The sequence below is a fragment of the Candidatus Zixiibacteriota bacterium genome (assembly GCA_040753875.1).
Taxonomy (GTDB): domain Bacteria; phylum Zixibacteria; class MSB-5A5; order GN15; family FEB-12; genus DATKJY01.
Map to the genome: position 1 here is coordinate 57,672 of JBFMDV010000032.1, position 57,671 is coordinate 115,342.

Here is a 57,671-nt window from a genome sequence, read left to right on the forward strand (position 1 = left end):
CACCGACGGGTCCGAATCCGGATGAGGGCACTTGAGCGTCATGCAGAATATATTGGTCTGCCCCCGTGTCACCGCTGTCGGGCTGGTGTTCAGGAGCTGAAGGTTGACGGGAGAAATCGCTCTTTGAATTGTTGTCGGCGCCGTCTGAATCACAGGCGACGAATCTGCCGACGCTTGCGACACCGACCTTAACTGCCACCACACAGCGCCTTGGCCGACGGCTGTGAAATAGAACCGACTGGTGAAAGTCTGGCCGGCCCCGAGATCGAGCGGGCCGGCGATACTGCTGTCCAGACGGACCAGTTGCGAATCGGAAATATTCACGATCTCCGTGGCGACGGCGCTTATAGTCCCACTTGTGACGTTGGTGGTTGCGATGCTTACCTCGATAGACTGCCCGACAGAATAACTGGCACGAAGCGTATCCGGTGCTACCCGGAGCCCTGAGGTGGAGACCGTGAAGACGCCCGCCGCCGCTATGGAGGAGTCGATCGGCCCGTCGTTCGCAGAGCCATACGCGCAGGCCGTCAAAGGGATCTCGGCCCGGAACGTAGCATCGGGCAACGCGCTGATGCTGATATCACCGACCACCAGCAGGCCGGGAGGAGTTGGAGGAACAGGTATTGAAAGTCCCTGCGCAGTGTACACGCCACCATCGTACACGAAGGCGCCAACGAGCGAATCCCCTGTGCTTAATCCGCGATTGGCATCCGTGTCCAGCCAGAGCTCCAGATTTGCAAAAGAGGCCGTATCGCCGCTGCCCATGTTTACGAGGGCGATCTGCTGGAGTTCATCCATACGATCACCATTGGCGGCCGGAGAAAAGGCCAGGAACACGACATCGCTATCCCCTGGTGTCAGCGAGCGACCAACCGGACCGAATTGCCGATACTGGCGGCGGACAGAACCGTCGACCACCAGACTTCCACCACTCGACAACGGCAAATCCCCATTGAGATTGACAAGTTCGGTAAACGCCAGATCGGTCGGTTGTTCGATGACCACAAAGAGACTGTCGGAGTCGATCAGATCTGTCGGCAAGGTTGCCGCGACAAAGAAATACGCGAGTGACTCCGAAGGCAACGCGGTAGAGAGTCCCTCGAACCTGAGTTTGCCCTGAGCGAACAGCCCTGTCCCGATCACACTGTCGTTGTCAAAGACACGGTTCTGATTCATATCAAGATACAGCGACACCTGGCCGAGTTCGTGGTCTGCAAAGGCTGTTGAGCTTGCCGAACGTGACGCATTCGTAAGTGTTACCTGTGCGAGCGTTTTCGTCTGGCCAAGGTAGCCGTTATACAGGGCGAACGTCATGAGTACGTTTCCGGTCGCGCCGGGGTAGACTGTTGTCGTGTTGATCGGTATCGATATGGCGGTGACACGGTTGGATGGAAAAATGACAAAGGACGACGGGTTGACCACGCTCTGATCATCAGGCCCTGTCGAGCCGGAGGCGAACCGAACCCCTTGAACCGGTATATCGAAACGAATGGTGCCGCCACCCAGCTGTTTGTCGGAGATCGACACAGTGACAAAGAACCGATTTGCGACCGAATCGAGCGCGGCTTTCTGACCGTCCAGCCGCCAGAGATTCCCCGAAGCCGTGAATTCGCCGAGCAATGGATCATCGGGAGTGAAACCGTCGCCGGTCTCATCTTGCCACAGCCGGACATTTTGCAGGAGGTTGTTGTCGGGCAGTGAGCCACTGTTGAGCAGATTGAGCTGCGAAAGTAAATCGGCGGCATAGCCGTTACGCGGCAGCTCAAAATCGAAGACCAGTTGATCGGTCTGTCCAGCGTAAAGATTAACCGGTGGCAGTACATGCACGGTGACGGACGCCGCAGGAAACGCATCGATAATGAACGGCGCCGCGTTTGTCAGCGGGAATGTCCCGTTCACGCGTACCGGGCGGTCACAGATGAAGGCGGTGGAGTCCACCGCGCGAAACGCCACCGTATTGCCGTTTTTCGCGTTCGTCAGACTGAGCTTCGCCGTAACGAACACCGTTTGGGTCCCGCCACTTCCGGCCAGCGGGAGGCTGCTGGCATCAAAGACCGCAACGCTGTTGACCAGAATGTCGACAGCGATCAGTGAATCGGCCGATGAAACGGACGTAATATCATTGTCCTTATCGAGGTACAGGAAAACGGAATCGATCTGCCCGGCAAGCTGCGCGTCGATTGCTCCCTGCGGGTCGATGCCGACGAACGAGAATCTGATGGTATCGATTGCGATGGTCTCGGCATAGCCGTTGACCAACTCTATTGCCAGCACCGGTCCGGTATTCTGACCTGGAGTGCAGCTGTGCGAGGGTATTGGTACACTGCTGGCGAGGAGCGCCTGGCGGCCCTGTATCGTGATCGTATCAGGGGACGTAACCAGCGCATCGAGCGGGCCGTCGTTGTTCGAGCTCACACGCACGCCGTTTATTGGCATACCCAGGATGATGGTGGCGCCGTCATGCGGGAAACTGGCCGGTCGAGCCGTCACGAAAAAACGAGCGGCGATATCCGGTAACGGATGTGAGAGACCACCCCGTGACCACGTTTCTCCGTTAAACACCAGACTCCCAAGCGAAATCTCGGCACTCGGTCCGCCCCAGACTGCGTCGCCGTTGTCGGCGTAGAGCGCGAACTCCGAGATATCGGTCTGGACCGCCGATCCGCTGTTGATGATATCCACAGCTTTGAGTGTGTCCGGCTGATAGCCGTTGCGCGGCAGGTCGAATGCAAAGCAGAGGACAAGACTGTCGTCCGGTCTGAGCGCGTTGTTCCCACCTGACACTACCCCGATCTGTCCGGCCACCATCCCGTCAATCTCCGTGATCCCTCGAGAATTCGATAGGGGCGGTCCCGCGACAATCGTCAGGTCTGCGGTCTCGATATCCAGACCCGGGATGAGCGCAACGTCAACCGTGTCGCCGTCTCGTGCAAGCGCAGCGGATGTCGCCGTCACGAGAAAGGTCATACCGCTGTCGGCCGGGATATCGATTGACGATATGGCCAGTGTCATGTGTCCTGAAAGATAGGGAGTTGTGCCCAAGAGCGAGTCGACGCCGGTAAGAGTCGAATCGCTGTTGAGGTCCGCATAGACAGATGCAGTGGTCATGTTGGCGGCGAGCTGAGCTGATGAACCCGCACCTGAAGACAGATCGTTAACGGCTATCGATGTCACTGTTTTCGTAGTGGCGTAATAGTTCTCCAGCCGGAACGCCTGCACCGTTGTCGCGTCACCGTTCGGTCTGATCGTGCCGTCGCCGAGTGGAATAGTGGAAAAGAACAGCTCTTCCACGCGCAAACTGCCGGTAGTGTCGGCGATTCCGGCAATACTGTTGGTTGCGCTGACTGCGCCTGTACCGGGAGCTTCTGCAATATATCGCCCGTCCGCATCGATATTGCCGACCCGTCCCAGTGCCAGCCAGGTGACAACGCCGGGATCCGTCACGTTTCCGGCGCTGTCGAGACCGATAGCCGTAAAATAGACAGTATCTCCGATGCCAACTGTTACCGAGTCAGGTACGACGTGAATGCTGCTCAACTGGCCGGGTGTTACTTGGATTGGCCCACTCGAATCCACAAGAAGGCCTGCTGAGGCAACAACATACCCCTGCCCTACATTTAAGCTGGTGAACATGCCATCGACTGTGATCGAACCAATACTATCGGTAACAGACCAGCTCACCACCGGCTGAGGTACCGTCACGTTCCTGTCGACGTCCCGAGCGATCGCACTGAACCCGAGTGTCGCACCGATGGCCACGGTGGCGGTATCAGGGAACACGTCGAGCGAAACCGGCTGGCCGGTAACGATAGTAAGGACACCCGTGGTGTCTACAGGTCCCTCCACATGCGTCGCCGACACGCGTATGTCGCCGGGTCGTTTGAGCACGAGTTTCGCGTTTGTCCCCACGGCCGGTACGATTCTGTTGTTGGTATCAGCGCCAACGATCGTCCAGTCGACCGAAACGTCCCCGATCAGGGCGTTAACGGCGCTATACCCTCTGGCATAGAAGCGAGTCGTGTCGTTGTCAGTCGATAAGATCGTCGCACCCACCGGTGTACCGTCAAAGTACTCGACCCGTATGTGGTCAAGGCCGCCCCCGAGGGTGACCATCACGCTGCCGGAGTCCCTGATGATACCTTCTGCAGCTTTTATCCAGTAAGTTCCAACCGGCCCGGCGGAGTACATGCCGGTCGCGGTAATGCCCCCCACCAGGTCAGTGGTCGACCAGATAACCGAATCCGTATAGTCGGCAATGAAATTGGAGTCGCTGTCGTATCCAATGGCCGTGTACTGGTACGAGGTGAGGGTAGGAACGATGTTGACGGCCGGGAGAACATCGAGATAGACCACAGGTCCGGGCACTACCAGTATCTGTCCTGAGACGGCCGTAAATCCAAGACTGCTTTGTGCCTCAATTGTGCCCGTACCCGCTACATGGGCAACAAATAGTCCGGTCGAATCGATGGTCCCAATTCCACCATTCACAGTCCAATTGATTTGGCCAAGTTCGACGACTTGGTTCCCTTGCAGGTCGTACGCCTTGAAAGCGAATGTCTGGCTGTTCCCTGATGCAATCGTCAACGTGTCCGGTGCCACCGAAAACGACACGGGAGATCCCGGACGAATCGTCATGAGGCCGGTCTGTGCCGAGATGCCGTTGAGATCTGAATTAACTGTGACTCTGCCGGATGCGGTACCGACAGGTGTGAACAGACCGGTGCTGTCTATGATGCCCGTCGGAAACGTGTGCGACCAGATCAGGTTCCCCGAAGCAGCCGCCAGGTTGGCACTGTCGTACGCGAGGGCGCTGAACTGATAGGCCGAATCGGCGGATAATGTGTCGCGAACCGGGAAGATCTCTAGGCGGGCCAGTTCACCGCACTCCAAGGCGCCGATGTCCGGCGCAAGACCATTGAAGGAGTAGCCAAGATCGACACCGGCATCGATTGCCGGCGAGCCGAAGTTGAGTCGAAGGTCATGGTTGGTCGTGTCGAGAAACATCGGATCGGCAATCATACCGCCCGCCGAATCGACTACGCCTCCGAAATACGGTCCGGCCTGATTGTTCCACAGAATATTAAACGCGCAGACATTGCCGGCGACCCCGGAGATGCCATGGACGCAGTCGGTAATAATGTTGTTGAAGATGCGCGCACTGCTTTCATTAACCTGGATATCAATTCCGGTATTCGTAGCATGGATCGTGTTTCCGAAGTAGCGGTTTGAAAGAGCCCCTTTCTTGTTGAATATCCCGGCGTTGCCGGTGCCCAGAAGGATCGTTCGCGTTACCAAGTTGCCGGAACTTTCGATGCTGATACCCTCGGTGCCAACATCGTGAATGTAGCATTCATGAACGACACAGGAGTCCCCCTTTACCATGACCCCAACTTTCGTTGAACCCGTAAACTCCAGATTCTGCACTTGGACAAAGGAGGCTGAGACGGTCACTAGGTCGAACGAACCGGATTGACCGTCAATAACGGGTCGTCCATTTAAACCACGATAGAGTATGGGGGCGGTACCTGTGCCTGATGTTTTGAGATCGACTGACTGTGGGATAAGGTAATTCCCCGGGAGTATATTAACCGTATCACCGGGAACCAGAATTTCTTTGGCGGCGCCGTTGTCAATCGACTGCCAAGCCTCCGCAGGTGTCAAACCCGTATAGGCATCGTCGCCTGAGGGCGCGACATAGTACTGGGTGGCGTTGGTAGAAACCGCCAGAAGCAGAACTGACCAAAGAGCTCGTCGCGTCGCTGTCAACATATTTAGAGATTGCCCTATCTTCTATTATCTGTCTTATCGACTTTTTCCAATGGGAGCTAAAGGCCTGCATGCCTGAGCTATAGGCGGAATCGCGACTTTGAATTGTCAGGATATGTGAGGTCAGTTAAGCGCGAAGATCGGGGCGAGTAAATGTGAGAGGCGGCGTTCGCCTTGCATAAGTCATTGTACGACAATGTCTTTCGGATGTGCTAGGTAGACCCCATCATTTGGCTTACCTCTCACGGATTATCGCTTTCGGCCAAAGATCTCCATAACGACCAGCCGGTTTCCGTCAAAGCTATTGCTTTTGGGCATCCGTTGAGACTACATTAATAGTGTACTCTGTCCAATTTCACTGACCATTATCGAGGGGTGCAGACATGGGTCATCTGGTTGGCAAAGATCTCTATCGAAAACTCGGTAAGAAAATCGACGGTCTCACCGCCCGCGCTCCATGGAATGACACCCTATACGCAATCCTGAGGGAACTCTATACACCGGCTGAAGCCGAGTTAGTCGTGCGCATGCCGTACGGTTTGTCCGATATTGCCCGGATTCAGGCTGCGACAGGGGTTGATCGTCAGCAACTCGAACGCCTGCTGGAGCAGTTGTGCGAAAAGGGACTCGTGCTCGACGTATGGGCCAAAGAGGAATATCACTACACTGTTTCTCCCTTGATCATCGGAATCTTCGAATTCACCATGATGCGCACCCGTGGCGAGCTCAACACCCGTGAATGGGCGCGGCTGTTTCATACATACCTGCAGGACAGGACGACTTTTTACGATGCCAACTGCGGCAATGGTCAGAGGATATCATCATTGCGGACGCTCCCTTACGAAGAGACGCTCGATGAATCGGCCCGTGTAGAGGTCCTCGATTATGAGAAGGCCGAGGGTATCGTATCGAACGCCCGCAAGGTGGCGATCGGCATCTGCTCGTGTCGGCACGAGAAGCTTCATGCAGGCGAAAAACGGTGCGCCGTACCCCTCGAAACCTGTTCCAGTTTCGACGGCGCCGCAGAAACGCTTATCCGACACGGCATGGCGAAGGAAATTTCTCGCGAAGAAATGCGCGACAGGCTCGCACGGTCCAGGGAAGACGGGTTGGTCATGTGCGCCGATAACGTCCGCAACGATATTTCATTCATCTGCCATTGCTGCAGTTGCTGCTGCAACGTGTTGCTGGGCGTCAGTCGGTTCGGCTATCCACAGATGGTGGTGACATCGAACTTCATCGCGCGGATAGACACAGACAATTGCCTCAACTGCGGAACGTGCGCAGCCGCGTGTCCGGTGGGTGCGATCGACGAGGGCGGCAATGGTGACTTTCCGAAAGTGAACGAATCAATTTGTCTGGGCTGCGGCGTGTGCGCATTGCGGTGTCAGAGCAGTTCCCTCCGATTGGTAAGCCGTGCCAAACGGGTCTTCTGCCCTGCCGATACCTTCGAACGAGTTATCCTGCAGAGTCTGGAGCAGGGGACGCTGCAGAACCTGCTGTTCAGCGATCCCGGAAAACTCTCGCACAGCTTCCTTCGGGGATTTGTCGGCGGATTCCTGAAACTGCCTCCTGTCAAACGGTCACTCCTTGGCGACAGGCTTCGTTCGCGTTTTCTGACCGCCATAAGAAGGTCCCCTGGCTGAGGTGTGGTCAGCCCGCGGCCGGTTGGGCGCCGCCACGCGAAGTACCGCATAATGGACTACTGCATAGATGTTCATCTTGACAGAGACACAGAACTGCTGAAACTTTGCGATAGGGCCCAAAAACCTTACAGGTAAGGAGGTGAAGAGTCGTCTGCTTGAATCAGACGGCAGACAGGGCATTAGAGAGGCCGTTGGGATAATCTGTCATTGGAGTCGACATCCGCCTCTATTGGCAATTAGAATTTCTATCTGAGGAAACTCACATGAAAGCAAGGAAACCCAACAATCGACGTTGCCTTTTGATCCCACTACTTAGCGTAGTTGTAGTCGTTTCGTTCGTCTACGCACAACAGGGCAATGTAGTGTCGAGCTATGGCCCGACCAACCTGAGCCAGTCATTCGACCAGATAAAGGCCGAGCGGATGGCGGTCAAGGCCGCCCGGGCAAAAGAGCACATGGAGATGCTCAACAGCCGGTACGACTTGACCAAAAAGACGGCCGCCGATATCGCGATGTCCGGCGGCAAACCAATACCAATTGGTCCAACGGCCAAATTGCAGGGCGTCACCTGGGAGCAACTCGATAAGATGACTCCCGATGACATGAGCGGGAAAGGGTTGTTTCCGTACAAACCCCTGCCGTTTGCCGATCATGCCGAGGGGGGCATGCTCTTCCCCGAAATGATCACCAAGGAACTTCCGCGGCTGATTCGGTTCGATCTTGATTTCGATCTGCCGGAGCATTTCCTGCCGGACCCAGCGCCCGGCATCTACCTCACTACTCGACCCGACCTGGGCGACGTTTCAAAGGGGAAGCTTGTTACCATCGACAACTACTACGAGATGTTCAACGGGATCCTCAATCCGAAGCAGCTTGAAGGCCTGCGGCTGCTGTTGACCCAGTTCCCGCAGCAGCAGTTCAATGCAACAGAAGACCGTCGTACCGACAAGCCGAGTCTCGGCGTCACCTGCTTCGACTGCCACGCCAACGGTCATACCAACGGCGCGAATCACCTGGTGGGAGACATTCGCCCCCAGGAGTTCAGGCATCGCATCGAAACACCCTCGCTAAGGGGTGTGAACATCCAGCGCCTCTTCGGATCGCAGCGCGCGCTCAAAACGGTGGAGGACTTTACGGAATTTGAGCAGCGCGCCGCGTATTTCGATGGCGATATTTGCATGGCTACCAAGAAAGGGGTCAATATACTCGAGCGCGGGTCGCAGGTGCATTTTATGGCCGAGTTCTTGGCGCTGCTTGATTTTCCACCGGCTCCCAAGTTGAATATCTACGGTCAGCTCGATCCGGCGAAGGCCGGCGCCGGCGAACTTCGCGGCGAGGGGCTGTTCAACGGCAAGGCCAAATGCGCCTTGTGTCATCCGGCGCCGTACTACACCGACAATAGCATGCACGACCTGAAAGCGGAGCGGTTCTATAAGATGGAAATGGTGAACGGCATGATGATGGCGCACGACGGCGCGATCAAGACCTTTCCGCTCAGAGGTATCAAAGACTCGCCGCCGTATCTACACGACGGCCGTTGTTTCACCCTTGAAGATGTGGTCGAGTATTTCAATCTCGTCCAGCAGCTTCACTTGTCGACCCAGGACAAGAAGGATCTGGTGGCGTTCATGCGCTGTCTGTGACACGCACGTCATCGTTGGCAGGGAGGGCCGCTGAAATCCCTCCCTGTCAACCAACGATTCGACTACCCCTCAGTGATTCAATTCAGTATCTACCCCATTCCACACTCGCTATTCTTGTGCGACAATCGGATGAAGCTATTGCGCTCGGTATGAATCTCATCGTATCTATAGAGATAAGAGGACATCACGTATGGCGGAATTGAAGACTAAACCGACGGGCCGGAGCGTTAAGGAGTTCCTGAACAGAATCGACAATGACGAGACCCGCAAGGACTGCCAGGTGCTGGCCAGGCTCATGAAGCGGATTACCGGGGCAGCGCCGAAAATGTGGGGAGACAGCATCGTAGGCTTCGGCGACTACCACTACACGTACGGGAGCGGGCGGGAGGGGGACTGGTTTCTGACTGGATTCTCGCCGCGAAAGCAGAACCTCACGCTCTACTTGATGTTTGGACTTCAGACGAGACCCGATCTGGTGAAGCGAATCGGAAAAGTCAAGACGGGAAAGGGCTGTCTGTACATCAAAACTCTGTCCGAGATTGATCTGGCGGTTCTGGAAGAGTTAGTGAGGTCGTCGGTAGTGGCGACAAAGGAGAAATTCAAGTAAGTGAAATGCAGGGTCAGCATCGGGGCATGGCTTGGATGCCCTGCCCAACAGCAAATCAGCGCGCTGTTAAGGTCACGCAGATGTCGATAGCATGGCCAAAGGCCTGTGGATTCTCTGGCTTGATGACTACCGATGCATCTGCCGACAGCCGTGTATCGACCTCAAGCACTCTGGCGTCAACCGGTGTCCATTCGTATGATTGATCGTTGATCTTCACCAGGAGCGTCTGAGGCGGTTGGTCTTTGTCTAACCTGGCCGTGAAGGTCAGGTGGAACTGGCCCTCGGGATTTTCAAACATCCACACGATCTCTTTTCGATAACAGTTCAGCCGGGCGCACTGAGTCTGTGAGGCGCACGAATCGGGCAACTCGATATACACCGTGTCGACATCAACGACAGTGTCCGTTTGGATGATCGTATCGGTGTTCACGACTGTATCGGTCTGAATGACGGTATCGGTCAAAACGATCGTGTCTACCCGGACAATAACTCCTGGGGTCTGCGACTGACCATCGATACTCTCCAGCGGCTTCGAGCAGTTCACGAGAAGCTGAAACGACGCCGCGAGCATCGCCAGGATCGCAACAACATGCAAGCGCTTCATCTGGCGCCTCCGAGGTCGGTGTGCAGGGTGACCGAGATCAGAAACTGATCGTTTTTTGGCCGGGATATTCGGTCGCCGGCAATGCGGTGCCTGGCCGGATTGTATGATCCAGTGACCGACGCGTGCGCAAATGGTGTAACCCGCATCCCCAGCACTGGTCCTTCCGACAGTTTCACGAATTCATAGTATTTCTGCGAAATCTCTTCGATACGGAACCACCCCCCTACAAACCCCACTCGGGCCTTCTTAAGGGGGAACACAGTCAACTGCCCGCCAGCCATTCGTCGCCAAGTGTCCAGTTTGACACCCTGAAACCGATATGAATTGTTCCAGAAAGTGTGCCCAACCAGACCTTCAATGAACACCACCTTTTTCCACGAAATGGCACCGGCAACAATTGGTATGCCGCCGAACGGTGATGAAGAGACACCGGCGCTCAGTCGCAGTCCCATGTTCTCTGTCAGCAGACTCGCCAAGCTTTTTGATTCCACGTTCGGGCGCTCAATCTGACTTGCTTGTATCGGCGTTGCGGGACGCGACTCGTTTCCCATCAGGTCTCGTTCGATACGAACGCTGACAGAACGGTACCGTCCGCCGCGCGCGGCCACATCGACGGATTGGATCAGAAGCTGCGTGGAATCGACATGGAAATCTCGTATCAATACGTTGCGAAGCGCGTGGGCTCGACCAAGAGCCAGCCCCGGGTTCTTGGCGTCGTTGTTGGCAGCAAAGCGAACGCCATCGGCACCCCCCGTCACCACGCCGCGCGCCAGAGGATACTTGCGGAGCGTATCGGCAACCGCCTGCAGCTGCGGGTAGTATGGTTTGAAGAAATTCTGGCTAACTGTCCCGCCGACCCCCAGCGGAAAATCCGCGATCAGCACTTCTTGCGTACACGCGATTGATGCCAGCACCAGGATGCTGCTGATTACCGAAACGATGATTCGTAACACGAGATCGTCGTCACTCCAGTTTACGTTTGCCGGTTCACTAACGTCTGCTGCCGACCAACTTCGGAATCACCCGTCGGAGGGCAGAACCGTCGTGTCATTCAGCAAAAATCGGACCCAAATCAGAGAGCCCGCGTACGGGAGGCCAATTGATGTGCGCGTTTGCCTACCCGCTAACTGTACGCCTTCCAAGAAGGTGCGGGAGATTGGCAAGCTGGTAAATCAACTGCCTGGCGCGGACCGGACTCCGGTGTATTCAGGAGACGGAGTGTTGGCACCTGAAAGTTGGTGCACTTGTTCAGCATCAGCGGTGGCGCAAACTACTCTAAGTACCTATGGTGTTGACCATACAGTTATCACTATCACTGCTCAACCGCTGAACAGACGGACGTCGGGCGGTTGCCCCTGCGGTGCCTGAGCAATGGCGCTATTGGGGTATTGTCTGTTCCGAGTGAGTGCAGGTGTGCTGAGTCGACCGGGAGTGTGCTGGCAACGTGTTATGCCGGCTGCTTTATGAGACAATCACTCTGTTTGATGCTGCGCGTTTCACCGCCGAACTGTATCCCCATGCTCTTGAGCATATCAAACGGCGGAATGCCGCCGATCTGGACAATCACGTAGTCGTTAGGGATCTCCATCACTCCCTTCTTCGTTTCTAGGACCACGGACTTCTCACGAACCTCCTTCACCTGTGAGTCGAACAGCGGGATCACTTTGTGATCGGCGATCATCTTGTTGATGGCGAGTTCATTTTTCTTTTTCACGCGGAAGAAACTGCTCTTGCGGTACGAAATGGTGACGACGTTGCCGGGTTGTCTGGCCAATCCTGCGGCCGCTTCGACCGCGCTGTCGCCGCCGCCCACTACCAGCATATGTTTATCGCAATACGATTGGGCATCAACGAGCTGATACATCACCTTGGCTTGTTCTTCACCCGGCACGTCCATCTTGCGCGGTGTGCCTCGCCGCCCCAGCGCCAGCACGACGAAGCGGGCGTAGTGCGACCGGGTCTGAGTTTTGACGATGAACGTGTCCGCCTCGTGCTGTACGTCGTCGACACGCTCGCCCGTTTTGATATTGATATTGAACTGCTCCAGGATCGTATACCAGGTGTCCAGCAGGTGTTCCTTGGAGTATTCTTCCTTGGTAAGCCAGCCATAGAGCGGGATCTCGACCGGCTGGGTCATCACCAGCTTCCTCCGCGGATAGTGAAGGATCGTTCCGCCGGCATCCCGCTCATCGAGCACCAAATAGGTCAGACGGTGCTGGATGGCCGTCAGCGCGGCCGAGAGTCCGGCCGGGCCAGCCCCCACGATAATCACATCGAGCGTATCCCCGTTGGTAGAACGCTGCCCGCGTCGGGCGATCTCATCCACCACCATGCGCCCCTGGGCAATAGCGTGGCGGATCAACGATAGCCCTCCCAGTTCACCGGCCACAAACAGCCCGGGAACGGTGGTCTCATTTCTGGGCGTGAGAATCGGTATATCTGGACGGGTGGTAATATCGCCGAGCCCCACCTTGAGCGCCCCCACCGGACAGGCGCGCTCGCAATGACCGTGACCGACACAGCGTTGGCCGTTGATGACCTCGGCGATCCCCCAGACGACGCCAAGCACGTCCCCCTCGGGGCAAGCGGCAACACATGCGCCGCAGCCAATGCAGGCCGAGCGGTTGACCATCGGGTACTGGGCGCGAGGCCGGTCGATCCCCATTGCCTGCGCTTCCTCCTTCCGGGCCGCGGCCGATTGCTGATCCTTGCGGAACCGCCGAAAGTACGGCACGAAGGTCACTAAAATAAGAAGGATGACACCGATCCAAATAAGAGTCTGCTGCATGATTCTTCTACCCTTCCGCAACGGCCGGGTTCAGACTCAGAAGCGGTACCCAAGTTCCGTCTGCAGGCGCATGCCCTCAATATCATCGCCGGTGTCGAATTGCACAGAGCCGCCCAGAAAATAATGCCGCGACAGATCCCCCTGGCCGAACAGCTCGTACCATTGATTCCTACGGTTGGTGTTGTCGGATTCCGCGCTGTAGCTGTAGAGGCCGTAGGCCGTTCCGATCATGACCCGTCGCATGAGGTTGTCACTGATGCGAACCGAGTAATTGTGGCCGTGCTCGAATGGTCCGTCGAATCCGGCGAACATCCCCATGAACATTGCGGTCGATCGCCAGAGCTCCGACTTGTTCACGGAGAACGAATAGGATCTGGTGACGCTTGGGTCCCCTTCCCTGTTTCGCAGTCCGTAACTGATGGCTGTCTGAATTCGCAGCGGCAGGCTCAGGTCGAGCTGCGTGCGCATGCCCTGTCGCAAGTGGTCATCGAACAGACTGTCGACCGTGGACCTGGTTTCCAGCGTGCGGTAATTGGTCCGGTTATCGTAGCTGAGGCTGAGGCGCACGCGTCTGTGGAGACGATAGTAGACGCCAAGGTACAGGCTGGAAATGTCGACGCTCTGACCTGTCGTCTCACGGCGCCATCGGCGGTTGACATCGATCTCCGCGGTGTGGTACATCCCCCAGGTGGAACCGGCGTTATATCTTCCCTGGAGAGCGATATACTCGCGGCTGACCACCATGTCGGCGTACTCGCCAATCCCCGCGACACTCTCTTCGAAATAGCTCTTGCCAGGCTCTCCCTGCATGAGTGTCACATACCCGCCGGTTCTCATGATCGGAAGCTGGTCTTCTGAGAAGGCCCACAGCGGCTCCCTGCCGCCGAACATACCGATCCGCACGTTTTGCGATATCCTCGCTTCCATGAGCAAGCCGTCCAGATATCCGGCGCTGCCCGCCCGTCGCGGAAGGATCCTGCCGGCGTAGGCGTTCACCAGCGCACCCGGCTCTTCATAGCTGATCGAAAACTCCCAGATACGATTCTCCCATGCGTTCCGCGAAACCTGGGAACTGTACGTTCGCTGGCGCTGATCATACCGGCCCCGCGAGCGGATACTGAAAGTCAGTTCCTGTCCAAACAACCGGCGCGCTTTCAAATTGAACCGCCCGGTGATCTGGGAAAAGTCCAAATTCGAGGCGGATCGGTCGTCCCAATGGTAGTAGAGCACCGAGAGATTGCCGGTGATTTTCGGGGCCGAGGGCTTGGTGTAGCTCTTGGGTGCTTCCGGAGTAACGGTATCCACCGGTTCGGCTTGCGCGACCAACACACTGGAATCGACTGCAGACGCCACGGTGTCGCGGGGCGCAGTGGCAACAAGTTTGGCGACGTCCCCCACGGCAAGCGTGCAGGAATCGGTCAGTCTTTTGCACGAGGCCGAATGCTCGGCGACAAATAGTACTTCGACCTCCGTCCGGCACTTACTCCGACTTGTGATAACCAGTCGATCGCCGACCGAAAGCCCCTCGGCTTTGCCGATACTCAAGTACACGTTCTCGGCGGACAAATACTTGACCACCGGTTTCGAAGTAGCGCCCAGAACGGATGTCGTCAGCAGGCCGATGATCACGACGGTCACAAAGCTCAATTTGCTCATCAATGTCTCCCTCTGGGATGACAGTTGTAGCACGCGGCGCTCAGATACTGGTAGTTGCTCACGCCTGAGTGTTTCGCATCCATGGTTGTTTGGTTGTGTTCGTGACAGTTGATGCACTCGAACACGGCGAAATTGGCCGGATTCACGTGGCACTCGCTGCAGAGTGTCCACTTGCCGTTATGAGCCCCGGAGTAAATCGGAAAATACTGGGCGTCATGGTCCCAGTTAGCCGGCGACCAGCCGTTCGTCGTGTGGCAGGACTGGCAGTCGGTCGGGAAATTGGCAGCCAGGTGGTTGGGGTTGGTCGTGCCCGTGTAGTCGGCCTGGTGACAGGCGTAGCACGTGGACGGCGTGCCGGTATATCCGCTCGTGTGACACGCCAAACAGGCAGTCAAGGCATGCTGTCCGGTCAACGGGAACCCGGTCAGATTATGGTCGAACGTCGCCGGTGTCCAGGCGGTGGTGCTATGACACGACACACAGTCATGGCTGAAACCAGACGTGACATGGTTGGGATTCGTCGTCCCGTTGAAGGCGGTCTGGTGGCAGGTATAGCAATCGGACGGCGTGCCGGTGTAGCCCGTCGTGTGGCAGTCGATACAGGACACTGTCTGGTGAGCGCCGGTCAACGGAAACGCGGTTGCGCTATGATTGAAATTGGCCGGCGTCCAGGCGCTGGTCGAGTGACAGGTTGTGCAATCATGACTGAAGCCGGAGGCAACGTGATTTGGATTCGACACTCCCTCAAACGCTGTCTGGTGACAGGTGTAACAGTCGCTGGGCGTACCGGCGTACCCGGTGGTGTGGCAGTCGGTGCAGGTGACAGTCCGGTGCTTGCCGGTCAGTGGGAATGCGGTCGCGTTGTGATCGAACGAACTGGGTATCCAGGCATTTGTCGAGTGGCAAACAGTGCAGTCGTGGCTGAATCCGAACGAGACGTGATTCGGACTCGATACGCCTTCGAACGCAGTTTGGTGACACGAGTAACAGTCGCTCGATGTCCCGGCGTACCCGGTGGCGTGACAGTCGATGCAGGTGACAGTCGTGTGCCTTCCGGTCAGCGGGAACGCTGTCGTGTTGTGATCGAACGAACTCGGCGTCCACCCGTTGGTCGAGTGACACGAGATGCAATCGTGGCTGAAATTGGCCGACGCATGGTTGGGATTGGTGGTGCCCGCAAAGGCCGTCTGATGGCACGAGTAGCAGTCAGTCGGGGTTCCGGCGTACGATGTCGCGTGGCAGTCCCCACAGGCCACTGTCTGATGTCGCCCTGTCAATGGGAAACCGGTGGCCGCATGGTTATAGTTGGCCGGTCGCCACTGGGCCGTCGTGTGGCAGATTGCGCACTCATGCGTGAAGCCGCTCTGGCTGTGGTTGGGGTCAGAGGTGGCCAGAAAGTCCGGACTATGGCAGCTATAGCAGTCGTTTGGCGTGCCGGCGAAGCTGGCAGCATGACAGCTCATGCAATTCACCTGTTGGTGCGCACCGGTAAGGACGAACGAGGACGGGTGGGTATAGGAGGCGTTCTTCCAGGTGCCGGACGCCGCATGGTGGCACTGTTCGCAATTTGATTGGAATCCGGCCGCAACGTGATTCGGATCGGTCGTTGCAGCATATGTTTCGGCGTGACAGCCCATGCAATCCATCGGGGTTCCGCCGTATTCGTTGCGGGCCTGGTTGCGATGGCAGGCTTCGCAATCGGCGACCGCGTGCATGCCGGTGAGGGCAAACCCCTTTTGCGAGTGCAGTTCAAGCATATCCTTGCGGTTCTGCCAGTCTCGCGGCGTATGACAATTCTGACAAGCCAAACCGAGTTGTCCCTGATGGTGATCGGCGTGACAGTCAGCGCAGGCCACACCGACATGGTTGAACACCGGATCCTTGTGGCAGCCGATGCACTGCGCAGTGGCGTGCGCACCGGTCAGCGAAAAGCCGGTTACGTCATGATTGAACTGGACCGGACTCCGTAGTGCCGACCAGGAGTCGGCCGTATGGCAGTCCTGGCAATCCCATTTCAGTTCGCCGTGAGGATTCTGCGACGAAGTCCGGCTGAGAATCACTCCGGCCACAGTCACAAGGAGCAGGACGGCGAACGTTGCGGCGCGTCTCATGTCTTGTTCTCCTTTTTCAAAACTGGAGTTGCGCCGTGGCAGGAGGCACAGGCAGTATCCAGCGGCTTGTAGGCAACAAATGGTTCCGTGCCGACCATGATCGGCCGGTGACATTTCTGGCACGGGACCCTGATATGGGCTCCGTCCAGCTTGAAACGCGATTGCCGATTGTGATCGAATTTTCTGGCCTTCCAGTCCTGGGGCGTGTGGCAACCGGCACAATCCGTAACGTTACTTCCGGCCGCCGCGAACTGACCCAGATGAATGTCTTGGTGACACCCGGAACAGACGGTTGCGGCACCGATCATGGTGAGCGCGGGCTCTTTGACCCCTTTGACACGCCCCGTGTGACACTTGCGACAGTCTACTGAACTGTGCTTGCCTTCGAGCGCGAACCTCGTCAGGCCATGGTCGAATCGCACTTGGCGCCAGGTTTCCTCCGAGTGACAGAATTCGCACCCTTTGTTCGTTACGTACTTCTTGGCCTCGCCGCGATGTGGGTCGCCGTGACAGACCACACACCGCATGGATTTGAACTTGAATTGGTAGCGGACTGTCTCCGTTCCGCTGGCGCGCTTAGCATGACAGCCACTGCATGGGACCGCTTTGTGCGCCCCCGTGAGCGGATACTTCGTCTGCTCATGCTGCGCCATGAGGAAGCGGGCAGGCGAATACCCCGCCACGGTATGACATTCCTCACATGCCCCTTTCGAGGGCCGGGCGGCGAACTCCTTGTTATGGAAATCAGTATGGCAATCACGACATACGGCGAACGGGAGCTTGGCGCGTTCCCGACCCGGAATATGACATTTGTCGCACGCCACCCCTGCATGTTTCCCTTCGAGCGGATAACGGGTCTTGCTGTGATCGAAATTGGCCTTGTTGGTCACGTTCCAACCGTCGGCGCTGTGACAATTGGTGCAGTTGGCCCCCAACCTGCCCTTGTGCGGATCGGTGTGGCAGTCCGTGCACTGCTGGAACACCAGTGGACTGAGCCGAAGAAACTTGCCGTCATCAACAGTGCTATTGTCCACTACCGGCAGGTGACATTTCTCGCACAAGACGGTCGTGTGTTTGCCCTGCAAGGTGAATCGTGTTCGGGTGTGGTCGAAGCCGGTGGGCGGTTTCCACGAAGCGGCCGTATGGCATTCCGAGCAGGCGGCCATCAGTTGACCGCGGTGTTCGTCGAAATGGCAACTCTTGCAGGCACTGTCCAGGCCGAGGAAGGTCCGGTCGAGCGTCGTCTTGTCCGTTTCGAGGGCGGCTCGGTGCATTATGAACTTCTCCTGGTGACAGGCGCGGCAATCTGCAGTGGCATGCTTGCCTTCAAGCCTATAGCCTGTCTGCGAGTGATCCAACTGCTTCTGCCCTTCTTTCCAATAGACCAGGTCGAACGTGCGTCCCTGATGCTCCACATGACACAACTGGCATTGCCGGTACTCCTGACGACCGTGCAGCCCCGTGCGACTGTCGAGCCGCTCGCGTATTGCCGAGTGACAGGCCAGGCAATTGTCCGGAACCAACTGCCGGTCCGAACCATGGCACTTGGAGCAGTTCTGCACACCCTCGAGGAAGGCGTGCGACTGGTGCAGTTCTCCCGGCGATAGCTGGGCGACTGTCGCCCCGGGTGCCAGTACCAACACGATGAAACAGAGTCCATACCCCGCCAATCGGTACACTGCTGACGATCCTCTAACCAATCCACCCGTAGCCGGTCCAGAGCGCCACGCCGATATGGATTGCCATAACGATATACATGACAATGGCGAACGGTTTATGAATAACATGCCAGTAATGAAACAACATCCGCATCTCACTCAGGAGCCCGATCCGCCGGCGCAGGAGCGCCCGGCGAAATTCCGTCTCGAACAGTTCCATGAACTGATTTTTCGGCAGGAGGATTATCCTCCGGAGCCGTCGGCGCAGTTCCCGTTTCGTGAACGGTCGCGCCAGGTCGCCGCCTATCAGGATAAGCGCCGAGGTCAGCGCGCCATGACGACGGGGGATCAGTCGCTTCTCGAACAGCGCGTCAACACGTTTCAGCGTCTCGTCATCAAGGCGGAACCGCTCTTTCAAACCGTCGGCGATATGCGTACTCGCCTGCTCCATCTCCTGTAAGGTCAGCTCATTTCCAGCAATGTTGCGCGGTATCTGCATGTACAGGTACCGCCCGAAATAACCGCTGGCGGCGACCGCCACCATCGACCAGAAGCCCACAGCCACCAGGCCCTGGACTTTGAACGAAGTGTGCAGGACAATGAACAGCGGACCAATGACCCCGAAATAGATATGCAGGTCGAGCCAGTACCGGAGCGCCGGGGCTCGCCCCAACAACCGAGTCCGCTTGCGCATCGTGTACCCAAGCATTAATACCATCATGGTCGCGCCCACGATTCCGTAGGTGAGACCATGAGTGCCCGCCGGACGGAAAACACGATAGTCCGCATGATGCGGGCGTTCCGCGTACGGCGTCATGTAATACTGTAAGCCTTCGGCAAAAAACCAGATCAACAGCGCGAATGACACGCCGTACAATGCCCACAGGAACAATCGGCGACGCGGCGAACTGGAAGGGGTGCCGTCAAGCGTTTCTTGAACGGCGACGGGAGATGGCGAAATCAATTTGCGCTTACCTCGCTGGTTCCACGACTACACGAAAGGGCTCGTGCCGGCCACCTTACGTGGCGGCCCATACTTCACCTCCCCCGGCCGATTAGGTACTCAAGCCCCCATATATACCATTGAGTCATTTATCGGCCGATTTAGTCCAAAAATCCAGTTGAAACTGGAGACTCGCGGCGGGTACAATATCCGTTAATATATTGTGTCGCAGTCGGTTACTGGAGCGATTCGAGTCTCCGACGGTGAGGATTCTTAGGAGTTATACCCGTCGGTCGGGCCGGGGATTCCCAAAAATACCGATACTATCCTCATCAAGCCATGCGGGCCTCGACCGACGATGCTATCTAAGCAATTAAACCGTAAATGATTACAGCCGATCGGGGTGAGAGTTATTTTGTGTCACGACGATGTCATGTCGGTACCATGAACCGGCGAAGTCAATGACCGGCAGGCGCTCCAGACGATTTCTCCGCTCTCGATTCCGGCAGCCCTGCGGCAGCAGTCCCGAGTGTCCGAGCACCCGAAAGATAGGTATAGAGTGCCGGGATGACATACAAGGTCAATCCCAGCGAAAACAGCAGGCCTCCGATGATGACGATCCCCATCGACACCCGGCTCCGGGCGGCGGCCCCGAGCGCCAACGCGATCGGCAGAACACCGAAGACCGTCGCGAGACTGGTCATGAGAATGGGACGGAACCGCTGTGCAGCAGCGTCGATCACCGCTTCGCCAAGCGCCAATCCTTGTCCTTTACGTTGGTTGGCGAATTCGACAATCAGAATACCGTTCTTGGTCACGATACCGACCAGCGCGATAATACCGATCTGGCTGAAGATGTTGAACGTCTGGCCGAACAGCCACAACGAGAGAACCGCACCCGCCAGAGCAAGCGGAACCGTGAACATGATGATCAACGGGTCGCGAAAACTCTCGAACTGCGCCGAGAGAATGAGGTAGACGAGGACGAGCGCCAGCACGAACGCGAACAGCAGCGTATTCGAACTTTCGGTGTACTCCTTGGCGGTTCCGGCCAGGCTGGTCGCAAACGACTCATCAAGCGGCTCTCCAGCGATCTTTTGCATTTCGTCAATCCCCTGCCCAAGCGTCACCCCTCTCGCCGGCGCCGCCATTACCGTGGCGGCGACATACCGATTGTACCGATACAATTGCGGCGGACTGCTGCGATATGACAACTGAACAATGTTGTCGAGTTGGATCAGGTCTCCCTGTGCGTTCCGCACATATATGGACTTGAGATCAAGTGGTTCGTCCCGATCGGTCCGTTCCGCTTGCGCGATGACCGAATACTGCTTGCCATTAAATATGAAATAGCCGTAGCGCTGGCCGCTGAAGTAGAGCTGCAGTGTTTCGGCGATATCCTTTACCGTGATGCCGAGCGCCCGGGACCGTTCACGGTCGATCTGGATCGTCATTTCCGGCTTGTTGAACTTCAGGTTCAGATCGACCACCTGAAAGAGCGAATCCGCCTGTGCCCGTTGTATGAACGCCGGCACCACGCTTTTCAGTTTGTCCAGGGTCGGCGCCTGGATGACGAACTGGATCGGCAGCGAGGAGCCACGGGTGGCGCCGATTGTTTGCTCCTGGGTGACATACGCCCGGGCAAACGAGAGATCGCGAACGCGGGGAGTCAGCCAATCAGCAACCTCCTGCTGTGTCCGCGCCCGCTGATCGGGCGGCACCAGATTCACTCTCACGAAACCGGAATTGACCGAAGCCGCTCCGCCGAAACCGGGTGACGTGACCGACATGATGGCATCTCTTTCCGGAAGCGTGTCAGCCAACGCGATCAGCTTACCGATGTACGACGCCATGACTTCATACGATGTTCCCTCCGGGGCGGTCGCGTTGACGACGAGACGGCTCTTGTCTTCGAGCGGAGCCAACTCCGATGGTATCAGAGCCCCCAACCCCAAGATCAACGCCAATGAAATCGACATAATGACCAGAGCCAGGTATCTCCTGTGTATGAATCTCTCCAGCGAAGAACGGTACGCGCCATTCAGGCGATTGAACAGTCGTTCACTTGACTCGAACAATCGATTCTCGTGCGTGCTCTTGCGCAGCGTCCGTGCACTCATCATGGGAGTCAGAGTGAGGGACACGAAGGCGGAGATGAGCACTGAGCCCGCGACGACGATTCCGAACTCGCGAAACAGTCGGCCCGTCAGCCCCTGCAAAAAGATGATCGGCAGGAACACTGCCGCCAGGGTAATGGTCGTGGAAATGATGGCGAAGTAGATCTCCCTGGAGCCGCAGTGGCCGGCCTCGATCGGGTCCATGCCCCCTTCAATCTTGCGGTAAATATTCTCGAGTACCACGATGGCATCATCCACGACAATGCCGGTTGAAAGCACGATACCGAGCAGGGTGAGGATATTGATAGAGAAATTGGCGACATACATAATGAAGAACGCGCCCACCAGGGAGATCGGGATCGCGAGCATCGGAATGATGGTCGTGCGCCAATGGCGCAGGAACACGAATATGACCAGAAGGACCAGCAGGAACGCCATGGCGATCGTTTCGCCCACTTCGAGGATGGCGCGCCGGATATTGGTCGTAGTATCGAGCGCCATCCTGAGCTCTAGCCCCTCGGGCATGTCTCTTCGGAGCTGCTCCAGGCGGCGGTAGAATTCGTCGGCGATGGCGATGTGATTCGATCCGGGTTGCGGCGTGAGGGCAATGCCGACCATCGGCACGCCGTTGTTGCCGCGCATCAGGGTCCGCTCGTTCTCGGGAAGCAGGACCGCACGGCCGATGTCACGAAGCTTGATAACCGAACCGCCTGCCTCACGGATGATCAGGTCGTTGAATTCGTCCGGCGTGGTGAGCCGACCGAACGTGCGGATCGACAACTCCGTCGAGTACCCTTCGATCCGCCCCGACGGCAGCTCGACATTCTCCCGGTTGAGTGCATCGCGCACATCGAGCGGCGTCAGACCGTGTGCCGCCAGCCGCGCGGGGTCAATAAGCAGCTTCATGGAGTATTTCTTCTCACCGTAGATGCGTATCTCACTCACTCCCGGGATGGTCTGAAGCCGTTCTTTGAACACATCGTTGGCGATCGCCGACAGATCCAAAAGACTGTGCCGGTCGCTCCGCACCGTCAGTATCAGGATGGGGCTGGCGTCGGCGTCCGACTTGGAGATCACGGGCGGATCGATGTCCGAGGGAAGACTGCGCATGACCCGCGAGACCCGGTCGCGAACGTCGTTGGCCGCTTCCTCCATCGATACCCCCAGCTCGAATTCAACCGTGATCGTGCTGCGGCCGTCGGCGCTGATGGAAGTCAGCGACCGGATCCCGGCAATGCCGTTGATCGATTCCTCAAGCGGTTCGGTGATTTGCGATTCGACAATATCGGCGTTGGCCCCGGTGTAGGAGGTGCTGACCGTTACCACCGGCGGATCGACGCTTGGATATTCCCGCACACCAAGAAACACATAAGCAATGACGCCGAACAGGACAATCAGGAGCGAGAGTACGATCGACAGGACCGGCCTGTTGATGCTGATCGAGGGCAGATTCATGGACGCGACTCTCAGTTTCCCTGCAAATTACGGATCTCGATCGCCCGACCATCGACCACCTGCAGCAAACCGGTAGTCAGAATAGTGTCATCAGGCTGCAAGCCCTCTACGATCTGCACGCTGGTTTCAGTGCGAAGGCCGACCTTGACCAGCACCGACCTGGCTTGGCCGTTGCGGACCACGAAGACCTTTTCGCCGGCAAGTTCGGGGATGATGACCCCGGCCGGCACCACCAGAGCGTCGGGGAGTCGCTCAAGCGTGATCTCCACTTTGACGAACGACCCGGGAATGAGCGCGGCGTCAGGGTTTGGGACGCTGGCGCGGGCCTTGATCGTTCGCGTTTTGGGATCGATCTTGGATTCGACCGCAAAGATAGTACCTTGTCGCTCTGTGTCCAACTCGCCTGCTGTGACTACGATTGTGGTCCCCTTGGTTATCTGGCGGGCGTACTTCTCCGGCACTGAGAACTCTATCTTGATGGGATCGATATCCTGCATGGTGGCGACCAGCATGGCGCTCGTAACGTAACTTCCTTCGCTCACGTACCGGAGTCCGACCACCCCGTCGAATGGCGCCACGATCTCGGTCTTCGCCAACTGCGACTCGATCACCTCGCGCTCCGCCTGAATCATCTTCAGGTTGTTGGCGGCCCGGTCGTAATCTTCCTGGCTGATGCCGTTGATATCGAGTAAGCCCTGTTTTCGCCGTTCCTCATCGGCCGCCAGCTTCTCCGCCAACTGCTTCCCTTTGTACTGCGCTTGGAGTTCACTGTCGTTGATCTTGAGGAGCACCTGCCCTTTGTGCACTTTGCCGCCCTCGGCAAACGAAATGCCCGTGATTCGCCCCGAGATCTCCGGCCGCAGTTCGACCTCTTCGTTGGCCAAAAGCGTGCCGGTGGCGTTTATTTTGTTCTCAAGCGGTTGCGGTCGGATCACCACGGCATCAACCGCCAGCTTGGCACCAGTTCCCCCGGGTCGGCCTCCTCCCTGCGTTTTCCCTTCACCACATCCCAGTATTGCCAGGCCAAGAAACCCCACCGAGATACACAGCAGCATGCTGTTTGATAATCGAACGCTGGTCATATTGGTAATACTCATAGACATTGGGTTCGCTGTATTTGTTCCAGTCTTAATATAGTCAACCGAAACCGGACAACCTAATGGTGCCGAGCACCACGTATACGCTGTGCGGGGTGCCAATTGTCGAATTGGCGCAGGATGCTTTATTTTTGACTCTCACTCACCGAAGCCGCATATTCCCAATGGCCGAATTGGGAGTGGAAAGTCTCTGAACCGGACAGGCTGTAGCCGCAAAGGAGTCGTTATGAAGCTACCGTCAATGCAACAGGTGTATGTGGATGCGCGCCGCACCGCGATACGATTTTCGCTGGTTCTGGTCAGTGCCATATGCGGCACGATAGCCGCACTGATCATCGCCGAGCGCGAGGCGCCCGCCCACGCATCGATTGTCTTTCCGCTGTTGTTCGCGTCGGCGCTCGGTATTCCCTTGTTGACAGCCCTGGCTGTTACCGCGGAGAAGTGGCAATGGAATCGTGCCCGGTTATATGGTGGTCAGTTGGTTGGCGCGCTGCTGCTTGTCGGCTATGCGCTGACCGTTCCCATTGATCTCACGCATGCCCCGGCGATTCACGCCATACGGTTTTCCATCCTCTTGGCCGGCGCCGTCTTGTTGGCGATGGTGTTGCCGTACGTGAAGGCGGGGGAAGTGAACGGCTTCTGGCAATACAACAAGACGCTCTATTTTCGGCTGTTCATCACTGCACTCTACTCGGGAGTGCTGTATGCCGGACTTGCTATCGCCCTTGCAGCGTTGGACAATCTGTTCGGCGTGGATGTTCCCGGGAAACGCTATTTCGAACTCTGGATCATCATTGCCGGTTTGTTTGCCCCATGGTTCTTTCTGGCGGGTGTGCCGGAAGATTATCAGTCGCTGGAGCGCGCGGAAGAGTACCCTAAAGGGCTCAGAGTGTTTGCGCAGTATATCCTGATGATTCTGGTACTGGTGTACCTGGTGATATTGTATGCGTACCTGATCAAAATCCTGCTGCAATGGAACTGGCCAAAGGGGTGGGTGAGCAGTCTGATTCTCGGATTCTCCGCCACTGCGATCCTGTCTCTGTTGCTGTTGCATCCGATACGAGATCGAGTCGGCAACGCCTGGATCCGTTCGACGGGCCGATGGCTGTATATTGTTCTTATCCCCCTGATCGTGGTTTTGTTCCTGGCGGTCTCCGAGAGGATCGGGGACTACGGCATCACCGAAAGCCGGTATGCCGGTCTCGCGTTGGGAGTCTGGTTATCCGCTCAGTCGCTCTATTTCCTGTTCACCAAAGCCAAAAGCATCAAATTCACGGTCGGCTCGCTGTGTGTTTTGGCATTTCTCATGGTCGTGGGCCCGTGGAGTATGTTCAACGTTTCAGAAGGGAGCCAGGTATCTCGGTTGGAAAGACTGCTCACCGCACACGAAATCCTGGTGGACGGCAAGGTGCAGAAGACCTCGCTGGAGGTGTCTCTGCCTGACAGAGAGCATATCAGCTCGATTGTCAATTACCTTCGGGAGATCCATGGTTATGACCGGATCCAACCATGGTTTGCTGAGAGCCTGCTGGACTCCACCGGCGATGAAGATCACCGCAACAAGTACGCCGGCGATGTTGTCGCGATGATGGGAGTGGAGTACACTCTCCCGGCACGCTGGAGCCCCGGCGGCACCATGTTGGAGCGGGACGACCACAGTCCGATAGAAATCGGCGGCTACGACAAGATGGTTGCGCCGCGCACCGGATGGGAACCAAAGCCGGAACGGTCGCCGGTCACCGACAGGCTGTGGTATCGCCTGAGTAACAACTCGGACACGCTAACGTTTGTGCTGGGGGACAGCAGCCGGGCTGTCGATTCGGTGAAGGTCGACCTGGCTATCTGGAAACAACAGATTCTTGAAAAGCACACCGACTCCGGCAAAGTGGGCCGTACCACCCTTCCGCCGAACGAACTGGCTGTGACTGCCGAGGCGGAGCGGTTCCGCGTGAAAGCATATCTCAACGGCGTCCATGTCAGCGAAAACGAGCGCGACACGACAGTCAACGCCTATGACCTTATTGTCGTGTACTCGACGCGGAAAGAGGAATAGACCGGTTATTTTATTGTCGCCCAGCGCCTTACGTCCATTCTGGCAAAATCCGGGCTGATTTCGGATATGTAAACAATATGTAAAGTTCTGTTTGCGAGTTTACATATGTGTCGATATGTATACAATAGGTAAACTCGATCTTACAGGTTTACATATCATGACAGAACCGGCAAAATGAGGGATAGCGGAGAGAGATGTGGAGTAATGGCAAGAGAACGGTTATTGAGAATGGATCTGTATAAGATTGAAAAGCCGGACTTATCTAAGTTTACAATTGACAAGATTGTCCGGCGAGTCTCAGAAGTTGGGGATATTGTACAACATGTCGCCAGTCTGACGCACCCGGAATACCTTTACTGGGATGTAGCAAGATACAAAACGCGCCCCAAGGGTATTTCAGCGGAGGAGTTTTGGGCAATTGTCAAGTTTTTCCGTAAACATGCACCAAACCGCATACGGTCACAGGTCAAGAGTGAGTCGGGAGAATACTTCTCCTGGCAGCAGTTGCCGGGATTGACGTTTTTCCTCCATCAAATTGATCTTCAACTTGGAGGCACCCTTGCGGCAGACGAACTTGCTGATCCCAAGGAGAGACGACGTTTCATTTCAAGAGGCATCATCGAGGAAGCCATAGCCTCGTCGCAGTTGGAGGGAGCAAACACCACCCGCAAGGCCGCAAAATTAATGATAATAGAAAGAAGGGTACCGAGGAACCGCTCCGAGCAAATGATTCTGAACAACTACCAAACCATGATCTCTATTGAAGAAGAACTCAAGGACAGGTCTCTGGATCTCCGGGCCCTATTTGATCTTCATATCAACCTGACCAAAGAAACGTTGGAAGCCAAGGATATTGGCCGACTGAGAACTGATCGAGATCGAATCGTTGTCCTCAACTCTGCTCAAGGCGTCGTTTATCACGTGCCACCCAAAGAGCGATTCCTTCGAAGCGAAATAGAACGTCTTATCGCATACGCAAATGACGAAATCACGGAACGGGATTTTGTTCACCCCGTGCTGAAAGCAGTCATCCTTCATTTCTGGCTCGGGTATTTGCATCCGTTCGTCGACGGCAATGGCAGACTGGCCCGGGCCCTCTTCTACTGGTACTTGCTGAGGAAGGACTACTGGGCTTTTTCATACATACCTCTGTCGAGGGTCATCAAGAACTCCCCGGCACAGTATCGGAATGCCTACGTGTACAGCGAACAAGACGATCATGACCTGACCTACTTTGTAGACTATAACGTGAGGAAGATCACGCTCGCAAAGAAGGAGTTTGAGGCCTACGTAAGGAGAAAGCAGTTAGAGAATTTACAGATGGCAAGTACTGCGAAGAACATGTTCATGTTCAATGAACGGCAAATGCAGTTGCTTCGATATCTTCACAAGAACCCGACCGCCAGTACGACTATCGTTTCCCACGCTAGGGTTTATGAAATTTCACTGATGACCGCTCGGAAGGATCTAAAGATCCTGGAGAAAAGAGGGTTGCTTTCTTCGCGAAAGGTCGGTCGACAGGTTCCCTACTTCCCCACAAAGCAGATTGAAAAGCTCTTCCGCGTCAAGAGTTGAGTGGCTGGTGGACTTTGGCTAGACTATAAGCCAAGAAAAATGACACATTGCTGCACAGCACAAGCGCACGGACTATCTCCTTTCCCCTTGACTTTCTTTCACGGAATCCCTCTATTGCAGTGATATCGACGCTCAAGCGTCCCCATTTACCATCTCACTGAGAGGAATCTCCCCTTGTTTCGACCATTCAAGAAGAAGTTCACCCCCCGTCATGACCGCAGTCCTGATAAATCACACCAGCAGATGCATAAGCCAGTCCGTCCAGGCTCAAGGCCTGCTCCAACAGGTAATCGACCAGGCCAGCCAATACACAGGCCGGCACCGGCGCAAGGCCGAACAGTTCCGACAACAAACAGACCACCGCACGCCATTGTGAAGCCCGTGCATGCGCCAACACGGACTCCGCAGGCAACCGAGTCTACAACATCAGGCCATACCGGGTTCACCGGCCTTGGGATTGCGCCGGGACTGCTCGCTGCAATCGACCGACTCCGGTTCAAAGAGCCTACCCCGATCCAGCGTAAATCAATTCCCATCGGTATCGAGGGGAAAGATGTCATCGCTATAGCCCAGACCGGCACCGGCAAGACGCTGGCGTTCGGGATTCCGATGATTCAGCGTCTGGCTCAGATCAAAGGGCGCGGGCTGATCCTCTTGCCGACACGGGAATTAGCGCTTCAGGTCGATGAACAGTTGCTCGCAGTTGGCCGCGCAGTGGGACTTCGCACCGCAGTACTTATAGGCGGCGTCTCGATGGTGCTCCAGCAGAACGCGCTGAAGCGAGAGCCGCGCGTGATCGTGGCCACCCCGGGGAGACTCCTGGATCATTTGGAGCAGCGAAGTATCAATCTGGTGGATATACGAATTCTTGTTCTCGATGAAGCGGACCGCATGCTGGATATGGGGTTTGCGCCTCAGATTAACAAGATTCTGAGCTTCCTGCCGAGACAACGCCAAACCATGCTGTTTTCTGCGACCATTCCTGACGAGATCATGGCGATAGCGCGCAAACATATGGAGTTGCCGATTCACGTGGAGATCGCCCGCTCCGGCACAGCCGCGGAGAAAGTGGCCCAGGAGCTGTTCTTCGTGGAGAGACAGCAGAAATCCCGGCTCCTCGAAGTGCTGCTCCAGAAACAGCCGGGGCCGGTGCTCGTGTTTACCCGAACCAAGCATGGCGCACGAAAACTCACACGCGAGGTGAAAGCCATGGGGCACTGGGCGGCCGAGATCCACTCGAATCGTTCGTTGTCGCAGCGGCGGGAAGCGCTCGATGGTTTCAAGGCCGGCAAATATCGCGTGCTGGTGGCGACCGATATCGCCGCGCGGGGTATCGATGTCACCGGCATCGAGTTGGTGGTCAACTATGACCTGCCGTCCAACTCCGAGGACTACGTCCACCGCATAGGCCGTACCGCCCGAGCCGGTCGCGCCGGCAAAGCGGTCTCGTTTGCCACGTTCGACCAGCGGGGGGAAGTCCGAGATATCGAAAAACTCATACGTACGGCTCTGCCGGTGAAGGAACTCCCGGCCCTGCCGCCGGCCCGTGCCCGGGTCACCTGGGCACCGGAACCTGCCCCGGCTCGCCCTGCGCGCCGCCCCCAGGGCCCGCCCCCGGCGCCGTTCGGTCGAATCAAACGACACAGTTTTGACCGCCGCAAACCGCGAAAAGTCCGGTAGGGCATCCGAGGGTCCGGCACCACGGGTTCTCAAGGATACGCTGTCTCATCCGACAATTGGACCAAGGGCCCAAGGAATCTTTAGTGCTCCAAGAGTTTGATTTCCGGGCTCCGTTGGAGGCATTATGGTCTATTTTCAGTGGGATGAGACGTACAGCGTTGGCGTGGACTCGATCGACAACCAACACAAGAAACTGGTCGGTATGATAGCCTCGCTACAGCGAGCGTTTGTGGCCGGACGGCACGAAGCGGAGATGGGAAATGTGCTGAGAGCATTGGTGGATTACACGAGGTACCATTTCTCCGAGGAAGAGGCCCTGATGAAGCGGATCGGATTCGAGGAGTTGGCCAGGCACATGGAACTTCACCACCAACTGGTCGAGCAGATCGTCGACATTCTCAAACAACTTCGAGCCGGCAAGCCGTATAATGCACCGGATCTCATCGAATTTCTGAAACACTGGCTTATCGACCACATTATGGCTGAGGACAAGAAAGTGGCGGTCGTCTACCAGAACCAACTCAAACGGGCCATGAGTCCGGTATCCGACCCGGCGCGTTAACCGTTCCGGAAATCGACCTGACACTCTCTTTTGAAGAGCCGCTTCCTTGAAAGGAAACGGCGTGCCGACACAGAGGCAGCCCCGACACGGCCACCTCACTGCTAAACTACTTGGCCGCACAACCGACAATATCCATAGACACAACGGGGTTGACGAATAATCGATCGGATCGTGATTGATGTTTCATTCTCTGCACTGCATGCGACCCCTGCAACACACTGACCATATATTGCGACGGAGTATCCGATGGAACCGCATTCGTATCTGGAAAGCATGCCCGGCCATTCGCAACTGCAGCCGGTACATGAATCCTCGACCGACGGCACCCGAAAACTGAGTCTTCGTCCCCGCCTTCCCGAAATAGACTTAACGTGCGTCCGAATCGACAGCACGGCGGCACGTTTACTTTCGCTGGACCTGATGCGGCAGTTTCGGGTGGTCCCATTCTCGTATGATGCCGACAGCAGGGCGCTCAAAGTAGCGTGCCAGTCGCCGCACGACCGCGGATTGGCTGATGAGTTGTCGTCGCGGGCCGGGGGTGCGCATGTCGAGTTGTTCGCCGCGACGCCGTCGGCCATCGATGCTGCGATCGCACAACTGAAAAGCGCCACGCTCGCACAGCACTGGGCGCCGCCGAAGGGCCATGCGAACCCGGACGCACCGTCCACCAAGCTTGCACCAGTTATTCCAACGGCGGCCGAAAACCTCGTGTTGCCGCCTAAACTACCATCGTCGATAACGCACCGAGAGGCGGTCAACCTCCCAATGCGGGGCAGCCTGCTGTTTGTGACCCCTAAAGGGAAACTAAGCGAACACCTTTTGTTTGCGTACGCCGCCGAACGATATGAAGCGAAAGCGGTCGGCAGCGTAGCGGCGGCGTGCGAAGTTCTTGACAGGCAGTCGTTCGACCACGTGTTTGTTCATGACAGCTTTCGCACCGCGTGCGACGTGCTGGCGTCGAAGTTCCGTGAGCGAAACGCCGGGACCGCGTTGCACTTCTTCAATTCTGAGGCGTCGTTGCTGATTTCCGACACCGAGGACCAGTTGACCCGCGAACTCTTTGTCCGAAATCTCCACCTTTTTCGGCATCTTCACGACGTATCGAATCCGGCGTTGTTCACTCACGCGGGCGAAGTTACTCGCATAGCAGACTTGGTGGCGGTCAAATGCAGTCTGCCGTCAGGGGTTCGGTACGCAATTACGACCGCAGCCGCGCTCCATGATCTGTCGCAAAGTGATCTGACGAATCCGGAGCAATACGCGCACGTCGACATTATCGCCTTGACCGCCGGTCGCCTGGCCACTTGGGGATATCCCGATCAGATCGTCGTCATGCTCCGGTCGATGTACCGGAAGCGATCGCATATCGATATCCACCAGCACGATCACGCGGACCTGGCTGGCGCAATTCTGACGGCTGCCGACATCTATTGCCACAACCGACCTAATCGTTCTGGCGGGACTACCGAGAACTGCCGTGAGGCGATCCGCACGTTACGCGAGTTGGTGACACCGTACGCATCCGAAGACGTGGTGCAGAAGCTGACGGAGATTGCACTTGTCGATATGAGGCGCTTTTCGGAGGCCGGATCGTCGTTTCAGGTGCATATCTTCTCGACAGGCGGCAGTGTCGTGAATAGTTTGCAAAAAGCGCTTGACGGCGCCGGCTTGTCGGCGAGTGTGTCGTGCACAGTCGAAGAATGTGCGCTCGCGTTCTCGGAGAGAGCGCCGCAGGCGCTGGTTCTTCATCATCAGGGGGAAGGACGCACCTTGTACGATCTGATACTGGCCCTGGCTCTCAAAGGGGTGGCCATCGACCGAACGCCCACCATTTTGCTTTTCGACGACACATCGGCGCCGGAGGCCATGTCGTTCATCAAGCACGGTATTGAAGACGTCTTGCCGGCCTCGGTCACGGTTGATGTTCTGGTCACCAAACTGAATAGGCTGAAAGTCCGACTTGACGAAAAGGCGCACTCGCGACTGGCGGTATTGAAGGAATTGGGAACGCACGGTTCGCTTGAAGACATGAATCTGATAGATCTCCTTGAAGCCTCGCGCGGCAGCAGCCGGCCATCGCACATCAGTGTCTCCGCGAACGGGCAACATCTGACCGTGGTGGTAGACAAAGGGACGATCATCCGGGCAGAAGCCAATGACACCAGCGGCATCGATGCCATCCAGCAGGGGATTGCCTGGAAGCAAGGGGTCTGGAGTATTGACCCGATCGACCAGAGCGAACTGCCGACCCCGAATCTGAACAAGGGGATCGACTCGGTGCTGCTTGAGGCCTGTGTCCAGCACGATAACGCTGCGATTGAATAGTGCGCCCAGTTCGCTCCTTATGACCGGTATGAGGGCTCTGCACCGCCTCGCACGTCTATCCTCTTTCTTGTCTGCTGTTTTTCTGAATCATTTTGGCTATATTTGCATCCAATGGATGAACGACAATTGATAGCGAGGGCGCAGAGCGGTGATTTTGAAGCCTTCACCGATCTGATAAATGCCCACAAGGACAAGGTGTATGCGCTGGCTCGAAGACTGGCCGGCAATAACGAGGACGCCGAGGATATCATCCAGGAGACTTTCTTGAAAGCAATCGACAACATCGACAAATTTCGCGGTGACGCCTCGTTCGGCACCTGGCTGTACAGTATTGCGCTCAATCAGTCGCGTGCCCACTACGCCAAAGAGAAGCAGATGGAGCTTCGGCCAATCGAGGAGTATCTCCCGTCCGGCGACCACAGTGACTCCGAGCGTCACGCCAAACTGTTCGACTGGCAGGACCCGCACACCATGCTGGAAGCAAGCGAACTTCGCTCTATTATAGAAGAGGGGTTGGCGGAGCTGCCGCATATTTACCGCGAAGCGTTCCTCTTGCGCTATCAGAACGACCTGTCGGTAAAAGAAGTGGCCGAGTTGATAGGCGAATCCGAGGCTGCGACCAAATCCCGTATCCTTCGCGCCCGACTGGCACTTCGGGACTATTTATCTGAGAAGTTCGAGGGTGTCTATGGCCCACAAGTGTCCTGATTATGTGAAAGAGCTGAACGATTATCTCGACGGCACCTTGGATCCAACACTTTGCCGGGAGATTGAAGCGCATATTGGCGAGTGCCCGAATTGCCGGATCATGATCGACTCCATGCGTCGGACAGTGTCGCTTTGCCGGGACGGTGTCAACGAGCCGTTACCGCCGGTGCTCGAGGACAAACTGAACGCCACGCTCAAAGCTCGCTGGGAAAAGAAGTTCGGCAAGCAGGCATAGACGACGCGACGAGGCGGCTCGGATTATTCGCCTGACGAGCGACCAGGTTTGTTCTCGAACCAGCCGAATCCAAACTCTCGTATCAGCCGAAGGTACTCCTCGTTCCCCTGCTGCATCAAGTCGGCGCGGTAATGCAGTCCAAAATAGTACTGTGCGGCATTGATGTAGCCGTGCTTTCGGATATTCTCAAGACAGCGATCTGCATATTGGTCCCCGTGCAGGTCGCGACAGACCTGCGATATGATCTCCAGCCGCTCATTAGTAACCTCTCGTCGAAGCGCCGGGTATTTCTCGTTGAACACAGCCTGGAGGTCATTGTCCGAAAGATCCTGGTACTTCTCCCGGTGCACGAGGGCGCGAGGCGGGAGTTTCTTCTTGGGAACTGGACGGGCCTTAGGATAACCCAGAGACAACAGCACCACCGGAAAGACGCACTTTGGAAGAGCCAGCAGCTCCCGGTGTTCGCGCAACTTGTCAATAATAGTACCCACATACACTGACCCAAGTCCGAGAGCATCGGCTGCTGTACAGATATTCTGGGCGGCGATGATCGTGTCCTGGAACGATATCCAGAAATGCCTGAACGAATTGTTGGCGGCAAATGGGGCGGCCTCAAGTTCGGCCCAGCGCGAGAGCCGTCGCCAGTCAATGCAGAAGATCAACGCGGCCGGGGCCTCGGCGATAAACATTTGATCTTCGTTGAGCTCCGCAAGCTTTTGCAGAGCAGCTTTTTTCTCCACAACTATGATTGAGAACGGTTGCAGGTTGCCGCCGGTCGGCGCGTGAATTCCGGCTTTGAGAATAAGTTCCAGTATTTCGGCCGGAATCGGGCGGTTGTAGAAGCTTCGACAACTGGAACGCTCGATCAGGAGTCGCATTGTTTCGGAAGCATGTGCGTTACCGGCGATGAAATCATCGACGCCGTGATGGGAAAGATTCTGGTCATCTGGTGTCATATCGAGTCTCCAGTTCTGCTTTATTGTCAACTGTCAACCGATCGAAATCAGCCATCGCAGTCCATATACGAACTAAAGAGTCAATCTATCCGGCTCGCTGGTATGAGTCAATTGCCGAGATGCGGAGCGTTCCGCCACCATTAGATACGCAACAGGCTTGCTAACTCCTTACCTTGTGGCTAATTAGCTGAGACATTTGGGTACGTCGAACGCTGACACATCGTGGTAGATCTCGAAACAAGAAAAAATGCGCGAGTTTGTTGCAATTTTTCTTGCGAGGGAATTTCTCACGTATATATTCAATTGGTCAATTGAATAATAGAAGGATGTGAGATGTCCCGGGCTCGAGAAACCAAAGACAAGCTTTACGCACAGTTTGCCCGGCTTGGGCACGCGTTGTCCAGTCCCAAGCGGCTGGAACTGCTGGATTTGTTGTGTCAAAGCGAAAAGACAGTGGAAACGCTCGCAGAGCAATCTTCAATGTCAGTTGCCAATACGTCTCGGCACCTGCAGGTACTTCGCGCCGCCAGGTTGGTCGAGGGTCGAAAGGATGGGGTATTTGTGCATTATCATCTTACGGACACCGATGTTTGTAAGGTCTTCGTAAGCCTGCGTAACCTGGCTGATAATCACATGGCCGAAATCGATCGAATCGTTGCTGACTTCTTCGACACACCGGCGCGTCTTCAGCCGATCGACCGAAGGAGATTACTTCAGCGGGCCAGGGCTGGCGAGGTTGTGATTCTGGATGTACGGCCGGAAGACGAGTACAATGCAGCCCATTTGCCGTATGCTGTGTCTATGCCGCTTGCGCAGTTGAGGAAGCGGCTGAAGGAATTTTCCCCCGGCAAGGAGATCGTCGCATACTGTCGGGGGCCGTACTGCGTGCTGGCGCAGGAAGCGATTTCGTTGCTGAGATCAAAGGGTCTGACAGCAAAGCGGCTCGAAGACGGTGTCACTGAGTGGCGACAGGCCGGTATGCCCGTCAGCACAGAGCAGATGAAACACGAATGATAAGCGAGCATTTGGATGGAGATAGAATGATATGAAGTTTCTGGTACTCCTGAACGATCCGCCGTACGGGACAGAGCGATCATACAATGGACTGAGAATGGCAATAGCGCTTGGCAAAGCGGGCGATACCGAAACGCGTGTTTTCCTTATGGCGGATGCCGTAGGATGCGGCAAGCTGGGGCAGAAGACACCCAATGGGTACTACAATCTGGAGCGGATGATCAAGAGCCTGGTGGCTGCAAAGGTCCTGATAGGTGCGTGCGGTTCTTGCATCGATGCCCGAGGAATCGAGACCGAGGACCTACTGGAAGGTGTGCATCGCGGTTCAATGGAGGAACTGGCAGATTGGGCGATCTGGGCTGACAAGATGATCGTCTTCTGATTTCGCATTGATATCTTGTAGACGCCGGTAAGGAGGACATGATGAGTTCACAGACCATTTGCATATTGGGTGGCGGTATCGGTGGGCTTGTGGCTGCCAATGAGCTGAGGCGCTTGCTGCCGAAGTACCATCGGATAGTGTTGGTCGATCGTGTCGAGCAACATGCCTTCGCTCCCTCGTTTCTATGGGTGATGACTGGTGACCGTCAATCTGACAGGATAACGAGGCCGATCAAATCGCTCCTTCGACCCGGCGTTGAGTTTGTCCATGCGAACGTGTCTGCGATTGACACAGAGCGATCGAGGGTCGAGATGGAGAAGGGATCGCTGAGCTATGACTATTTGGTCGTCGCAGTCGGCGCCGAGTTGTCCCCAGAGAGTGTTCCAGGTTTGCATGAAGCGGCACATACCTTCTATACTCTGAACGGTGCCTCGCGGCTGCACGGGACGCTTCGGGAATTCCACGCTGGGCGTATTGCCGTCGTTATTGCCTCTACTCCTTATAAATGTCCCGGCGCCCCGCTTGAGGGGGCGATGCTGATCGCGGATTACGTGCGCAGGAACGGCCGCCGCGAAAGGGTCGCCATAGATCTGTACACGCCAGAGCCACAGCCGATGCCGGTTGCGGGACCGGTTCTCGGCAATGCGGTGCTGAATATGCTGAAATCCCGGAGCATCGAATATCATCCACTTCATAAGCTCGTATCAGTGGATCCGCAAAAACGGCAGGTCACATTTGAAGGAAAGGGAAGTGTCGAGTACGATCTACTGGTAGCGATCCCGCCGCATCGGAGTCCTTCCTTTGTCCGACAATCGAACCTGGCCAATGAAAGCGGGTGGTTGCCGGTCGACAGAGCAACGCTCGCGACAAAGATAGGCAACATCTACGCTGTCGGCGATGTAACCGCGATATCAATTCCGGGTCGATGGAAATCGGGTGTGCCCCTTGCACTTCCCAAAGCCGGCGTATTTGCTCATGTCCAGGCTTCGGTCGTGGCCCATCGAATTGCCGCGGCCATCATGGATCATGTAGCGACTGAGAGTTTCTGCGGCGATGGTTACTGCATGCTTGAGGCCGGCGAAGATCTCGCGGGATTCGCGTATGGCAATTTCTTTGCCGAGCCTTCTCCAGATGTCAAACTGAAACGAATCGGCAAGGCGTGGCACGTCGGAAAACTGCTCTTTGAGAAATGGTGGCTGGCACCGTATGGTCCGAGACGTGCACTGTACAAGAGCCTGATAAATTTGGGCAGCAGATTCCTGGGCATCCCCTCGAACATCTGATCGTGCTGGAGCCGTTGAGACTGACAGCACTTGCCATCATGACCAAATGCGCACAGTATCAGTGTGGGTCGGACTAATCGCTTGAACCGTCGAATGTTATGAGGACGCCCTGGGTCGCGTGAATCATTTTCAGACCATTGCTATCTAATCTGGCAGTGAATATTAATGCATTTCCGGAAGGATGAGTGAATGAAGAAAGGACTGACGGAGTTTTCCATCAAACACCCCTGGCTGGTGATCGGCCTGGCGGTGCTGATCACCGCGTTTTTCGCGGCGCAATTCCCCAAGATCAAGATCGACACCGACCCGCAAAACATGTTGAAGGCGGAAGAGCCGGTTCGCCTGTTCGACCAGGAGACCAAGGAGGCGTTCAATCTGAGCGACTTCCTGGCTGTCGGTTTAGTGGCCGAGCCGACCGCCTTCACGCCGGACCTGCTCAATCGCGTATATCGTATAACCGCCGAGATCGAACGGATCGACGGCGTTATCACCGATGATATCCTTGCGCCGTCGACGGTCGACGATATCAAGCAGGGGCCGGCGGGCGCGATCGTTATCGAGCCGCTTATGAAGGGGGAGATCAGCACGCAGCAGGAGGCCGACTATATTCTGCAGCGGATCAAGGATAACCCGATCCTTCGCGGCAAGCTGGCCTCAGATGACGGCAAGGCGATCGCGCTGTTCATTCCGATCGAGTCCAAGCACATCTCGCGGCGCGTGGCGCTCGAGATCGGCGAGATCACGAAAAAACTGGGCGGGGGCGAGCAGTATCACATCGCCGGGTTGCCGGTGGCTGAAGATTTCTTCGGCTCAGAGATGTTCTCCCAGATGGCGTTTTCGGCACCCGCGGCGTTCTTTATCATCTTTTTGCTTCTCCTGATGTTCTTCCGCAAGCTGGCGATCGTTATCGCACCGATGGTGGTGGCGATCATGGCGGTGGTCTGGTCGATGGGGCTATTGATCCTCACGGGCAACACCGTTCACATCATGTCATCGATGATCCCGATCTTCCTGATACCTATCGCGGTGCTGAACTCCGTTCACATCATTTCGGAGTTTCACGATCATTTCAAACGATACAAGCATAAAGACGCCACCATCCGGCATTCGATCAACGAGCTGTTCGTCCCGATGCTGTTCACGTCCGCGACAACAGTGGCTGGATTCTTGTCGTTGGTGACGACGCCGATCCCGCCGGTTCAGGTGTTCGGCCTGTTCGTGGCGTTCGGGGTTCTGGCTGCCTGGTTCCTGTCGCTGACGATCAACCCGGCAATCGGCATGCTGATCTCCGACAAGGCACTCAGAGATTTCGGCAAGTCCGATGAAGCGCACGGTCCGCTGGCGCGTTCCCTGCATTGGCTGCGGGGTTTCAATCAGCGAAATCGGCGGGCTATTATCGGCGTTTCCGCAATTGCAGTCGTGGCGGCCGCGGTCGGGTTGACCATGTTGCAGATAAACGATAATCCGGTGAAGTGGTTCAAGAAGTCCCACCCGATCCGTCAGGCAGATACGGCTCTCAACGCGCATTTGGCCGGTACGTATATGAACTACCTGGTACTCTCCAGCGACGAACCGGATCGAATGAAGGCGCCTGAGGTTCAGAACTATCTGGTGAGCCTGCAGCGGGATCTGGAGAAAGACCCGACGGTCGGTGCTACCACCGGGTTGCCTGATGTGGTCAAGAAGGTTCGATACGAACTGTTCGGCGCTGACTCATCGAAGCTCGCTGTCCCTGAAAGTCAGGATGAGGTTGCCCAGATGTTGTTCATGTTCGAGATGTCCGGCGGCAGCTCCGATGATCTGTACAAATTTGTAACGCCCGCTTACGATCGGGCCAATCTGTGGGTACAGCTTCGAGACGGCGACAACCAGGCGGTCTCGCGGGTGGTAGACAGGGGCAATGCCTATATGACGGCGCATCCACTTCCGGACGGGATCACCGCAGCCTGGGCTGGTCTGCCGTACGTTAATATCGAGTGGCAGCGGCAGATGGTGAGCGGCATGCGCGGGTCGTTTCTTGGTTCATTCCTGATGGTGTTTATCATGATGGTGATTTTGTTTCGCTCGTTGCGCTGGGGGATCATCTCGATGCTGCCGTTGACACTGACGGTGATGGCGATCTATGGATTCATAGGGTACATCGGCAAGCCATACGATATGCCGGTTGCGGTCCTGTCGGCCCTGACACTGGGACTGTCGATCGATTTTGCCATCCACTTCATCGAGCGGCTGCGCATGATCTTCAGGCGAAACGGAGATTTCCTGGAGGCGTATCACGAGATCTTCGAGGGAGCCGGTCGAGCCATCGCGAGAAATGTACTGGTGATTGCCATCGGTTTCGTACCGATGCTTTTTTCCAACCTGGTGCCGTACGTGACGGTAGGCGTGTTTTTCCTAGCCATCATGGTGGTCTCCGGTCTGGTAACCATGCTGCTGCTGCCGGCAATCGCGTACACCTTCCAACGGACGCTGTTCCCGGTGCCCAAAGAATCCCGCCCTTTGACCGCTGCGGTCAACGACTGAACGTAACACGACAATGATTTGTGATGAGAATAAAGAGGAAAGCAGAATGAAACGCATATCGACACTCACCGGCTTGGTTCTTGCGACCGGCCTGCTTTGGACTGCGGCGTTAGCTCAGGACGCCGCGGAGATCATGCAGAAATCGCACCTGGCGTATTACTACGCCGGCAACGACGGGCAGACCGACGTTCGCATGACGCTGGCGGACAAGAAGGGCGGGGAGCGAATCCGCGAGTTTACGATGCTTCGCCTGGACAAAGAAGACGGCGGCGACCAGAAATACTACACCTATTTCCGGCAGCCCTCGGACGTAGCCCGGCTGACGTTTATGGTGTACAAGAGCGCCACCGGCAACGACCAGCGCTGGATTTATGTGCCTTCGGTCGATCTGGTGAAGCCGATCAGCGCCGATGACAAAAACTCGAGCTTTGTCGGTTCCGATTTTACGTACGAGGATGTCTCCGGCCGTCACTGGACCGAGGACAAGCATACGCTGGTGCGCGAGGATCAGCTTAACGGCAAAGCCGTGCATGTTATCGAGTCGGTGCCGCTGAAGCCGTACAAGGGGTTCGCCAAGCGGCTGTCATATATCGACAAGACCAGTTTCCTTCCGCTTAAAGAGGAGTATTTCGATGACAAGGGTGTGATGACGCGGATTCTTCGGGCGGACAAGATCGAGGATATCGACGGCATCACGACCGTGACTATCCGCTCGATGGAAAATGTGAAGAAGGGGAGCAAGACTACAGTCGCGTTCAACAGCATCAAGTACAACGTAGGGCTCAAGGACGACATTTTCACCGAGCGTTATCTCAAAACTCCGCCGCGCGAGTACGTGAAGTAACCACGGAGGACGGACAACAGTGAAAACGAAGCAACTACTCGCGGCACTGGCGCTGGTCGTGACGGCCGGCGCCGTGCAGGCGGAAGTGAAAGTAGACGGGTTCCTTCAGGGGCTGTTCGGTGGACGACTGGATGAGAAGAATCCGACCGCCACGGAGTACACGGCCTCGGAATCGCGCCTTCAACTCCGACTGGAACAGGTGGGGGATAAGAACGAGTTCTTTGGACGCATGGATTTCACCTACGACGCCGCCGACAGTGCCGGGATGGACTGGGAGCTTCGCGAGGCGTATATGAAAGCGCGTCTCGGAAACAACTTCGACCTGAAAGTCGGGCGGCAGATCCTGACGTGGGGAACCGGCGACCTGATTTTCATCAATGATGTATTCGCCAAGGACTATCGTTCCTTCTTTGTGGGACGGGATGATCAGTATCTCAAAGCGCCGCAAAACGCATTGCGGCTGGAATATTACGGCGGGATCGGCTCGATCTCATTAGTCTGGACACCACGCTTCGAGCCGAACCGCCTCCCAACCGGCCGCACGCTGAGCTACTACAATCCGTTCGTGGGGCAGATTGTAGGTGAGGGATATTACTTTGACGTACCGAGACCGGCCTCGAAATTCGAGAACAGTGAAGTGGCGGCGAGATACAGCCGGCAGGTAGGTGGATTCAATACGGCGTTCTATTTCTACAAAGGGTTCTACAAGAATCCGCTGGGCGCCGTGATGGTGGACGGGCAGCCGATGCCGGTCTATCCGAAAGTGAACATCTACGGCGCATCCATGCGGGGACAGATATTAGGCGGTATCGCCTGGGTAGAGGGCGGCTATTTTGACTCACGCCAGGATCGGGATGGGGATCAGCCGTTGATGCCCAACTCATCGGCTACCTGGCTGACCGGGTTCGAGCGGCAGATCGCGACCAATCTGACAGTGAACGCGCAGTGGCAGGGGGACCTGATGATGGAGTACGATAAGTACAAAGTGGGTCAGGAGTTCATGGGCGGCTATGTGCGCGATGAGCTGTATCATCTGCTGACCACGCGCATCACCAAGCTCCTGCATTCGGAGCTGGTGACCTTGTCGGCGTTCGTGTTCTACTCGCCGACCGATGAGGATATGTACGCGCGTCTCAACGCCGAGTACAAGTACACCGACCAGGTGACATTTGCGCTGGGTGCGAACATATTCGACGGTAACAGTCCGGCGACGAGCTTTGGGCAGTTCCAGCGGAACGACAACCTGTTCTTCAAAGTTACCTACAACTACTGAGAAGGAACAACGTGATGACAATAGAGAATTCCATTCGAATCCTGGCGGGCACGATGGTGCTGATTTCGCTGATTTTGTATCTGCTGGTGTCGCCGTATTGGCTTTTGCTGGCGGCGTTTGTGGGGCTAAATCTGGTTCAATCCGCGTTCACCGGATTTTGCCCGGCGGAGATGATTTTCAGAAGGCTGATGCCATCGGCGAAATAGACATAGATCCTTCCTGAGGTGCAGCGAAAGGCCGGTATGTCCTTGTGATATGCCGGCCTTGATATTTGGAGACATGTAATTGACGCGGTGGGGGCGACAAACTCGGGCAGGGTACCCTCACCGCCACCCTTCCCATTCCGGCAGTTCTTGCTCGCCCGAGATGCGCGGTCCACAGTCAGTACGTGCAAAGAGTCCCGTGTCGAGAGCGAGTGTGAACTGCCGGTCCTTGAGGCCCCGTTCAATCGGTCGGGTCACACGAGCTCTATTAGCTTCGACCGGATGATTTGATAGCCTTACTTTGCGGGCAATTTTGCGAGCCGCGTCTCAATAGAAGTGAGCTCGCAAGACCCGATCGAACAACTGAATGTAGCGTAGGTCTGATTCCGAGGTTACTTCGGCCATGAGACCCTCGGCAGCCGTAGGCCGGGTTCCGAGGTCGTTTCGACCGAGAAACACGGCACCCCTGCTTTCCGAGATTGCTTCGGCGCGGCGCCTCGCAATGACTCTATCGACAGACTTTCACCCACTGCGAGGCAATGTCAGTCCCAGCAATTGTGCCATCTGTTTTGCATTTGTCGCCGCCTGGCCGAGATGGCAGTTGTTGAAATAGAGATAGGCCGCTCTCACCTTTAGACGGATTTCCTCGATCTTCGGCAGCCATTCTTTGAGTTCATCTTCCGAATAGAGATAATCGTACCGGTCGTGGCCGCTTCCGCTGTACCATTTGGCGGCATTGCGGCCGTGAAAGCGGACATAGGCGACGTCGCCGGTGATAAGTGGAGTTGGTGGCACCATCTGGGGCAACTGCGGCTCATCGACCGAGACACAGTTGAGGTTCAGCGAGCGGAGTTTCTCCATCACCTCAGGCCTGATCCAGCTGGCGTGGCGAAATTCGATAAAGAGCGGAAGGTTGGGCATTTCCTTACGGCACAGTTCGAGATGTCTCTCGTTCAATTTGGAGCGACTGAACGACCAGGGGAACTGAAGCAATACACCGGTGAGCTGGCTGGACTCTGCGAGCGGAGCGATCGACTGTAGAAACTTGGGCGTCTCATCGTGAATCAAATCGCGCCGGTGTGTGGCGGACGTGTGCGCCTTGACCATAAATGTAAAATGGCCCGGCACTCTTTTGAGCATGCTCGCAAACACACGGGAATGAGGGATGGCATAGTAGGTGGCGTTGATCTCAACGGTGTCGAAAAACCGGGCGTAGTGTTCCAGCATCTGTCCCTTAGCGATCCTGACGGGGTAAAACGATCCGCGCCAATCCTCGAAGGAGTAGCCGGAGGTGCCAATGTGAAGGGAACCGAGTGGCATGGTGATAATGTACGTTTGAAATCAGGGGCGGCAAATCACGTTTGAGGCGGTTGCAGAGGTCGCCAGGTCACACTCGGTCTCGACTTGAGAGATGATGTGTCAAATCTGCTCGACAGCTGTTGTCTCGGCCGACCAAGACCTGGCGAAACGGGTAACCTTTGGCCAGGCCGCGTCTTGACATTTCCCCCCTTTTCCAATTCCTTCCCCACACGAAAAACTAACCCAGACATGAAAGACCTTTCGCATGGCTGACAAATACATCTTCAGCATGTTCCGGCTGAACAAGTTCTACGGGCAAAAACAGGTACTCAAGGATATCGGGCTGTCGTTCTATCCCGGAGCCAAGATCGGGATCGTGGGAGAGAACGGCGCCGGCAAATCGACTGTCCTTCGCATCATGGCCGGGCTCGACGATGCTTTCCAGGGGAAAGCGTTCATCACTCCCGGCTACCGTGCCGGCATGGTCATGCAGGAGCCGCAACTGGATGAGACGCTGACGGTCCGGCAGTCGATCGAGCTCGCGTTTGCGCCGACAGTCGCTCTGATCAACGAATACAACGAGATCACAGCCAAGATGGCGGAGCCGATGTCCGATGATGACATGGCCAAGGCGATGGAGCGGATGGGGGAGCTTCAGGACAAGCTTGATGCCGCCGACGGCTGGAATCTGGACCAGCATCTGGCAGTGGCGAGCGATGCGCTCTGTCTACCGGAAGATGACCGGATTGTCGGCACGCTATCAGGAGGCGAGCGTCGGCGCGTGGCGCTGTGCAAAGTGCTCTTGGAGAAGCCTGACCTGCTCCTACTTGACGAGCCGACCAACCATCTTGACGCCGAGACAGTGGACTGGCTGGAGGCGCAACTTCGCGAATACCCCGGTACGGTAATCATCGTGACGCACGACCGGTATTTTCTCGACAATATCACCAAGTGGATCCTTGAGCTTGAAGATGGCCGCGGGATACCGTACGAAGGGAACTATAGTTCCTGGCTGGAGCAGAAGCTGGCCAAATTGACCACCAGGGAGAAAGATGACTCGCCGCGCGGACGGGCGCTGGCGCACGAACTGGCCTGGATCAAGATGTCAAACAAGGACCGTCACCAGATGGCCCGTACGCGCATACTGGAATACGAGCAGTTGGTGGCGCGCGAGTCGGCAGCATCAAAAGAAGATGGTTCGGTTATCACGATCGCGCCCGGCCCGGCGCTCGGCGACCAGGTGCTGGAGTTCAAGAATGTCTCCAAGCAGTTCGGCGATAATGCGCTATTCAACGACCTCAGTTTCATTATGCCGAAATCCGCCGTGGTGGGATTGGTAGGCCCGAATGGGGCCGGCAAAACCACTTTGCTTCGGCTGGTTGTCGGACAGGAAAAACCGGACAGCGGGAATGTGACCGTTGGTGCCACGGTGAAGGTTGCCCATGTGGATCAGGGGCGGGAGTCATTGACGGGAGATCGTCCCTTGCTGGACGAAGTGGGAGACGGTCAGGCGGAGATACAGCTGGGCAAGCAGGCGGTGCCGATACGCCAATATCTCGCACGGTTTGGATTCAAGGGGGCGGACCAACAGAAGACGGTCGGTGAACTCTCCGGTGGCGAGCGGAACCGGTGTCATCTGGCCAAAGTGCTTAAGATCGGCGGCAACCTGCTCCTGTTGGACGAGCCGACAAACGATCTTGATGTCAACACGCTTCGCATGTTGGAAGAAGCGATACTCAATTATCCGGGCTGTGTGATGGTGATCAGCCACGACCGGTTCTTTCTGGATCGCATCTGCACTCACTTGCTGGTGTTCGAGGGAGAGGGAAATGTTCGGTGGTTCGACGGGAACTTCAAGGAGTACGAAGAGTGGCGGAGCAAGGAGTTGGGTGGGCATTTGTTCGAGAATCGCCGCAATCGGTATCGGAAGCTGGTGAAGGCGTAACTCGCGTAGTCATAGCTTCTCTATTAGAAACAGGGGAGAGATTGCTTCGTCCGGTTCGACTTTGGCGAATCCTCCTCGCAATGACGTGACCTCGTGTGTGAAAAACGATTAAAGAGTACAGTACAACGCCAGAAATCAAAAAGGCGGCCTGGGCGGCCGCCTTTTTTGGTGGGTAGTCACTAAGGGAAGAGGAAAAGCGACTACTTTACTTGCGTGCTCCGCTCACGGACAGGCCGGGAGGGAGGCACCGAAGAACAGGAAGTCGATCAGAGCCTGCAAGTCCGAGATATCAACCGACGCTGAGTTATCGACATCGTTCTCCTGGAAGCAGCTCGAAATAGAACCGCCGAAGAACAAGAAGTCGACCATCGCCGACAAGTCTGAGATGTCCACGAGATCGCCGGGATCGCCGTCGACATTTCCTGTGTTGCCAGTGCAGCAGGAGCAGGTGTACGTGGCGACTTCACCCATGTGACCGCCGCAGTACAGGAAAGTCCAACCGGCCGCCCAGGACTGGCTCAGCGGCTGTGCGGGGTCGAAAGCACCGGAATATCCGACGGTCTGAATGTAGCCGTTCGGATCGACCACAGCCTGGAAGCTGGTGGCGGCAGGGCTGCAGGTAGCCGGACGAGGATCAAGACCGGCATTTTGGATGCGGCTGGTGCCGCGAGCCAGCGGGTCGGTCAGCTCAAGCGAGTTGTTCGCCGCCATGTAAGCATCGACACCTGTGCCGTTGGAAATAGCCGTCCAAGTGGTACCAGCTCCGAAATTGGCGAAAAAGTTGTTCTCCAGCTTGACCTGCGTACCGATGAGAGCATTCGACGCAGCGTTGCTGATATCGACCGCCTTGCGGGCCCAATCTGAGTAGATCGAATTGTAGAAGTATCCGCCGGTTCCGGAGCGGAAACTGACCACATAGTCATTGTCCGTTTCACCAGAGGCCGCGCCGGAGCCGTATCCGGTAACGTTCGAGATATACGGCCAGGCGCCCGGAGCCGTAATGCAACCACCCGGCGTGCAGTAATCGATCTCGTGAGCGCGGCTGCCTGAGGACGGAAGGACAGCATCCTTGATGCAGAACCAGAACTGGCCGGAACCACTGTAGCCGAAGTCCCAGTCGAAACCATCGTCATCGCAGAAAGCAGTGATCAAATACGACGTGTTGACAGTCCCGCCGAAGAACTCGAACCCATCGTCCAGATTCTGGTACGCTTCGACGTGATCGATGACTGTTCCGCTGCCCACGCCGCCCATGGTGAGGCCGTTGATTTCGTTGGCCGCGCCGATGATGGAGCCACCATGACGCAGAGAAGCGTAGCGGAAGACGCCGGAGTTGTCGTTCGGTATACCGCCGCCGAATTCGCCGCGCGGCTCGGTGGTCGGAATCCCTTCAATCTGGGCGACACCGGTGGCGGTGGTGACGGTCGAGTTGCCGAGAATAATGACCGAGCCCCAGAGCCCCTTGCCGGCGGCGCCGAGAGGGATATCATTCGGGTCATCGACATCGTCGGTCGACGCCGTGAACACGACCGGGCAGTCGGATGCGCCGGTAGCGTAGATCTTGCCGCCGCGCGCCACAATGAGAGCGGTCGCAGCCGCGCCTTGGCCGGGGTTACCCTTGATGACGGTGCCGGGACCGATAATCAGTTGTTCGCCTGTCTCGACGTATACGAATCCGCTTAGGTTGATAACGGTGTCCTGATTCCAGACCACTGTGCCGACCATGTTGGCATCGGTGAACACCTGCACAGGCTTGCCATTGTCTGTGATGCAGTTGCAGTCGGCCAGTTGAGTACACTGAATGAGAATGTTGTAGAACGACGTGGCGGACCAGCCGCAGAGCCAGGGACTGACATTCGGCTCGAACGCGCCACGGTAGGTGGTGGGCACGATGTAACCGTTCGGATCGGCCACTGCCACCGCACCGGCGACAGCGGTGTTGATTGACCGGGGATCAAGGCCGTTGTTCTGGATGCGACTGATGGATGCGACATTCGCCGTGGCGGTAATCGCATTATTGGCCGCCATGTAGGCATCGACGCCCGCGCCGTTGCAGATGGCCGTGAAAGTAGCGCCGGCGCCGAATCCAAAGTACAGGTTGTTTTCGAGTTTAACCTGGGTGCCGATCAGCGCGTTGGAGGCGGCGTTGCTGATGTCCACCGCTCGCTGTGCGAAATCTTCATATACGTTGTTGTAGAAGTAGCCGCCGGTGCCGGAGCGGAAGCTGACCACGTAATCATTGTCGGTTTCGCCGGAGGCAGCGCCTGAGCCGATGCCGGTCACGTTGGAAACGTAGGGCCAGACGCCCGGAGCAGCGATGCAGCCGCCCGGCGTGCAGTAATCTATCTCATGGGCGCGGCTGCCGGAGGAGGGGAGCACGGCGTCTTTCAGCACGAACCAGAACTGCCCGGAGCCGCTGAAACCGAAGTCCCAGTCGAAACCATCGTCGTCGCAGAAGACGGCCGCCAGGTAGCTGGTGTTGACCGTGCCGCCGAAGAACTCGAAGCCATCGTCGAGGTTCTGGAACGCTTCGACATGGTCGATCTTGGTGCCGCGACCCACACCACCCATGGTGAGGCCGTTGATTTCATTCGCAGCGCCTATGATGGAACCACCATGACGCAGAGAAACATAGCGAAAGACGCCCGAGTTGTCGTTCGGGTTGACGCCGCCGTATTCGGCACGCGGCTCGGTAGTCGGAATACCTTCAATCTGGGCGACACCGGTTGCCGTGGTGACGGGAGCGCTGCCGAGTATGATGACCGAACCCCAGAGTCCCTTGCCGGCTGCTCCGAGCGGGATATCGTTCGGGTCGTCAACGTTATCGCTGATGGCCGTGAAGATGATCGGCTTCTTCTCGGTCCCCTCGGCGTAAATCTTGCCGCCACGGGCCACAATTAAAGCGGTGGCCGAAGCGCCCTGGCCGGGGTTTCCCTTAATGATGGTGCCCGGTTCGATAATTAGTATCTCGCCGGATTCGACGTAGACGAATCCCGTGAGATTCCAAACGGTGTCGGCCGACCAGACGGTCGTGCCGACGATATTTGCGTCGGTTACTACTTTGACCGGCTTTCCGGCCTCGGACACCTGGCTATAGCTGAGCGCAGGCAGCACGAGGACGAAAAGAGTCAGCATGATCTTGCGAAGCATCGATTCCTCCAATGGGGTGTATGGACTTTCCTATCGTTTTGATTCCCAACCTGTCACAAAGAGAATGAATTGTGTTACATGTACCCGTGTGCCTGGGTGTGCACCTCCTCGTTAGGGTTACTGTCATATCGTCCGTTCTAATTGAATGAGGTCTCAGGACACCACTCGTCGTCTGGTTGGCTCTCACGTGCGGTGGCGTCATGACACGCGCTCTATGTTCATTCAGAATCATCATCTCTTTGTTAATACCGGTCCGTTACAGCCCAATTGGATTATTGTTAGAGTTGATATGACATCCCGATTCCGAAGATGCGTCCGGTCGAATACTCGTTCGCGACGTAGTTCTGACCCTTGAACTGGTACGCCTTCTGAATCTTGCTGTCGGTCAGGTTGCGGGCCGAGGCCTTGAAGGTGATGCCGCGCCAGATGCGCTGTGACAGGGTGGCGTCTATAGTCGTTCGCGAGAGTTCGTAGATGTCCGGGTTCGCATACAGGCCGACCTCGGAGAGGCGCTTGCCGTAGCGGTTGTACAGAACTGACAGAGCGGTCCCGAGTCTCTCATTGGTATACCCGGCATCGATGTTAAGCAGGTAGGGGGACTGCCCCTGCAGGTCGCGTGTATCTTTCGCTCCCGGGTCTATATTTCGCTCCCCGAGCAGTTCTTCGTCGGTCAACTTCACTTCCGAGCGGATGAGGCTGAAATTGCCGCCCAGTCGGAAATTGCGCAGCAGGTGGTGAATCTGGTCAAGCTGTTTGCGCCATTCAACTTCCAGGCCCATGACGGTGCCACGATCGACATTCTCCCAGGTCACATCATAGTTCTGACCGACAATCACGCGCTCGATCGGGTTGTGAAAACGCTTATAGAAGGTGCTGACGGCCAGAAGCTCACTGGGACGCGTGAACCACTCCCAGCGGAGGTCGTAGTTATCGATCTTGGTGTATTTCAGATTTCGGTTGCCGAAGATGTACGAGCCGCCAACGAACTCCCACGAGGCGTAGGGAGCCAGTTCGCGGAATGAAGGGCGAGCCAGGGTGCGGCCATAAGCTGAACGCACACTCATGTTGTCAGTCAGTTTGTAAATGAACGTAAGAGCCGGGAGCAGGTCACTGCCGCCGGCAAGGTCGGTAGTGTCGTTCTGACGGTAGATCTGGTCAAGTGTCAGGTCGGTGGTCTCGTACCGCAGGCCGCTCACTATCTGGAGCTTGGCCGTTAACGGCAGTTCCACCATACCATAAGCGCCGACAACATCCTGTGTCGCGTTGTAATTGCTAATTGGATCGCTGAACGAGTTCCAGGTTACCGCGAGGTCGATGTAGTTGTCCGGCGTTGTGGTATCCGGCGCCGCGCCGACGTTGTTGTCATCGAGCCACGCATCGGGGTCTCCGTTGTAGTTATCCCGATAGGTCGTGCGCGTGTAATCGACACGCGGCATCCCCATGAGAAACTGGCGTTCGCGGAAACTGCGTGTCTTGTGCAGGAACGAGCCACCCAAGCGGACTTTCGAGGAGAGATCGTTCCACTGTTTGAACGGTACGGTCAGGTCAAGCTGACCTTCGCGGTTGCGCTCGCTGGTGTAGCGGAAATAGTGGGACGGATAAATCTGAAAAATGCCGTAGGTGGAGTCGGTTGTGCCTTCGATGACGGTGGCGTTGTCGGAGAAATAACGCAGGTCGGGTTCGTCCTGTGACGATTTGGAATCCGAAAGTTGCCACTCGAGGCGGACCGGCCCGATGATATTGGCGTGCTCACCACGTAACTGCCCACTGGAGAGCAGACGCTCGCTGTATAACAAGTTTCGGGTGCGATACACGGCCCCCGGGCCAAGATTGTAGTTCCAACCTTCCACATACCGTGCCGTGGACTCGCCGCTGCGATTGTACAGATAGGTGAAGCTTATCTTGTGATTCTGTGCGACATAGTAGGACGTGTTCAGGAGCCCGCCCCACAACACTTCATCCTTGCCTGCTTCGTCGGTGTAGCGATAAAGAGAGTCCATTATGGTTCCCTGCCCGTACACTTGAAGCGGCAGCCACTGACCCAGCACGCCGCTCTTGTAGTAACTGTGATTGCGGCTGTAGTTGATGCTGGCCGAAATACCAAGCGGGCGGGTGAACAGAGTCCAGTTATCACCGTACGTGAGCGCATACGCCTGATTCAGCGGCGCGGTGGTCCGGATCGGCTTCATCGTACTGTTTATGGCCCGGCTGTCACGGGTTAACTGCTGTGCGAGAGCCGAATCGCGGGCCGCGGTCGATGGGTCCGGAGTGTTATAGGCAGGATCGGCCAGGTAGGATGGAGCCTCGCGAGAATCCCCACCCATGGCAATCCAGTCCTTCGATCCCCCCTTGTAAGTCAGAACGTCATCTTTGCCGGTTGTATTCGAATTGTAGGAAGTGGAGGTAGAAAAATTGATCGTGCGCCCCTCGGGCAAATCCTTGGTGGTAAGGTTCACACTGCCGCCGGAGAAGTTGCCGGGCTTGTCGGGCGTAAAGGTTTTTTCAACCACGATATTGTCAAGCAAACCGGCCGGCACGACGTCGAAATTGACCGCCTGCTTGTCCGGGTCTGCGCTGGGTGCCAACGAGCCGTTGATGCGCGTGTTGCTGTAGCGGTCCCCCAAACCGCGAATAAAGACGTACTTGCCGTCGGTCGAGGCGCCGGTAACATGCGACATGGCCTGGGCGGCATCGCCGCTGCCGGAGCGGCCCATTTCTTCAGCGCTGATGGCATCGCTCACTGAATTGGAAAGCTGCCGCTGGCGGAGCATGGAGGCCTCGGAGTTTTTCATCCGTTTGGCTTCAACCACCACTCCCTCCATCTGAATCACCTGTGGGCGAAGCGCCAGCTCCACCCGGGCGCTCGTGCCTTCAGTCACTTGTACATCGGTGACACGGGTCGGTGCATAGCCGACCATCGAAGCGGTCAGGGCATATGTCCCGATCGGCACACGCTTGACGATGAAGTTGCCGTCGAGGTCGGACACGGCGCCCAGTTTCGTGCCCTCGACCATCACGGTTGCGCCCAGCAGCGCCTCGCCGGTCTGGGCATCAAAGAGCCGACCTGCTATTCGCCCTTCTTTGACCTGCTGCGCTTCCTGCGCAGTTGCAGCCCCGCCGAACATTAAGATCGCCAGAAGCGCGAATGTGATTGAGGTTCTGAATACGGCGCGGAAGTCGCGCCGCTGAGCCGTTTTGGTTTGTTCGTTCATCTTGTGGACCTCTTCCCTAAGAATCACTATGTTACTTGTCGTTGTATGGGGGGCGCAGATGCCCCTATCGTGCGACAGAACAGAACTGTCGGCGTGTTAAGGCTCCATTAGCGGGCCATTAGTTCTTGGCGAATTGACTGTGGGGCGGGTGGGGCCTATCTTCTAAGGAAGAAAATACCCGTTCATGTCAGAAGATTGTTAATGGCGCGTTACGAATTCATTGAGCACACCGCGGATATTGCCATCAGGGCGTTTGGCGACACGCTCGCCGAGGCGTTTGCATCGGCCGCCGATGCTTTTTTCGACATCGTGACCGGCAAATCGGCGATTCGGCCTGAGTTGTCCCTCAGTGTCGAAGCGGAGGGGATGGACCGGGAGATGCTATTGGTGAATTTTCTGTCGAAACTTATTGTGGTGCACGAAGTGGATGGGTGGGTGTTGAGTGATTTTCACATTGAATTCCTTTCTTCAAATCGGCTGAAAGCCACCGCTCGGGGCGAGAAGTTTGTTGAGTCGCGACATGGCGAGGGGATTCAGATCAAAGGGGTGTCGTATCATATGATGGAGATTCACGATGGGGGCATCAGCGAGCCGAGCTATGTGCAGGTGTTGTTTGATATTTGAGGTGTTATATTACCTTTCGAACCTGAAGTAATCTGCTATGACTTGGAACGGCCCGATCCGCAAAATCGACGAATTCCGGTACGAAATACCGGATTCCTACCAAAGCCCGGTGATGAAACAGCTCGGCGTGAAAATGCTGGTGCCGGGACTAATCTACGCCGATGATCAGATGCTCAAGTCGATTCTGGCGGATGACTCACCGGACCAGGTGGCGAATGTAGCTACGCTGCCCGGAATCCTGGGGCATTCCATTGCCATGCCGGATATTCATCATGGCTACGGATTCGCGATCGGTGGTGTGGCCGCATTCGATGCCGGCTACGGCGTGATTTCACCCGGCGGGGTGGGGTATGACATCAACTGTGGCGTGCGGTTGATTCGCTCCAATCTCCTGTTCCATGAAGCCAAGCCGCGCTTGCCGAAGCTGATCGACACCATGTTCTTCAATGTACCCTCGGGGGTCGGGTCGGAAGGGAAAGTCCGGCTGAATCGCCAACAGATTGACGAGGTGCTGGTATCGGGCGCAAGCTGGGCAATCCGAAACGGCTATGGCTGGGAGAGCGATCTGGAGGTCATGGAAGAGGGCGGGTGTATCGATGGCGCCAACCCGGAACTGGTCAGCGATAATGCCAAAAAAAGGGGAATTCCGCAGGTAGGAACACTGGGGGCGGGGAATCACTTTCTCGAAGTGCAGCGTGTCGATGCGATATATGACGTTGAAGCCGCGTCAGCGTTCGGGATCACCGAGGTGAACCAGATAACGGTCATGATTCACACCGGCTCGCGCGGCTGCGGACATCAAATATGCACGGACTTTCTGGAAGTCATGCAGCGTGCTAACAAGAAATACGGCATTCCGCTGGTGGATCGCGAACTGGCCTGCGCGCCGGCGAGTTCTCCCGAAGGACGGGAATATTTTTCGGCGATGAAGTGCGGGGCCAACTTCGCCTGGGCCAATCGCCAGATGATCAGCCACTGGGTGCGGGAGTCGTTCGAGAGCGTGTTCGGCAAACCAGCGACCGAACTCGGACTCGGATTGATCTACGATGTCGCGCACAACATGGCCAAGCTCGAAGAGCATGTGATTGACGGCAAGAAACGGCTGGTGTTTGTCCATCGCAAAGGGGCCACCCGGGCGTACCCGGCAGGGAATCAGGCGATACCGGTTCGGTACCGGCATGTCGGGCAGCCTGTGCTGATTCCGGGGGACATGGGGTCCGCCAGTTATCTCCTGGCCGGGTCAAACCTGGCCATGGATGAGACGTTTGGCTCGACCTGTCATGGGGCTGGCCGCCGGATGTCGCGGCACGCCGCCATACGGTCGTATCAGCCCGACAAAGTGGTGGGGAAACTCGAAAGCGAGGGGATATATCTGCGCGCCAAGAGCCGCAGGGTGATTTCCGAGGAAGCCCCGGGAGCGTATAAGAATATTGACGAGGTGATAGAAATCTCTCATAATGCCGGTATCGCTCGGAAGGTTGCCCGCCTTCGCCCCATCGGCGTAGTGAAAGGGTAGCTGTCAAAGACGCGGCGTCATGCCGTGACAGGGCGCGTAACCTGTACCCTGAAACGACAAGGATTAGAGTTGTCTCGGAAAACTCGCGCCGCGGCGTTTTCGGTCGCGTCAAATGCGACGTTAGTTGTTCTCAAGCTGGTGGTTGGACTTCTGTCCGGCTCAGTCAGTATTCTCTCTGAAGCAATCCATTCGGCCAACGACCTCCTTGCCGCCATCATTGCGTTTTTCTCGGTGCGAGTTTCGGACCGTCCGCCCGACGCCGAGCACCCGTACGGTCACGGCAAGATAGAGAGTATCTCCGGCGCGATCGAGGCGGGGCTAATCATATTGGCCGCTGTCTGGATCGTGGTTGAAGCCATCAGGAAGATGATCTCCGGCGGCGCGGTGGAGCATCTGGAGTGGGGCATGGCCATCATGCTCTTCTCAGTTTTGCTAAACGTGCTGGTGTCGCGCTACCTGTTCAAGGTTGCCCGACAGGAGGACTCACTCGCACTCGAAGCGGATGCGCAGCATCTGGCCACTGATATATATACTTCGATGGGGGTGGCGGTCGGACTGGGATTAGTCTGGCTGACCGACTGGCATATTATTGATCCACTTGTGGCAATAGCGGTTGCGATCTTAATTTCCCGCGTGGGGTGGAAATTGACACGGGACGCGGTGGGACACCTGATGGACCACGGTCTGCCGGCCGCTGAGATCTCCCGCATCGAGCAGCTTCTTCGAGATGACCCACGCGTTCGCTCCTGGCATGACCTTCGTACCCGCAAGTCCGGCAGCGAACGCCATATTGATGTCCATATCGTCCTTCGGGAAGACGCAACTTTGGTCGAAGCCAACCAGGTGGCGGATGACCTTGAGCAGAAGTTTGAGACTGTTTTCCCACGCTGCAATGTGGTTATCCATCCGGATCCCTATGATGACTCGATGACTCGACGGCAGACGCCCGGACAGAACAGTTAGCTGCCTGTCGTCAACGGACACTTTGCATCGTTCCAAATCGGTCAGCGTTTCGTGGCGAGGAAAGCCTTCAACGCATTGAAGTCGGCATCGTCCTTAACGGAATAATCGTAATCGACATATTCCAGCGTGCCGGTCGGACTCGCCACAAACACCGAACGCTTCATGAGTCCCTGGTCCGGCACATAGACCCCCATCTTGCGGCCGAACTCGCGGGTCTGGTCCGCAAGGAGCTTAAACGGTAGATTCTGCTGTTTGGCAAACTCCTGGTGCGCGAAAACCAGATCGGCTGAAACAGGCAGAACCGTCACATTGAGCTTTTCAAACTCAGTCACGGCGTCGCGAAAACTGCACATTTCTTTGGTGCACCCGGGGGAAAAATCGGCGGGGTAGAACGCAATCAGATACTCTTTTCCCGCCATCTGGGCTGAGCCGAAGCCATCGAACACGATAGTGTCCTTGGTAGCGTACGGAAGCTTGAACTCGGGGATACGGTCGCCGACTTTCAGCATGGGGGTATCGGCGGCGTGGGCTGATAGCGTGACGAATAAGGTCGCCATAAGCACAATAGCTGCGAGAATTCTCCGACTCATATCGATTCCTTTCTTTGCAGTTATACGCAATCAAACCGTATCGAGCTTATCTCGGTTCCACCTGAACGCGGCGCGTTGCACCCGATACGCACTTGTCACCGGCGGGAGGTTTCCGTACATTCGCGCCATGCCGAACGGTTTCAGCCCATCTGTTCTCATCACCGGCGCCAACGGGTTTATCGGATCCCGCCTCTGCCGTGCATTTTTGCATGAGGGTTGGAAAGTTGTAGCGGGTGTCCGAAAGACGGGGGACCTGTCGCTCCTGCGTGAGCTTTCGGTCGAATATCGGTATGGCGACATTACCACGCCCGAGACGCTTCCGGAAATGGTTCGAGAGGTTGACTACATTGTTCACAACGCCGGCCTGGTGAAGGCAAAGTCACGCGCGCAATTCTTCGAGGTAAACGAAACCGGCACACGAAATCTGCTTGAAGCCACGATCGCGCATAATCCTTCGCTGAAAAAGCTGGTCCTTATTTCCTCGATGGCGGCAGCGGGGCCTTCGATACAGGGTCGTCCGCTCACCGAAGCGGACCCGCCCCATCCCATCACGGTGTATGGAGAGTCCAAGCTGGCCGGGGAAAAGGCGGCGCTGGATTATGCCAATCGAGTTCCACTGGTCATCTTGCGTCCCTCCGGCGTGTACGGCCCCGGCGATGAAGAGATTATGGCCATTTTCAAGACGGTGAAGCTGCGCATCCGTCCGGCGTTCGGCAACCAGAAACGCAAGATCCAGTTGACCCATGTGGATGATCTGTGCCGTGCGGTCATTGCAGCCACCAAAGCTGCGACCGCATCCGGCGCCGCCTATTTTGTCGCCGAGAATCGCGCCTACCCGATGGCGGATATGCTGACCATCATGGAACAAGCGTGCGGGCGTCGCGGTTTTCCGCTCTTAATACCGGGCTGGTTTTTTCGGGGGATTGCGGCGATTTCGGAATTCAGCTTTCGTATCGTGGGCGCTACGCCGATGCTTACCCGCGAGAAAGCGAACGAGCTGTTGGAAACGTGGGAAATCTCGACGGAGAAAGCGCGGCGGGAGCTTGGCTTTGAATCGCAAATTTCATTCGCAGTTGGAGCGAAGCAAACGTTCGACTGGTACCGCGAGCACAGGTGGCTATGATCATCTCGTATAAATTGCTGCTGTACTGTGTCGTGTCCGGAGGCTTATACCTGCTGGTGCTGTCACTGCTTCTGGACCTTGTCGAGCGTAAGCTCCGGCTCACCGCCGGCATTCCGGTAAGCATGCTGGAAGCTGATGGTCTGATCTGGTCGCTCATGAATTTCTTCATGGAGTCGCTCTTCTACGTGGTGATACCGGCCATCGCCTACAGCTTCTTCTATGCCATCCTGCCGCTGTCCGGTATAAAGGCCGGCATGGCATCGGCGCTGTTTGCGTTCGTGCTTGGTGCCGCGCCGGCTCTGATGCGCATGTCCGTGCGGGTGAAACTACCGATGCCGTACCTGCTGTTTATCATGTTGTCGCACTTACTAAAATTGGGTGGGACGCTATCCATTATTGCATACCTGTATGCCTTGTGAACCCCCCGGACTACACGCCATGTTATATTTTGATATTCGGATGAGCTATCTATGACTGACGATCTAAGATCCAAATTCGAGAGCGCCCGAGCGCTGTTTCCGCATACGAAAGAGGTCGTGTATTTTAACGCGGCTTCGTACGGTCCGTTCGCGTCCTCGGTGCAGGCGGCGATCGATGAAAATATCCGCATCCGCTTGAATGCCGCCACTGATGATTCCCATTATGCATTCAGTGTGGCTGATGAACTTCGCTCAGACTATGCCGGTCTGATCGGCGCCACCAAGAAACAGGTAGGCCTGGGCCTGAACACGACCTTCGGCTTGAACATAGCGGCGTTTGGTCTGCAGCTGAAGAAGGGGGATGAGATTCTGATGTCGGATATCGAGTTCCCCGCCGCCGTGTATACGTTCAAAGCAGCCGCGCAGACGCGCGGGCTCAAGGTTCGGCTGGTCAAGTCGCACGAACGGCGGTTCGATATCGATGAGTTGGTGAAAAGTATTCGTCCGAAGACTCGTGTGCTGGCGCTTTCTTACGTGCAGTTCTTCAACGGATTCAAGAACGATCTCAGAACTATCTCCGATATCTGTAAGAAACACCACATGTACTTTGTGGTCGATGGCATCCAGGGGATGGGAACGGAGCCGCTAAATGTCCGCAAGCTTGGTATCGATGTCTTCGCGTCGGGTTGCCAGAAATGGATGCTGGCGCCGCAAGGGTGCGGATTCTTTTATCTTTCTGACGAGGTCCGGGACAGTATCAAGGCGCCGTTTATGTCGTGGTTAGGAGCTGACTGGGGGATGAAATTCTCCGACCTGTTCTATTTTGACAAGCCTTACTTCGATTCGGCCCGCCGATTTGAGATGGGGTATTATGTAGTGCTGAATCTGGTCGGTATGAAAGCGTCGGTGAAAATCTTTCAAGACCTGGGGATTCCGAATATCCAGAAGCACACGCACGCGCTGATTGACCGGCTGGTGACCTATTTGAGAACAAATTCCCATTATCGCATCACGTCGGATTTGACCTCGAAACACCGCTCGTCGATCTTCACCTTCACCTGCGAAAACGTGCAGGCGCTTCACCGCCGAATACTTGACCACAAGATTATTCTCGTAAATCGAG

General features: G+C 56.4%; 40 protein-coding genes (2 of these 40 cut by a window edge). 24 read left to right on the forward strand and 16 right to left on the reverse strand.

The genetic code is table 11. The features are described 5' to 3' along the window. On the reverse strand, window positions 1-5,769 hold the 5' portion of the coding sequence (locus AB1644_12000; GenBank protein ID MEW6051765.1) for a right-handed parallel beta-helix repeat-containing protein. It extends 2,193 nt beyond the left edge of the window; the window shows 5,769 of its 7,962 coding nt (coding positions 1-5,769); its start codon is at window positions 5,767-5,769; the stop codon falls past the left edge of the window. 380 nt (window positions 5,770-6,149) lie between these two features. Between AB1644_12000 and AB1644_12005 the strand changes: the two genes are divergently transcribed. From AB1644_12005 to AB1644_12015, 3 genes are all read left to right on the forward strand, one after another. Then, window positions 6,150-7,412, forward strand: a complete 1,263-nt coding sequence (locus tag AB1644_12005; protein MEW6051766.1) for a 4Fe-4S binding protein — start codon at window positions 6,150-6,152, stop codon at window positions 7,410-7,412. Between the two features lie 263 nt (window positions 7,413-7,675). Next, complete coding sequence (locus AB1644_12010; GenBank protein ID MEW6051767.1) at window positions 7,676-9,055, forward strand: cytochrome B6; 1,380 nt, start codon at window positions 7,676-7,678, stop codon at window positions 9,053-9,055. Window positions 9,056-9,245: 190 nt separating this feature from the next. Continuing rightward, window positions 9,246-9,662 carry a DUF1801 domain-containing protein gene (locus AB1644_12015; protein ID MEW6051768.1) on the forward strand — a complete coding sequence of 139 codons (417 nt, stop codon included), beginning with the start codon at window positions 9,246-9,248 and terminating at the stop codon, window positions 9,660-9,662. Between the two features lie 55 nt (window positions 9,663-9,717). Here AB1644_12015 and AB1644_12020 read toward each other — a convergent pair whose 3' ends face one another. The 9 genes from AB1644_12020 to AB1644_12060 form a co-directional block, all read right to left on the reverse strand. Next, the gene (locus AB1644_12020) at window positions 9,718-10,266 is read right to left on the reverse strand and encodes a hypothetical protein (protein MEW6051769.1); all 549 of its coding nucleotides are present in this window, start codon (window positions 10,264-10,266) and stop codon (window positions 9,718-9,720) included. Then, window positions 10,263-11,219 (reverse strand): hypothetical protein, encoded by a 957-nt coding sequence (locus tag AB1644_12025; GenBank protein MEW6051770.1) that lies wholly within the window; start codon window positions 11,217-11,219, stop codon window positions 10,263-10,265. Before AB1644_12025 ends, AB1644_12020 begins: the two co-directional genes overlap by 4 nt. 494 nt (window positions 11,220-11,713) lie before the next feature. Then, entirely contained in the window at window positions 11,714-13,054 is a 1,341-nt protein-coding gene (locus AB1644_12030) for an NAD(P)-binding domain-containing protein (GenBank protein MEW6051771.1), read from the reverse strand. A 36-nt stretch (window positions 13,055-13,090) separates the two neighbouring features. Next, a complete protein-coding gene (locus AB1644_12035) occupies window positions 13,091-14,710 on the reverse strand; it encodes a hypothetical protein (protein MEW6051772.1) in 1,620 nt (539 codons plus the stop codon). Beyond that, window positions 14,710-16,821, reverse strand: a complete 2,112-nt coding sequence (locus tag AB1644_12040) for a cytochrome c3 family protein (protein ID MEW6051773.1) — start codon at window positions 16,819-16,821, stop codon at window positions 14,710-14,712. Before AB1644_12040 ends, AB1644_12035 begins: the two co-directional genes overlap by 1 nt. Continuing rightward, window positions 16,818-18,500: a hypothetical protein gene (locus AB1644_12045; GenBank protein ID MEW6051774.1), complete on the reverse strand. Its 1,683-nt coding sequence runs from the start codon at window positions 18,498-18,500 to the stop codon at window positions 16,818-16,820. Before AB1644_12045 ends, AB1644_12040 begins: the two co-directional genes overlap by 4 nt. Before the next feature lie 13 nt (window positions 18,501-18,513). Next, complete coding sequence (locus AB1644_12050; protein ID MEW6051775.1) at window positions 18,514-19,443, reverse strand: hypothetical protein; 930 nt, start codon at window positions 19,441-19,443, stop codon at window positions 18,514-18,516. Window positions 19,444-19,880: 437 nt separating this feature from the next. Then, window positions 19,881-22,994, reverse strand: coding sequence for an efflux RND transporter permease subunit (locus AB1644_12055; protein ID MEW6051776.1), 3,114 nt, complete (start codon window positions 22,992-22,994; stop codon window positions 19,881-19,883). Between the two features lie 11 nt (window positions 22,995-23,005). Beyond that, window positions 23,006-24,076, reverse strand: a complete 1,071-nt coding sequence (locus tag AB1644_12060) for an efflux RND transporter periplasmic adaptor subunit (GenBank protein MEW6051777.1) — start codon at window positions 24,074-24,076, stop codon at window positions 23,006-23,008. A 241-nt stretch (window positions 24,077-24,317) separates the two neighbouring features. Between AB1644_12060 and AB1644_12065 the strand changes: the two genes are divergently transcribed. Both AB1644_12065 and AB1644_12070 read left to right on the forward strand, forming a co-directional pair. After that, window positions 24,318-26,144 carry a DUF4153 domain-containing protein gene (locus tag AB1644_12065; GenBank protein MEW6051778.1) on the forward strand — a complete coding sequence of 609 codons (1,827 nt, stop codon included), beginning with the start codon at window positions 24,318-24,320 and terminating at the stop codon, window positions 26,142-26,144. Between the two features lie 204 nt (window positions 26,145-26,348). After that, window positions 26,349-27,719, forward strand: a complete 1,371-nt coding sequence (locus AB1644_12070) for a Fic family protein (GenBank protein ID MEW6051779.1) — start codon at window positions 26,349-26,351, stop codon at window positions 27,717-27,719. Window positions 27,720-27,918: 199 nt separating this feature from the next. Here AB1644_12070 and AB1644_12075 read toward each other — a convergent pair whose 3' ends face one another. Then, window positions 27,919-28,068, reverse strand: a complete 150-nt coding sequence (locus AB1644_12075) for a hypothetical protein (protein MEW6051780.1) — start codon at window positions 28,066-28,068, stop codon at window positions 27,919-27,921. Window positions 28,069-28,100: 32 nt separating this feature from the next. Between AB1644_12075 and AB1644_12080 the strand changes: the two genes are divergently transcribed. From AB1644_12080 to AB1644_12100, 5 genes are all read left to right on the forward strand, one after another. Beyond that, entirely contained in the window at window positions 28,101-29,399 is a 1,299-nt protein-coding gene (locus tag AB1644_12080) for a DEAD/DEAH box helicase (GenBank protein MEW6051781.1), read from the forward strand. Between the two features lie 124 nt (window positions 29,400-29,523). Then, window positions 29,524-29,961: a bacteriohemerythrin gene (locus AB1644_12085; protein ID MEW6051782.1), complete on the forward strand. Its 438-nt coding sequence runs from the start codon at window positions 29,524-29,526 to the stop codon at window positions 29,959-29,961. Between the two features lie 246 nt (window positions 29,962-30,207). Continuing rightward, the gene (locus tag AB1644_12090; protein MEW6051783.1) at window positions 30,208-32,286 is read left to right on the forward strand and encodes a DUF4388 domain-containing protein; all 2,079 of its coding nucleotides are present in this window, start codon (window positions 30,208-30,210) and stop codon (window positions 32,284-32,286) included. A gap of 111 nt (window positions 32,287-32,397) precedes the next feature. Continuing rightward, complete coding sequence (locus AB1644_12095; GenBank protein MEW6051784.1) at window positions 32,398-32,994, forward strand: sigma-70 family RNA polymerase sigma factor; 597 nt, start codon at window positions 32,398-32,400, stop codon at window positions 32,992-32,994. Then, window positions 32,975-33,229 (forward strand): zf-HC2 domain-containing protein, encoded by a 255-nt coding sequence (locus AB1644_12100; GenBank protein MEW6051785.1) that lies wholly within the window; start codon window positions 32,975-32,977, stop codon window positions 33,227-33,229. Before AB1644_12095 ends, AB1644_12100 begins: the two co-directional genes overlap by 20 nt. A gap of 23 nt (window positions 33,230-33,252) precedes the next feature. Here AB1644_12100 and AB1644_12105 read toward each other — a convergent pair whose 3' ends face one another. Further along, window positions 33,253-34,185 carry a nitroreductase family protein gene (locus AB1644_12105; protein MEW6051786.1) on the reverse strand — a complete coding sequence of 311 codons (933 nt, stop codon included), beginning with the start codon at window positions 34,183-34,185 and terminating at the stop codon, window positions 33,253-33,255. 333 nt (window positions 34,186-34,518) lie between these two features. On the opposite strand from AB1644_12105, the gene AB1644_12110 reads away from it, so the two are divergent. The 7 genes from AB1644_12110 (at window position 34,519) to AB1644_12140 (ending at window position 41,710) form a co-directional block, all read left to right on the forward strand. Further along, window positions 34,519-35,199, forward strand: a complete 681-nt coding sequence (locus AB1644_12110; protein ID MEW6051787.1) for a metalloregulator ArsR/SmtB family transcription factor — start codon at window positions 34,519-34,521, stop codon at window positions 35,197-35,199. 31 nt (window positions 35,200-35,230) lie between these two features. Then, window positions 35,231-35,581 carry a DsrE family protein gene (locus tag AB1644_12115; protein MEW6051788.1) on the forward strand — a complete coding sequence of 117 codons (351 nt, stop codon included), beginning with the start codon at window positions 35,231-35,233 and terminating at the stop codon, window positions 35,579-35,581. 41 nt (window positions 35,582-35,622) lie between these two features. Further along, window positions 35,623-36,864: an FAD/NAD(P)-binding oxidoreductase gene (locus AB1644_12120; GenBank protein ID MEW6051789.1), complete on the forward strand. Its 1,242-nt coding sequence runs from the start codon at window positions 35,623-35,625 to the stop codon at window positions 36,862-36,864. A 189-nt stretch (window positions 36,865-37,053) separates the two neighbouring features. After that, a complete protein-coding gene (locus tag AB1644_12125) occupies window positions 37,054-39,387 on the forward strand; it encodes an MMPL family transporter (protein MEW6051790.1) in 2,334 nt (777 codons plus the stop codon). A gap of 46 nt (window positions 39,388-39,433) precedes the next feature. Continuing rightward, window positions 39,434-40,231, forward strand: a complete 798-nt coding sequence (locus AB1644_12130; GenBank protein MEW6051791.1) for an outer membrane lipoprotein-sorting protein — start codon at window positions 39,434-39,436, stop codon at window positions 40,229-40,231. 19 nt (window positions 40,232-40,250) lie between these two features. Further along, window positions 40,251-41,504, forward strand: a complete 1,254-nt coding sequence (locus AB1644_12135; protein MEW6051792.1) for a DUF1302 family protein — start codon at window positions 40,251-40,253, stop codon at window positions 41,502-41,504. 14 nt (window positions 41,505-41,518) lie between these two features. Then, a complete protein-coding gene (locus tag AB1644_12140) occupies window positions 41,519-41,710 on the forward strand; it encodes a DUF2892 domain-containing protein (GenBank protein MEW6051793.1) in 192 nt (63 codons plus the stop codon). Window positions 41,711-42,229: 519 nt separating this feature from the next. Here the strand turns inward: AB1644_12140 and AB1644_12145 are convergent. Next, a complete protein-coding gene (locus AB1644_12145; protein ID MEW6051794.1) occupies window positions 42,230-43,027 on the reverse strand; it encodes a DUF72 domain-containing protein in 798 nt (265 codons plus the stop codon). 244 nt (window positions 43,028-43,271) lie between these two features. Here AB1644_12145 and ettA point away from each other — a divergent pair, with 244 nt between their 5' ends. Beyond that, window positions 43,272-44,951 (forward strand): energy-dependent translational throttle protein EttA, encoded by a 1,680-nt coding sequence (gene ettA / locus AB1644_12150; protein ID MEW6051795.1) that lies wholly within the window; start codon window positions 43,272-43,274, stop codon window positions 44,949-44,951. A gap of 222 nt (window positions 44,952-45,173) precedes the next feature. On the opposite strand, the gene AB1644_12155 is transcribed toward ettA, so the two are convergent. Beyond that, complete coding sequence (locus AB1644_12155; GenBank protein ID MEW6051796.1) at window positions 45,174-48,101, reverse strand: T9SS C-terminal target domain-containing protein; 2,928 nt, start codon at window positions 48,099-48,101, stop codon at window positions 45,174-45,176. Between the two features lie 278 nt (window positions 48,102-48,379). Next, window positions 48,380-51,313: a TonB-dependent receptor gene (locus tag AB1644_12160; GenBank protein MEW6051797.1), complete on the reverse strand. Its 2,934-nt coding sequence runs from the start codon at window positions 51,311-51,313 to the stop codon at window positions 48,380-48,382. A 201-nt stretch (window positions 51,314-51,514) separates the two neighbouring features. Between AB1644_12160 and AB1644_12165 the strand changes: the two genes are divergently transcribed. From AB1644_12165 to AB1644_12175, 3 genes are all read left to right on the forward strand, one after another. Continuing rightward, a complete protein-coding gene (locus AB1644_12165; GenBank protein ID MEW6051798.1) occupies window positions 51,515-51,937 on the forward strand; it encodes an archease in 423 nt (140 codons plus the stop codon). A 37-nt stretch (window positions 51,938-51,974) separates the two neighbouring features. Beyond that, complete coding sequence (locus AB1644_12170; GenBank protein MEW6051799.1) at window positions 51,975-53,453, forward strand: RtcB family protein; 1,479 nt, start codon at window positions 51,975-51,977, stop codon at window positions 53,451-53,453. A gap of 69 nt (window positions 53,454-53,522) precedes the next feature. Then, on the forward strand, window positions 53,523-54,416 hold the full coding sequence (locus tag AB1644_12175; GenBank protein ID MEW6051800.1) for a cation diffusion facilitator family transporter: 894 nt from the start codon (window positions 53,523-53,525) through the stop codon (window positions 54,414-54,416). 41 nt (window positions 54,417-54,457) lie between these two features. Here AB1644_12175 and AB1644_12180 read toward each other — a convergent pair whose 3' ends face one another. Next, a complete protein-coding gene (locus AB1644_12180; GenBank protein ID MEW6051801.1) occupies window positions 54,458-55,006 on the reverse strand; it encodes a peroxiredoxin in 549 nt (182 codons plus the stop codon). A 127-nt stretch (window positions 55,007-55,133) separates the two neighbouring features. Here AB1644_12180 and AB1644_12185 point away from each other — a divergent pair, with 127 nt between their 5' ends. The 3 genes in view from AB1644_12185 to AB1644_12195 are tightly spaced (at most 51 nt apart) and all read left to right on the forward strand, a layout consistent with a single transcriptional unit that may run on beyond the window. Further along, the gene (locus AB1644_12185; GenBank protein ID MEW6051802.1) at window positions 55,134-56,129 is read left to right on the forward strand and encodes an SDR family NAD(P)-dependent oxidoreductase; all 996 of its coding nucleotides are present in this window, start codon (window positions 55,134-55,136) and stop codon (window positions 56,127-56,129) included. After that, entirely contained in the window at window positions 56,126-56,548 is a 423-nt protein-coding gene (locus AB1644_12190; GenBank protein MEW6051803.1) for a hypothetical protein, read from the forward strand. Before AB1644_12185 ends, AB1644_12190 begins: the two co-directional genes overlap by 4 nt. A 51-nt stretch (window positions 56,549-56,599) precedes the next feature. Then, a protein-coding gene (locus AB1644_12195) for an aminotransferase class V-fold PLP-dependent enzyme (GenBank protein ID MEW6051804.1) crosses the window boundary here: on the forward strand, window positions 56,600-57,671 show its 5' portion. 95 nt of this gene lie beyond the right edge of the window; the window shows 1,072 of its 1,167 coding nt (coding positions 1-1,072); its start codon is at window positions 56,600-56,602; its stop codon lies beyond the right edge, outside the window.

Coding starts and splice junctions, on each gene's coding strand:
- AB1644_12170 (MEW6051799.1), top strand. CDS start 51,975: ATGACTTGGAACGGCCCGATCCGCAAAATCGACGAATTCCGGTACGAA.
- AB1644_12035 (MEW6051772.1), bottom strand. CDS start 14,710: ATGAGCAAATTGAGCTTTGTGACCGTCGTGATCATCGGCCTGCTGACG.
- AB1644_12070 (MEW6051779.1), top strand. CDS start 26,349: ATGGCAAGAGAACGGTTATTGAGAATGGATCTGTATAAGATTGAAAAG.
- AB1644_12160 (MEW6051797.1), bottom strand. CDS start 51,313: ATGAACGAACAAACCAAAACGGCTCAGCGGCGCGACTTCCGCGCCGTA.
- AB1644_12100 (MEW6051785.1), top strand. CDS start 32,975: ATGGCCCACAAGTGTCCTGATTATGTGAAAGAGCTGAACGATTATCTC.
- AB1644_12015 (MEW6051768.1), top strand. CDS start 9,246: ATGGCGGAATTGAAGACTAAACCGACGGGCCGGAGCGTTAAGGAGTTC.
- AB1644_12060 (MEW6051777.1), bottom strand. CDS start 24,076: ATGACCAGCGTTCGATTATCAAACAGCATGCTGCTGTGTATCTCGGTG.
- AB1644_12115 (MEW6051788.1), top strand. CDS start 35,231: ATGAAGTTTCTGGTACTCCTGAACGATCCGCCGTACGGGACAGAGCGA.
- AB1644_12130 (MEW6051791.1), top strand. CDS start 39,434: ATGAAACGCATATCGACACTCACCGGCTTGGTTCTTGCGACCGGCCTG.
- AB1644_12120 (MEW6051789.1), top strand. CDS start 35,623: ATGAGTTCACAGACCATTTGCATATTGGGTGGCGGTATCGGTGGGCTT.
- AB1644_12005 (MEW6051766.1), top strand. CDS start 6,150: ATGGGTCATCTGGTTGGCAAAGATCTCTATCGAAAACTCGGTAAGAAA.
- AB1644_12065 (MEW6051778.1), top strand. CDS start 24,318: ATGAAGCTACCGTCAATGCAACAGGTGTATGTGGATGCGCGCCGCACC.
- AB1644_12110 (MEW6051787.1), top strand. CDS start 34,519: ATGTCCCGGGCTCGAGAAACCAAAGACAAGCTTTACGCACAGTTTGCC.
- AB1644_12125 (MEW6051790.1), top strand. CDS start 37,054: ATGAAGAAAGGACTGACGGAGTTTTCCATCAAACACCCCTGGCTGGTG.
- AB1644_12140 (MEW6051793.1), top strand. CDS start 41,519: ATGACAATAGAGAATTCCATTCGAATCCTGGCGGGCACGATGGTGCTG.
- AB1644_12180 (MEW6051801.1), bottom strand. CDS start 55,006: ATGAGTCGGAGAATTCTCGCAGCTATTGTGCTTATGGCGACCTTATTC.
- AB1644_12095 (MEW6051784.1), top strand. CDS start 32,398: ATGGATGAACGACAATTGATAGCGAGGGCGCAGAGCGGTGATTTTGAA.
- AB1644_12105 (MEW6051786.1), bottom strand. CDS start 34,185: ATGACACCAGATGACCAGAATCTTTCCCATCACGGCGTCGATGATTTC.
- AB1644_12010 (MEW6051767.1), top strand. CDS start 7,676: ATGAAAGCAAGGAAACCCAACAATCGACGTTGCCTTTTGATCCCACTA.
- AB1644_12030 (MEW6051771.1), bottom strand. CDS start 13,054: ATGCAGCAGACTCTTATTTGGATCGGTGTCATCCTTCTTATTTTAGTG.
- AB1644_12155 (MEW6051796.1), bottom strand. CDS start 48,101: ATGCTTCGCAAGATCATGCTGACTCTTTTCGTCCTCGTGCTGCCTGCG.
- AB1644_12165 (MEW6051798.1), top strand. CDS start 51,515: ATGGCGCGTTACGAATTCATTGAGCACACCGCGGATATTGCCATCAGG.
- AB1644_12145 (MEW6051794.1), bottom strand. CDS start 43,027: ATGCCACTCGGTTCCCTTCACATTGGCACCTCCGGCTACTCCTTCGAG.
- AB1644_12090 (MEW6051783.1), top strand. CDS start 30,208: ATGGAACCGCATTCGTATCTGGAAAGCATGCCCGGCCATTCGCAACTG.
- AB1644_12185 (MEW6051802.1), top strand. CDS start 55,134: ATGCCGAACGGTTTCAGCCCATCTGTTCTCATCACCGGCGCCAACGGG.
- AB1644_12190 (MEW6051803.1), top strand. CDS start 56,126: ATGATCATCTCGTATAAATTGCTGCTGTACTGTGTCGTGTCCGGAGGC.
- AB1644_12085 (MEW6051782.1), top strand. CDS start 29,524: ATGGTCTATTTTCAGTGGGATGAGACGTACAGCGTTGGCGTGGACTCG.
- ettA (MEW6051795.1), top strand. CDS start 43,272: ATGGCTGACAAATACATCTTCAGCATGTTCCGGCTGAACAAGTTCTAC.
- AB1644_12055 (MEW6051776.1), bottom strand. CDS start 22,994: ATGAATCTGCCCTCGATCAGCATCAACAGGCCGGTCCTGTCGATCGTA.
- AB1644_12020 (MEW6051769.1), bottom strand. CDS start 10,266: ATGAAGCGCTTGCATGTTGTTGCGATCCTGGCGATGCTCGCGGCGTCG.
- AB1644_12040 (MEW6051773.1), bottom strand. CDS start 16,821: ATGAGACGCGCCGCAACGTTCGCCGTCCTGCTCCTTGTGACTGTGGCC.